Annotated in this window: 58 protein-coding genes, 1 tRNA gene, 1 pseudogene and 1 riboswitch (1 of these 61 cut by a window edge); of the genes and pseudogenes, 53 read left to right on the top strand and 7 right to left on the bottom strand. The window is 61.7% G+C overall.

Translation table 11 applies throughout. The annotated features are described in order from the left end of the window. On the bottom strand, positions 1–1982 hold the 5' portion of the coding sequence (locus tag QCE79_RS12985; RefSeq protein ID WP_309844618.1) for a penicillin-binding protein 1A. 424 nt of this gene lie to the left of the window's left edge; the window shows 1982 of its 2406 coding nt (coding positions 1–1982); it begins with the start codon at positions 1980–1982; its stop codon lies beyond the left edge, outside the window. Between the two features lie 277 nt (positions 1983–2259). Here QCE79_RS12985 and pilM point away from each other — a divergent pair, with 277 nt between their 5' ends. The 13 genes and pseudogenes from pilM (at position 2260) to ugpQ (ending at position 14729) form a co-directional block, all read left to right on the top strand. After that, positions 2260–3243: a pilus assembly protein PilM gene (pilM, locus tag QCE79_RS12980; RefSeq protein ID WP_309844616.1), complete on the top strand. Its 984-nt coding sequence runs from the start codon at positions 2260–2262 to the stop codon at positions 3241–3243. After that, positions 3240–3911: a PilN domain-containing protein gene (locus tag QCE79_RS12975; protein WP_250465850.1), complete on the top strand. Its 672-nt coding sequence runs from the start codon at positions 3240–3242 to the stop codon at positions 3909–3911. Before pilM ends, QCE79_RS12975 begins: the two co-directional genes overlap by 4 nt. After that, positions 3908–4750, top strand: a complete 843-nt coding sequence (gene pilO, locus QCE79_RS12970) for a type 4a pilus biogenesis protein PilO (protein ID WP_309844613.1) — start codon at positions 3908–3910, stop codon at positions 4748–4750. Before QCE79_RS12975 ends, pilO begins: the two co-directional genes overlap by 4 nt. Next, positions 4747–6282: a type IV pilus secretin PilQ gene (locus tag QCE79_RS12965; protein ID WP_309844611.1), complete on the top strand. Its 1536-nt coding sequence runs from the start codon at positions 4747–4749 to the stop codon at positions 6280–6282. Before pilO ends, QCE79_RS12965 begins: the two co-directional genes overlap by 4 nt. A gap of 160 nt (positions 6283–6442) precedes the next feature. Then, positions 6443–6949, top strand: a complete 507-nt coding sequence (locus QCE79_RS12960) for a shikimate kinase (RefSeq protein ID WP_244828131.1) — start codon at positions 6443–6445, stop codon at positions 6947–6949. An 8-nt stretch (positions 6950–6957) separates the two neighbouring features. After that, complete coding sequence (aroB, locus tag QCE79_RS12955; RefSeq protein WP_309844609.1) at positions 6958–8046, top strand: 3-dehydroquinate synthase; 1089 nt, start codon at positions 6958–6960, stop codon at positions 8044–8046. 124 nt (positions 8047–8170) lie between these two features. After that, positions 8171–9337 (top strand): annotated as a pseudogene (locus tag QCE79_RS12950) (deoxyguanosinetriphosphate triphosphohydrolase); the annotation flags it as partial. 47 nt (positions 9338–9384) lie between these two features. Next, positions 9385–10710: a sn-glycerol-3-phosphate ABC transporter substrate-binding protein UgpB gene (ugpB, locus tag QCE79_RS12945; protein WP_309844606.1), complete on the top strand. Its 1326-nt coding sequence runs from the start codon at positions 9385–9387 to the stop codon at positions 10708–10710. Positions 10711–10768: 58 nt separating this feature from the next. Continuing rightward, the gene (ugpA, locus tag QCE79_RS12940) at positions 10769–11653 is read left to right on the top strand and encodes a sn-glycerol-3-phosphate ABC transporter permease UgpA (RefSeq protein WP_244826404.1); all 885 of its coding nucleotides are present in this window, start codon (positions 10769–10771) and stop codon (positions 11651–11653) included. Beyond that, on the top strand, positions 11650–12495 hold the full coding sequence (ugpE, locus tag QCE79_RS12935) for a sn-glycerol-3-phosphate ABC transporter permease UgpE (RefSeq protein WP_244826403.1): 846 nt from the start codon (positions 11650–11652) through the stop codon (positions 12493–12495). Before ugpA ends, ugpE begins: the two co-directional genes overlap by 4 nt. Positions 12496–12564: 69 nt before the next feature. Then, entirely contained in the window at positions 12565–12876 is a 312-nt protein-coding gene (locus tag QCE79_RS12930; protein ID WP_244826402.1) for an antibiotic biosynthesis monooxygenase, read from the top strand. 3 nt (positions 12877–12879) lie between these two features. Continuing rightward, entirely contained in the window at positions 12880–13965 is a 1086-nt protein-coding gene (locus QCE79_RS12925) for a sn-glycerol-3-phosphate import ATP-binding protein UgpC (protein WP_309844603.1), read from the top strand. Positions 13966–13979: 14 nt separating this feature from the next. Then, positions 13980–14729 (top strand): glycerophosphodiester phosphodiesterase, encoded by a 750-nt coding sequence (ugpQ, locus tag QCE79_RS12920; protein WP_309844600.1) that lies wholly within the window; start codon positions 13980–13982, stop codon positions 14727–14729. A 42-nt stretch (positions 14730–14771) separates the two neighbouring features. On the opposite strand, the gene QCE79_RS12915 is transcribed toward ugpQ, so the two are convergent. After that, positions 14772–15149, bottom strand: a complete 378-nt coding sequence (locus QCE79_RS12915; protein ID WP_244826399.1) for a YqjD family protein — start codon at positions 15147–15149, stop codon at positions 14772–14774. Positions 15150–15178: 29 nt separating this feature from the next. Here QCE79_RS12915 and QCE79_RS12910 point away from each other — a divergent pair, with 29 nt between their 5' ends. Next, positions 15179–15409 (top strand): hypothetical protein, encoded by a 231-nt coding sequence (locus tag QCE79_RS12910; RefSeq protein WP_309844595.1) that lies wholly within the window; start codon positions 15179–15181, stop codon positions 15407–15409. A gap of 33 nt (positions 15410–15442) precedes the next feature. Here the strand turns inward: QCE79_RS12910 and QCE79_RS12905 are convergent, their stop codons facing one another. Then, positions 15443–16150, bottom strand: a complete 708-nt coding sequence (locus QCE79_RS12905) for an OmpW family protein (protein ID WP_370652139.1) — start codon at positions 16148–16150, stop codon at positions 15443–15445. Positions 16151–16373: 223 nt separating this feature from the next. On the opposite strand from QCE79_RS12905, the gene QCE79_RS12900 reads away from it, so the two are divergent. The 3 genes from QCE79_RS12900 to QCE79_RS12890 all read left to right on the top strand — a co-directional run bounded on the left by QCE79_RS12900 (position 16374) and on the right by QCE79_RS12890 (position 23651). Then, complete coding sequence (locus QCE79_RS12900; RefSeq protein ID WP_250509568.1) at positions 16374–17081, top strand: transposase; 708 nt, start codon at positions 16374–16376, stop codon at positions 17079–17081. A gap of 321 nt (positions 17082–17402) precedes the next feature. After that, the gene (locus tag QCE79_RS12895; RefSeq protein ID WP_244826395.1) at positions 17403–22106 is read left to right on the top strand and encodes a glutamate synthase-related protein; all 4704 of its coding nucleotides are present in this window, start codon (positions 17403–17405) and stop codon (positions 22104–22106) included. Positions 22107–22184: 78 nt separating this feature from the next. Beyond that, on the top strand, positions 22185–23651 hold the full coding sequence (locus QCE79_RS12890) for a glutamate synthase subunit beta (protein ID WP_250465834.1): 1467 nt from the start codon (positions 22185–22187) through the stop codon (positions 23649–23651). 63 nt (positions 23652–23714) lie between these two features. On the opposite strand, the gene QCE79_RS12885 is transcribed toward QCE79_RS12890, so the two are convergent. The 3 genes from QCE79_RS12885 to QCE79_RS12875 form a co-directional block, all read right to left on the bottom strand. Next, positions 23715–24500 carry a DUF1828 domain-containing protein gene (locus QCE79_RS12885; protein WP_309844585.1) on the bottom strand — a complete coding sequence of 262 codons (786 nt, stop codon included), beginning with the start codon at positions 24498–24500 and terminating at the stop codon, positions 23715–23717. 1 nt (position 24501) lies between these two features. Continuing rightward, positions 24502–24984 carry a hypothetical protein gene (locus QCE79_RS12880; protein WP_309844582.1) on the bottom strand — a complete coding sequence of 161 codons (483 nt, stop codon included), beginning with the start codon at positions 24982–24984 and terminating at the stop codon, positions 24502–24504. Between the two features lie 139 nt (positions 24985–25123). Next, a complete protein-coding gene (locus QCE79_RS12875) occupies positions 25124–26866 on the bottom strand; it encodes an ABC transporter ATP-binding protein/permease (RefSeq protein ID WP_309844579.1) in 1743 nt (580 codons plus the stop codon). Between the two features lie 248 nt (positions 26867–27114). Then, positions 27115–27242: riboswitch (TPP riboswitch) on the top strand. A gap of 202 nt (positions 27243–27444) precedes the next feature. Here QCE79_RS12875 and QCE79_RS12870 point away from each other — a divergent pair. The 29 genes from QCE79_RS12870 to tatC all read left to right on the top strand — a co-directional run bounded on the left by QCE79_RS12870 (position 27445) and on the right by tatC (position 48837). Continuing rightward, positions 27445–28587: an FAD-dependent oxidoreductase gene (locus QCE79_RS12870; protein ID WP_309844576.1), complete on the top strand. Its 1143-nt coding sequence runs from the start codon at positions 27445–27447 to the stop codon at positions 28585–28587. An 18-nt stretch (positions 28588–28605) separates the two neighbouring features. Then, entirely contained in the window at positions 28606–28803 is a 198-nt protein-coding gene (thiS, locus tag QCE79_RS12865) for a sulfur carrier protein ThiS (RefSeq protein WP_250509565.1), read from the top strand. Positions 28804–28829: 26 nt separating this feature from the next. Next, positions 28830–29639 carry a thiazole synthase gene (locus QCE79_RS12860; protein WP_309844573.1) on the top strand — a complete coding sequence of 270 codons (810 nt, stop codon included), beginning with the start codon at positions 28830–28832 and terminating at the stop codon, positions 29637–29639. Further along, on the top strand, positions 29636–30700 hold the full coding sequence (gene thiE / locus QCE79_RS12855) for a thiamine phosphate synthase (protein WP_250509563.1): 1065 nt from the start codon (positions 29636–29638) through the stop codon (positions 30698–30700). Before QCE79_RS12860 ends, thiE begins: the two co-directional genes overlap by 4 nt. 97 nt (positions 30701–30797) lie before the next feature. Then, positions 30798–31613: an ABC transporter ATP-binding protein gene (locus tag QCE79_RS12850; protein ID WP_244826386.1), complete on the top strand. Its 816-nt coding sequence runs from the start codon at positions 30798–30800 to the stop codon at positions 31611–31613. Next, on the top strand, positions 31610–32377 hold the full coding sequence (gene mlaE, locus QCE79_RS12845) for a lipid asymmetry maintenance ABC transporter permease subunit MlaE (protein WP_244826385.1): 768 nt from the start codon (positions 31610–31612) through the stop codon (positions 32375–32377). Before QCE79_RS12850 ends, mlaE begins: the two co-directional genes overlap by 4 nt. Before the next feature lie 104 nt (positions 32378–32481). After that, complete coding sequence (mlaD, locus tag QCE79_RS12840; RefSeq protein ID WP_244826384.1) at positions 32482–33048, top strand: outer membrane lipid asymmetry maintenance protein MlaD; 567 nt, start codon at positions 32482–32484, stop codon at positions 33046–33048. A gap of 11 nt (positions 33049–33059) precedes the next feature. After that, positions 33060–33989, top strand: a complete 930-nt coding sequence (locus QCE79_RS12835; RefSeq protein ID WP_250509562.1) for a VacJ family lipoprotein — start codon at positions 33060–33062, stop codon at positions 33987–33989. A 124-nt stretch (positions 33990–34113) separates the two neighbouring features. Next, the gene (locus tag QCE79_RS12830) at positions 34114–34743 is read left to right on the top strand and encodes a phospholipid-binding protein MlaC (protein ID WP_244826382.1); all 630 of its coding nucleotides are present in this window, start codon (positions 34114–34116) and stop codon (positions 34741–34743) included. Continuing rightward, positions 34740–35039, top strand: coding sequence for an STAS domain-containing protein (locus QCE79_RS12825; RefSeq protein WP_309844566.1), 300 nt, complete (start codon positions 34740–34742; stop codon positions 35037–35039). The genes QCE79_RS12830 and QCE79_RS12825 overlap by 4 nt, the downstream gene beginning before the upstream one ends. Positions 35040–35241: 202 nt before the next feature. Further along, the gene (locus QCE79_RS12820) at positions 35242–36168 is read left to right on the top strand and encodes an ABC transporter ATP-binding protein (RefSeq protein WP_244826380.1); all 927 of its coding nucleotides are present in this window, start codon (positions 35242–35244) and stop codon (positions 36166–36168) included. Further along, positions 36165–36920, top strand: a complete 756-nt coding sequence (locus QCE79_RS12815) for an ABC transporter permease (RefSeq protein WP_244826379.1) — start codon at positions 36165–36167, stop codon at positions 36918–36920. The genes QCE79_RS12820 and QCE79_RS12815 overlap by 4 nt, the downstream gene beginning before the upstream one ends. 17 nt (positions 36921–36937) lie before the next feature. After that, positions 36938–37177, top strand: coding sequence for a BolA family protein (locus tag QCE79_RS12810; RefSeq protein ID WP_244826378.1), 240 nt, complete (start codon positions 36938–36940; stop codon positions 37175–37177). A gap of 144 nt (positions 37178–37321) precedes the next feature. Next, positions 37322–38593, top strand: a complete 1272-nt coding sequence (gene murA / locus QCE79_RS12805; RefSeq protein ID WP_244826377.1) for a UDP-N-acetylglucosamine 1-carboxyvinyltransferase — start codon at positions 37322–37324, stop codon at positions 38591–38593. Beyond that, complete coding sequence (hisG, locus tag QCE79_RS12800) at positions 38590–39282, top strand: ATP phosphoribosyltransferase (protein ID WP_244826376.1); 693 nt, start codon at positions 38590–38592, stop codon at positions 39280–39282. The genes murA and hisG overlap by 4 nt, the downstream gene beginning before the upstream one ends. A gap of 47 nt (positions 39283–39329) precedes the next feature. Further along, positions 39330–40652, top strand: coding sequence for a histidinol dehydrogenase (gene hisD, locus QCE79_RS12795; RefSeq protein WP_309844560.1), 1323 nt, complete (start codon positions 39330–39332; stop codon positions 40650–40652). Positions 40653–40724: 72 nt separating this feature from the next. Then, positions 40725–41798, top strand: a complete 1074-nt coding sequence (hisC, locus tag QCE79_RS12790; RefSeq protein ID WP_244826374.1) for a histidinol-phosphate transaminase — start codon at positions 40725–40727, stop codon at positions 41796–41798. Positions 41799–41831: 33 nt separating this feature from the next. Beyond that, the gene (hisB, locus tag QCE79_RS12785) at positions 41832–42419 is read left to right on the top strand and encodes an imidazoleglycerol-phosphate dehydratase HisB (RefSeq protein ID WP_244826373.1); all 588 of its coding nucleotides are present in this window, start codon (positions 41832–41834) and stop codon (positions 42417–42419) included. Between the two features lie 54 nt (positions 42420–42473). After that, positions 42474–43094, top strand: a complete 621-nt coding sequence (locus tag QCE79_RS12780; RefSeq protein WP_244826372.1) for a MarC family protein — start codon at positions 42474–42476, stop codon at positions 43092–43094. After that, a complete protein-coding gene (gene hisH / locus QCE79_RS12775; RefSeq protein ID WP_309844557.1) occupies positions 43091–43732 on the top strand; it encodes an imidazole glycerol phosphate synthase subunit HisH in 642 nt (213 codons plus the stop codon). The genes QCE79_RS12780 and hisH overlap by 4 nt, the downstream gene beginning before the upstream one ends. 118 nt (positions 43733–43850) lie before the next feature. Continuing rightward, the gene (gene hisA, locus QCE79_RS12770) at positions 43851–44603 is read left to right on the top strand and encodes a 1-(5-phosphoribosyl)-5-[(5-phosphoribosylamino)methylideneamino]imidazole-4-carboxamide isomerase (protein WP_244826370.1); all 753 of its coding nucleotides are present in this window, start codon (positions 43851–43853) and stop codon (positions 44601–44603) included. A gap of 86 nt (positions 44604–44689) precedes the next feature. Then, the gene (gene hisF / locus QCE79_RS12765; RefSeq protein ID WP_309844553.1) at positions 44690–45463 is read left to right on the top strand and encodes an imidazole glycerol phosphate synthase subunit HisF; all 774 of its coding nucleotides are present in this window, start codon (positions 44690–44692) and stop codon (positions 45461–45463) included. Positions 45464–45465: 2 nt separating this feature from the next. Continuing rightward, complete coding sequence (gene hisI / locus QCE79_RS12760) at positions 45466–45870, top strand: phosphoribosyl-AMP cyclohydrolase (protein ID WP_309844551.1); 405 nt, start codon at positions 45466–45468, stop codon at positions 45868–45870. Further along, positions 45867–46235, top strand: coding sequence for a phosphoribosyl-ATP diphosphatase (locus tag QCE79_RS12755; protein WP_250509558.1), 369 nt, complete (start codon positions 45867–45869; stop codon positions 46233–46235). Before hisI ends, QCE79_RS12755 begins: the two co-directional genes overlap by 4 nt. 28 nt (positions 46236–46263) lie before the next feature. Further along, entirely contained in the window at positions 46264–46656 is a 393-nt protein-coding gene (locus QCE79_RS12750) for a hypothetical protein (RefSeq protein WP_244826366.1), read from the top strand. A 36-nt stretch (positions 46657–46692) separates the two neighbouring features. Next, complete coding sequence (locus QCE79_RS12745) at positions 46693–47055, top strand: histidine triad nucleotide-binding protein (protein ID WP_250509557.1); 363 nt, start codon at positions 46693–46695, stop codon at positions 47053–47055. A 154-nt stretch (positions 47056–47209) separates the two neighbouring features. Then, positions 47210–47446: a Sec-independent protein translocase subunit TatA gene (gene tatA, locus QCE79_RS12740; RefSeq protein ID WP_250465805.1), complete on the top strand. Its 237-nt coding sequence runs from the start codon at positions 47210–47212 to the stop codon at positions 47444–47446. Positions 47447–47482: 36 nt separating this feature from the next. After that, positions 47483–48016: a Sec-independent protein translocase protein TatB gene (gene tatB / locus QCE79_RS12735; RefSeq protein ID WP_309844547.1), complete on the top strand. Its 534-nt coding sequence runs from the start codon at positions 47483–47485 to the stop codon at positions 48014–48016. A gap of 44 nt (positions 48017–48060) precedes the next feature. Continuing rightward, entirely contained in the window at positions 48061–48837 is a 777-nt protein-coding gene (gene tatC, locus QCE79_RS12730; protein ID WP_244826362.1) for a twin-arginine translocase subunit TatC, read from the top strand. Between the two features lie 95 nt (positions 48838–48932). Here the strand turns inward: tatC and QCE79_RS12725 are convergent, their stop codons facing one another. Beyond that, entirely contained in the window at positions 48933–50156 is a 1224-nt protein-coding gene (locus tag QCE79_RS12725) for a S1C family serine protease (RefSeq protein ID WP_244826361.1), read from the bottom strand. A 20-nt stretch (positions 50157–50176) separates the two neighbouring features. On the opposite strand from QCE79_RS12725, the gene QCE79_RS12720 reads away from it, so the two are divergent. The 7 genes from QCE79_RS12720 (at position 50177) to QCE79_RS12690 (ending at position 55302) form a co-directional block, all read left to right on the top strand. Then, complete coding sequence (locus tag QCE79_RS12720) at positions 50177–50923, top strand: Nif3-like dinuclear metal center hexameric protein (protein WP_250465803.1); 747 nt, start codon at positions 50177–50179, stop codon at positions 50921–50923. A gap of 215 nt (positions 50924–51138) precedes the next feature. Next, positions 51139–51768, top strand: coding sequence for a ubiquinol-cytochrome c reductase iron-sulfur subunit (gene petA / locus QCE79_RS12715; RefSeq protein WP_244828130.1), 630 nt, complete (start codon positions 51139–51141; stop codon positions 51766–51768). Then, entirely contained in the window at positions 51768–53150 is a 1383-nt protein-coding gene (locus QCE79_RS12710) for a cytochrome bc complex cytochrome b subunit (protein WP_250526309.1), read from the top strand. Before petA ends, QCE79_RS12710 begins: the two co-directional genes overlap by 1 nt. 23 nt (positions 53151–53173) lie before the next feature. Continuing rightward, entirely contained in the window at positions 53174–53932 is a 759-nt protein-coding gene (locus QCE79_RS12705) for a cytochrome c1 (RefSeq protein ID WP_244826358.1), read from the top strand. 91 nt (positions 53933–54023) lie between these two features. Beyond that, complete coding sequence (locus tag QCE79_RS12700) at positions 54024–54635, top strand: glutathione S-transferase N-terminal domain-containing protein (protein WP_008344155.1); 612 nt, start codon at positions 54024–54026, stop codon at positions 54633–54635. A gap of 63 nt (positions 54636–54698) precedes the next feature. Beyond that, positions 54699–55208 (top strand): ClpXP protease specificity-enhancing factor, encoded by a 510-nt coding sequence (locus tag QCE79_RS12695; RefSeq protein WP_250509553.1) that lies wholly within the window; start codon positions 54699–54701, stop codon positions 55206–55208. Between the two features lie 18 nt (positions 55209–55226). Further along, positions 55227–55302: transfer RNA gene (locus tag QCE79_RS12690), tRNA-Thr, on the top strand. Positions 55303–55623 lie beyond the last annotated feature (321 nt).

The following is a 55623-nucleotide window of genomic DNA, read 5'->3' as shown; positions in this document are numbered from 1 at the left end:
GCCGCCGTGCCGTGCTGCGCGACGCTTTGCAAAAGGCTATTCATCACGAACGCGTTGCGCGGCGTGATGGCAAGCGGCGCGCTTTGCTGCGCGACGAGCGGTTGCGGATGCGAAACGACCGCGCCGTATGGGTCGGTGATATCGGCGATCAGATACGGATTCACGCGATACCCGCCATTGGCGAACACCGCGTAGCCCGTCGCCATCTGCAGCGGCGTGACGAGACCCGCGCCGAGCGCCATCGGCAAATACGCGGGGTGCCGGTCCGCGTCGAAGCCGAAGCGCGTGATGTACTGCTGCGCGTACTTCGTGCCGATGGTGTTCAAAATGCGGATGGACACCATGTTCTTCGATCTCTGCAGCGCGGAGCGCATGGTCATGGGTCCGTCGAAGCCGCCGCCGTAGTTCTTCGGCTCCCACGCCTGACCGCCGGTTTCGGCGGCGGTGAAGAAGAGCGGACCATCGTTGATGATGGTCGCGGGCGACAAGCCTTTTTCCAGCGACGCCGAATAGATGAACGGCTTGAAGCTCGATCCCGGCTGACGCCACGCTTGCGTCACGTGATTGAACTTGTTCTTGTTGAAGTCGAAACCGCCCACGAGCGCGCGAATGGCGCCGTCCTGCGGCACGAGCGAGATCAGCGCGCCTTCCACTTGCGGCAACTGCGTGATGATCCACTCGCCGTCGTCGTTCTTCATGAGCCGCACGATCGCGCCAGGACGAATGCGGGCATTGGGCTGTGCGCGCGTGGAGAGCGCATTGGAGACGAAGCGCAGATCGGCGCCGTTGATGGTCGCCACGTTGCCGTCGATGAGGCTCGCCTTCACTTCCTTCGTGCTCGCCGACGTGACCACCGCCGCGACGATCTCGCCGTTGTCCGGATGCTCGGCAAGCGCGTCGTCGATAGCCTGCTCGCGGTCGTCCGCATTCGCGGGCAGATCGATGAAACCCTCGGGCCCGCGATATCCATGCCGGCGTTCGTAGTCCATCAGCCCCTTGCGTACCGCGCGGTAGGCGGCGTCCTGATCGGCGGAATCGATCGTGGTCACGACATTCAGACCGCGCGTGTACGCCTCTTCCTTGTACTGCGCGTACATCATCTGCCGCACCATTTCCGCGACGTATTCGGCATGCACGCTGAACTCGCGGCCTTGTCCCTTCACGACGAGCGGCTGATTCTTCGCCTGGTCGTATTCGTCCTGCGTGATGAAGTTGAGTTCGCGCATGCGCTGAAGGATGTACTCCTGCCTCACCTTCGCGCGCTTCGGATTCACGACCGGGTTATAGGCCGACGGCGCCTTTGGCAGACCGGCGAGCATGGCGGCTTCCGCGAGCGAGATGTCCTTCAGATCCTTGCCGAAGTACACCCGGGCGGCGCTCGCAAAACCATACGCGCGCTGTCCGAGATAGATCTGATTCATATAGACCTCGAGAATCTGATCTTTCGTCAGCGCGCGCTCGATCTTGTAAGCGAGCAGCATCTCGTAGATCTTGCGCGTGTAGGTCTTCTCGCTCGACAGGAAGAAGTTGCGCGCGACCTGCATGGTGATCGTGCTTGCGCCCTGTGACGCGTGACCGTTCGACAGCGCCACCGTGCCCGCGCGCAGGATGCCGGTGAGATCGACGCCGCCGTGGTCGTAGAAACGCGAGTCCTCGATGGCGAGCACCGCTTTCTTGAGATGGTCCGGCACATCGCGAATGCGCACGACGCTGCGCCGCTCTTCGCCGAATTCGCCGATCAGCACGTGATCCGCCGTATAGATGCGCAGCGGCACCTTCGGCTTGTAGTCAGTGAGCGCATCGAGCGAAGGCAGGTTCGGCATCGCGACGACGAGCGCATACCCGAGCACGAGCGCCGCGCAAACGATTAGCGCGAAAAAGCTGATGACAAGCGCGGAAAGCAGCCGCAAATACCACGGTCGCCTGGTCGTCTGACCTTCGGGCGGTTTGGATGGCGGGTTGGTCGGGGAAGAGGATTGCATGGCACCACCAAAAAACAGTCTCGGGATTATAGCCGTCCGGGTTTCGAGCCTTTCTTAAGACTTGCGACGAATCGCGGGCGTGCTTCGGTCCCGTTTCTCCTGCTTCGGAACTTCGTCCCTTCAAGATACGCGGGATCGTGCGGATAAGCACCTCTGAAACGCGCCGAACACACGCGTTAGCCATTTGGCTGAATGTTCGAAAGACGCGCGGCTCACCACAATTCTTCTCGTGCAAGCGCTCGAAAGGTTCGGCGCGCAAGAGACGATGGAGTGAGTCATGAACAAGGCCTTATTGACAGTTACGCGCCGCTTTGCAGCGGGTATCGATGTGAGCGAAAGCGCGGTGCGAATAGTGGTGCTCAGCAAGCGCGTGCGTTCGCCCTCGGCGGTGTGCGTCGAGCATATCGATTGGGTGGCGCTCGAACCGGGCGCGGTGATCGACGGCGAGTTCGTCGATCGCGCCGCCGTGATCGCGGCGCTCTGCGATACGGTCGAGCGCTTGCCGCAGAACGGCGTGTCGCGCGCGCTGCGTTGCGCAATGGGCTTGCCGTCGTCCGCGACGCTCACCACGCGCGTGCCGCTCACGGCGTTGCTGGAGACGCGCGATGCGCCCGCGCTCGTGGCGGACGGCGATCCGCGCGGCGTGCTCGAACCCGCCGTGCTCGCGGAGGCCGAGCGCATCTCGGGCATCGAACGCGGCGCGCTCGCGGTGGACTGGTCAGTCGAAACACCGGAGGACGGCCGCGCGCAAGTCGCGATTGCCGCCACTGCGCGCCGGCATGTCGAGGCGCGCGTCGAAACGGCGGCTGCGGCGGGAATCGCGCTGTCCGCCATCGACGGCGAACCGGCGGCCGCCATGCGCGCAATGCGTCATTCCGGCAAGGTGGAGCTCGGTCCGGATGCGCGCTTCATGTTTTGCTGGCTCGAAAAGACGGGGCTGCACGGCTGGGTCGCCGGCGCTCACGGCGTCGAGTCCAAAGTGCGGTATCCGGCGCCCGAGCATTCATGTCTCGCCGACGCGCTCCGCGATCTCGCCGGCACCGATGCGCCGCTCGACTGCGTGTACGTCGGCGGCGAAGCGGACCTGATGGCGCAGGCCGCGCTGCCACTTCCCGCGCTGGCGAAGATGTTCGGCTGCCCGGCGCTGCCGTTCGAGTGCGCGCCGTATTGCAATGGCGTGGCGGGCATCGATGCGTCGCTCAAACATTCGCCGCTCTTCGCGGTAGCGTTCGGTCTGGCGTTGCGCGAGGTGCTGCAATGAGCGGCGCGAGCGTGGTCGAAGGCTTCAACCTGCTTCCTTACCGCTTGCGCAAGCGCCGCGAGATGCGCCGTCAGCGGCTCGCGATTCTCGCGGCGGCGAGTCTTGCCGGATGCGCGGCGGTCGGCGCGGTCGCGGGCTGGGATGCCTTGCAGCGCGCGCGTCTGGATGAGCGGCGTCTCGCGCTGGAAGCGTCGCTACGGACATCGGGCGCGCAGCTCGAAGAGCACGCACGGCTCACGCGTGCCGAAGCCGATCGGCGGCGCGCGCGCCAAAACGCGCAACCGCTTGCCGCGCCGCGCGACCGTTTTCTCGCGCTTCTCGACGCGCTGGCTGACGCGCCCCGGCAACCCGGCGTCGAGCTGCAACGCGTCTCGCAACGGACCGACGAAGTCGAACTCGCGGCGCTCGCACCCGATTCGCAAGCGGCGGCGAACTGGCTCAAGCGTCTGGAGGACGTGCGCGACGTGCAGTCGGTGGAAGTGATCGAGATGAAGCGGCGGCCAACCACGCCGGCGCCGGCGAGGCGCGATGCCGTATCGAACGTCGAACGCTACGAATTCACGGCGCTGGTGCGCTACGCACGCAAAACCGCGGCGGCGGCAAAGACCGCGCAACCCGCGCTCGCCGTCCGCCGCACGACCAACACCGCTCACGGGAGCAGTCAATGAACACGATGTCCCTCAACGATGCCGGCCGTCTGCGCTCAGTCGCGGCCTTCCATGAATGGCCGCTTCGATGGACGCTCTGCGGCGCGATGCTTCTCGCGGCGATCATCTGCGTCATCGGTGTGCAGGGCTGGCGCGCGGCCGGTCTGATCGATCTCGATGCAAGCCACGCGGCGCTCTCCGCCGCGCAGGAGAAAGCGGGCCAACTGCGCGGTATCGAGGCGCAATTGCCCGATCTGCGCAAACGCGTGGCGGCGGGCGGTCTGAACCCCGAACACTGGACTGCCGCCGATGCGCTGCACGCCGTAGCCAGTCTCGCCGCGCAAAGCGGGTTGCACGTAACGGAGATCGAGCCGCTTCAGACGAAACTCGCCGAGGTCCAGGCGCCGCGCGCGCTCCGGTTTCGCGCGGAAGGCGGCTTTGCCGAGATGAAGCGGTTCGTCGAGGCGCTCGCGGGTTTGCCGCGTCTCGTCATAGCGGAAGGCGTGCAAATCCGGCGGCAGACGGGTGTACTTTCCATCGATACGACCTTGCGCATCCACGGTGATCTTCCGGCCGTGCCGCTGCCCGAACCGGCGCGCACGAACGCCTTCGTCATCGATCCGTTCGGCAAGGAAAGCGCCGGTGGCTTTTCGCGCAGCGCGGACTTGCTGCTCGTCGGGACGCTTCTCGGACGTCATCGCGCGATGGCGCTGATGCAGAGCAGCGAGGGCGTTGGCGACTTCCGGCCCGGCGAGAAGATCGGAGACGAATGGCTCGGACGCGTGCGGCCGCGCGCGGTCGAGCTCGCGAGTGACGACGGCGCTTCGCGCACGCTGAGTTTCGCGGAGGATCGCAAATGATCGCGCCACCAACTTTTCGTCTCAAGAGGCTCGTTCTGGCGCTGGCGCTCCTTTTCGCGTCGCACGCGGTCTGGGCCGAAGCCGATCAAAGCGAACCCATTGCGCCTTTGCCGCCGTTGCCCGCGGGCTACGAGACCTTGCCGACCGACCAGTTCGCCATCGATACGAGCGCGCCGCCCGCGCTCTTGTCGCCGCCCGTCGCGCAGAGTGCGGAGCCCGTGGCTGCCGCGATGTCATCGACGGAAACGAGCGAGGCGCTCGAAGGCCCGCCCGTGCCGATGCCGCAGCCCGAACGTCTGAGCACGCAATCGCCCGGCAGCGCCGACGACGGCAAGCCGATCACGCTCGATCTCAAGAACGCCGACCTGGGCGCCGCGCTGCATGCGTTTGCGCGCTTCAGCGGGCTCAATATCATCGCGAGCGACAAGGTGCGCGGCCAGGTGTCGATCAATCTCGTCGCCGTGCCGTGGCGCCGCGCGTTCGACACGCTGCTCGACGTGAACGGCCTCGCCATGGAGCAGCACGGCAACGTGATCTGGGTCGCGCCGCTCGCGGAACTCGCCGCACGCGAGAAGCTGCGCTACGAGACGCACGCGCGCGCCGCCGATCTCGAACCGCTCGCGAGCCGCACGTTCGTGCTGCGCTATCCGCGCGCGGAAGACGTCCGCAAGCTGCTGACAGGCTCCGGGAGCCAGCGCGTGCTGTCCAAACGCGGCTCCGCCATGGCCGACACGCGCACCAATCTGCTCTTCGTGACGGACCTCGACGCGCGCGTAAAGCAAATCGCCGAACTCGTCGCGCAGATCGACAAGCCCACGCCGCAAGTCGTGATTGAAGCGAAGATCCTGGAAGGCGAGGCGGGCATTTCGCGCACGCTTGGCGTCAAGCTGGGCGTCGCGGGCATGAACGACCCGGCGCGCGGTCTCTCGGGCGGAAAGGACGGTGTCGTGTACGATTTATCGGCGCGGCCGATCAACGGTTTCGACGCCGCCACGGCCGGACTCACGCTGTTCGCGGCTCAGGCCACACGGCTTCTGAACATCGAACTGAGCGCGCTCGAAGCCGAGGGACGCGGTCAGATAGTCTCCCGGCCGCGTGTGGTGACGGCTGACCGCGCGAAGGCGCTGGTCGAGCAGGGCACGGAGCTGCCGTATCAGGCGAAAGTGGGCAACGGCGTTTCCGGCGTGCAGTTTCGGCGCGCGGCGCTCAAACTGGAGGTCGAGCCGCAGATTACCCCGCACGGGCACGTCATTCTTGATCTCGATGTTGCGAAAGACAGCGTCGGCGAGCAGACCGACGCGGGTCCGGCCATCAACACCAAGCACGTCCAGACGCGCGTGGAGGTCGAGGACGGCGGCACGGTGGCGATCGGCGGCATCTACTCGGAAGACGAGCGCAACGACGTCACGGGCGTGCCCGGACTGTCGAAGCTGCCGTGGCTCGGCTGGCTGTTTCGCCATGACGCGCGCCGCAGCTCGCGCAACGAGCTGGTGATCCTGATTACGCCGCACGTCATTGCTTCGAGTGGATGAAGGCGGAAAGAAGCGGAAAGCGGGGCCGCGAGCGGGCGGCCCGACTCGACAAAGCGGGCTATTTGCCCTTAAGCTGCCGCACGAACAAAATTCGATTGACTTGAAGGAAACCGAGTTGCAGGAAGGGCACGCGAACGCGAACATCTTTTTCGTCGGACTCATGGGGGCGGGTAAAACCACCGTGGGCCGCGCGGTTGCGCGCCGCTTGCAGCGCTCATTCATCGATTCGGATCAGGAAATCGAGGCGCGCACCGGCGCGCGCATCCCGGTGATCTGGGAGCTCGAAGGCGAGGCGGGTTTTCGTCAGCGCGAAGCCAACGTTATCGACGAGCTGTCGCAAAAGAGCGGTATCGTGCTCGCTACGGGCGGCGGTGCGGTGCTGCGTCCGGAGAATCGCGAACATCTGAAGAATCGCGGCGTCGTCATCTATCTGCGTGCAAATCCGCACGATCTCTGGCAGCGCACGCGGCGCGACAAGAACCGGCCGCTTTTGCAGACCGACGATCCGCGCGGCAAGCTGGAAGCGCTCTTTCAGACGCGTGATCCGCTCTACAACGAGTGCGCGCATTTCGTCGTGGAAACCGGCCGACCTACCGTCAACGCGCTCGTCAACATGGTCCTGATGCAACTGGAGGTGGCCGGCGTCATCAAACCGGCTCAGTCATAATGTCCGTCATGATTTCCCCCTCGCTTACCGTCGACGTCGAACTGGGCGAACGCGCCTATCCCATTCATATCGGTGCGGGCCTCATCGGTCGCACGGAGCTTTTCGCGCCGCATATCAAGGGCGCGTCGGTCGCCATCGTCACCAACTCCACCGTCGACCCGCTCTACGGCGACGAACTCCGTGCCGCACTCGCCACGCTCGGCAAGAAGGTAACGACCGTCGTGCTGCCGGATGGCGAAGCGCACAAGAACTGGGAAACGCTCAACACGATCTTCGACGCGCTCCTCAGCGAACGCTCCGACCGCAAGACCACGCTGATCGCACTCGGCGGCGGCGTGGTGGGCGACATGACCGGCTTCGCGGCGGCATCGTATATGCGCGGCGTGCCGTTCATTCAAGTGCCGACCACTTTGCTCTCGCAAGTGGATTCATCGGTGGGCGGCAAGACGGGCATCAATCATCCGCTCGGCAAGAACATGATCGGCGCGTTTTATCAGCCGCAAGCGGTGATCGCGGACATCGGCGCTTTGCGCACGCTGCCGGACCGTGAACTCGCTGCGGGACTCGCGGAAGTCATCAAGACGGCGGCAATCGCGGACGCCGAGTTCTTCGAGTGGATCGAAGCAAACATCGCGAAGCTGAACGACCGCGACGAAGAAGCGCTTGCTCACGCGGTCAAGCGTTCGTGCGAGATCAAGGCGTCGGTGGTGGCATCGGACGAACGCGAAGGCGGACGCCGCGCAATTCTCAACTTCGGTCATACCTTCGGGCATGCCATCGAAGCGGGCCTGGGCTACGGCGAATGGCTGCACGGCGAAGCGGTGGGTTGCGGCATGGTGATGGCGGCGGATCTTTCCGTGCGCCTCGGCAAACTGGATGAGCCCGCGCGCAAGCGTCTCGTGCGCGTGATCGAAGCCGCGAAGCTGCCGGTCGTGGCGCCCACGCTTGGCGCGGCGCGTTATATCGATCTGATGAAGGTCGACAAGAAAGCCGAAGCTGGCGAGATCAAGTTCATTTTGCTGACCCGCTTCGGCGAGGTCGAAATAGCAAAGGCGCCCGACCACGCCGTGCGCGAGACGCTCGCCGCAAGCGTCTGAGTATTGGATCGGCGCCGACCTGGCGGCAATGCCGGAGACAACCGGAACCACGACTTGAGCGGAGCAGCCGGTGAGCGAAATAGAAAGTCTACTTCCGTCGAGCGGGCCGCCATCGGGCTCGTTCGAAGCGTATCTCGCGCCGTACGCGGCGCATTCGGCGTTGTCGCGCGGACGCCGGTATGCCGAAGCGCCGCCTGCCGCCCGTACCGAATTCCAGCGCGACCGCGACCGCATCGTGCACTCCACTGCATTCCGGCGGCTCGAATACAAGACGCAGGTGTTCGTCAATCACGAAGGCGACCTCTTTCGCACGCGTCTCACGCATAGTCTCGAAGTCGCGCAGATCGCGCGTTCGGTCGCTCGCAATCTGAATTTGAACGAAGATCTGGTCGAAGCGATTTCGCTTGCGCACGATCTCGGCCACACGCCGTTTGGTCACGCGGGCCAGGACGCGCTCAACGAATGCATGCGCGATCACGGCGGCTTCGAGCACAATCTGCAAAGCCTCGCGGTGGTGGATCAGCTCGAAGAGCATTACGGCGCATTCGACGGCCTCAACCTCTGCTTCGAGACGCGCGAGGGCATTCTCAAGCATTGCTCGCGCGAAAATGCGCGCAAGCTCGGCGATCTCGGCGAACGCTTTCTCACGGGCAAGCAGCCGTCGCTCGAAGCGCAGATCGCCAATGTCGCCGACGAAATCGCCTACAACAATCACGATGTCGACGACGGCTTGCGCTCCGGCTTCATCACGCTTGAACAGCTTTCCGAAGTCAGCCTCTGGCATACGCATTTCGATGTGGCGCGCGCCGCGTATCCGGACATCGGCGGACGCAGGCTGATTCACGAGACCATTCGCAGCATCATCAATACGCTGATCGTCGATCTGATCGAGGCGACGAGCCGCAATCTCACGCGCGTGGCGCCGAAGTCCATCGACGATATCCGCAACGCGCCGCCGCTCGTCGCGCATAGCGATGAAATTGCCGCGCAAGCTGCCGCGCTCAAGCGTTTTCTGTTCAGGAACCTGTACCGGCACTATCGCGTGATGCGCATGGCAAACAAGGCGAAGCGCGTCGTGACGGGTCTCTTCGACGCGTTCACCGACGACCCGCGCCTGTTGCCGCCCGCTTATCAGGCGCGTCAGGCCGCAGTGGAGGAGTCGGCCAACGACGCGAGTTCAACCGGCCACGACAGCTCGCAGGCGCGGCTCGTCGCGCATTACATTGCGGGCATGACCGACCGCTATGCACTGAAGGAGTATCAACGCCTGTTTGTCATCGACAACAACTAATATCGCGCGTTTCAACGCGCAAGAATCAATTCAAGGAGACTTTCTCGATGAGACGCATGCCCTCGTTCCGCTCGATCGCAGCAGCTGCCGTGCTCGCGTTCGCCGGCAGCACCGCAGCGCAGGCCGCGACGGGAATCCAGTTTTGGCACGCCATGGAAGCCGCGCTCGGCGAGCGCGTCAACGACATGGCCAACGACTTCAACGCGTCGCAGAGCGATTACAAGATCGTCCCCGTGTTCAAGGGTACGTATGATCAGACGCTCGCGGCGGGCATCGCGGCGTTTCGCAGCGGCAACGCGCCCGCGATCCTGCAAGTCTACGAAGTCGGCACGGCAACGATGATGCAGGGCAAGAAAGCCGTCGTTCCGGTCTACGACGTCTTCAAGCAGGCAGGCGTGCCGCTCGACGAGAAGGCCTTCGTGCCGACCATCTCCGGTTACTACAGCGACGCGAAGACCGGCCATCTCATCTCGATGCCGTTCAACAGCTCCACGCCGGTTCTGTACTACAACAAGGACGCCTTCAAGAAGGCGGGACTCGACCCGAACCAGCCGCCGAAGACCTGGGCCGATGTCGAAACCGACGCAAAGAAGATCAAGGCCGCCGGTTACTCGTGCGGTTATTCGTCGGGCTGGCAAAGCTGGATTCAGCTCGAAAACTACAGCGCGTGGCATGCGGCGCCGTTCGCGACGAAGAACAACGGCTTCGACGGGCTCGACGCCAAGCTCGACTTCAACAAGCCGCTGCAAGTCGCGCATATCGCCTTCCTGCAGAAGATGGCGAAAGAAGGCAACTTCACCTACGTGGGCCGCAAGGACGAGCCGGTCTCGAAGTTCTATAGCGGCGATTGCGGCATCATCACGAACTCGTCGGGCTCGCGCGCGACCATCAACAAGTTCGCGAAGTTCGAATACGGCGTCGGCATGATGCCTTACGACGCGAACGTGAAGGGCGCGCCGCAGAACGCGATCATCGGCGGCGCGAGTCTCTGGGTGCTGTCGGGCAAGGACCCGGCCGTGTACAAGGGCGTCGCGAAGTTTCTCGCTTATCTGACTTCGCCGCCGGTCGCGGCGAAGTGGCATCAAGACACGGGCTATCTGCCGGTCACGCAAGCGGCCTACGAACTCACGCAGAAGCAGGGTTTCTACGACAAGAATCCCGGCGCGGATATCGCCATCAAGCAGATGCTGAACAGGCCGCCGCTCGCCTTCACCAAGGGTTTGCGTCTTGGCAACATGCCGCAGATTCGCACCGTCGTCGATGAAGAACTGGAGCAGGTCTGGGCGGAGAAGAAGACGCCGCAACAGGCGCTCGATTCTTCGGTTTCGCGCGGTGACGAACTGCTGCGCCGCTTCGAAAAGAGCGGTGGTTAAGCGCCCATGACGCAGCGCGCCCGCGTGTTTCTCGCGGGCGCCGTTTCAGGAAACATCGATGGAAAAACGGTCTCGTTTCGATACGAGCGTCCTGCCGTATCTGCTCGTTGCGCCTCAGCTCGCGATCACCGCGCTGTTCTTTCTGTGGCCGGCGGGCGAAGCGCTCTGGCAATCCACGCAGAGTCAGGACGCGTTCGGCACGTCGAGCGAATTCGTCGGCCTCGCGAACTTCAAGCAGCTTTTCGCGGACCCGCTTTATCTGTCGTCGTTCAATACGACGATGATCTTCTGCGCGCTCGTTACCGTGTCGGGACTCGTGATCTCGCTGCTGCTCGCCGCGTGCGCCGACCGCGTGACGCGCGGCGCGAAAGCGTATCAGACGCTGCTCATCTGGCCATATGCCGTCGCGCCCGCGATTGCGGCGGTGTTGTGGTCGTTTCTGTTCAACCCGAGCATCGGGCTCGTGACATATGCGCTCGCGAAGCAGGGCATCGTGTGGAACCACGCGCTGAACGGCACGCAAGCCATGTTTCTCGTCGTGCTCGCGTCGGTGTGGAAGCAGGTCAGCTACAACTTCCTGTTCTTCTATGCGGGACTTCAGGCAATTCCGCAGTCGCTGATCGAAGCCGCGGCCATCGACGGAGCCGGTCCCGTGCGACGCTTTTTCGGCATTGCGCTGCCGCTGCTTTCGCCGACGAGTTTCTTCCTGCTCGTCGTGAATCTGGTCTATGCATTCTTCGACACCTTCCCCGTGATCGACGCCGCCACCGGCGGCGGCCCGGCGCAGTCGACCAAGACACTCATCTACAAGATTTTCGCGGAAGGCTTTCAGGGTCTCGACATCGGTAGTTCGGGCGCGCAATCGGTCGTGCTGATGGTGATCGTCGTTGCGTTGACCATCGTGCAGTTCCGCTTCGTCGAACGCAGGGTGCAATATTCATGATCGAGAACCGACGCGGCTTCGATATCTTCTGTCACGCGGTGCTGCTCGTAGGCGTCGCGCTGATCGTGTTTCCGGTGTATGTCGCGTTCTGCGCGGCCACGATGAATTCGAAGGAAGTCTTCACCGTGCCGCTCTCGCTCGTGCCGAGCACGCATCTCTTCGAAAACGTGGCGAACATCTGGACGCACGGCAGCGGCAACGCGGCGGCGCCTTTCGGACGCATGCTGATCAACAGCCTCGTGATGGCGCTCGTGATCTCCATCGGCAAGATCGCGGTGTCGATCATCTCGGCGTATGCGATCGTGTTCTTCCGCTTTCCGTTCAAGAACTTAGCGTTCTGGCTGATCTTCGTCACGCTCATGCTGCCGGTGGAGGTGCGTATCTTCCCGACGGTGCAGGTCGTGTCGTCGATGCATCTGTCGAACACGTACGCCGGGCTGACGCTGCCGCTCATTGCATCGGCGACCGCGACCTTTCTGTTCCGCCAGTTCTTCATGACGCTGCCGGACGAACTGATGGAAGCGGCGCGCATCGACGGCGCGGGGCCGCTGCGTTTCTTCTGGGATGTCGTGCTGCCGCTGTCGAAGACGAACATCGCGGCGCTCTTCGTCATCACGTTCATCTACGGCTGGAATCAGTATTTGTGGCCGATTCTCATCACCAACGAGCAGTCGCTGCAAACCGCGGTGGTGGGCATAAAGAGCATGATCGCATCGGGCGATACCGCGACCGAGTGGCATCTCGTCATGACCGCGACCTTGCTCGCCATGTTGCCGCCGCTCGCGGTCGTCCTGACGATGCAGCGCTGGTTCGTGCGCGGCCTCGTCGATTCGGAAAAATAACCCAACCACCTTGGCATGACGCCCGAGAACAGAAAGCGTCCGCTCGGGCTCAAACGGGAGACTTCAGACATGATTCTCGAAATCGCGCAGTTGCCGGTCATGGCCGGCGAGGAAAGCGCATTCGAAGCCGCTTTCGACGAAGCGCAAAAGATCATCGCGGCGCAGCCGGGCTATCGTTCGCATGAGCTCGTGCGCGGGGCGGACGCCGGCAACGGCTCGCAATACGTGTTGCTCGTGCGTTGGGATTCGGTCGCGGCGCATGATCCGGGCTTTCGGCAATCGGCGGGTTACCAGCAATGGCGCGCGCTGCTGCATCGCTTCTATGAGCCGGGCATCGCGGTCGCGCATTTCGCGACGGTGTGCGGCGCGCTGCGGGACTGATCGATGGCTGCGTTGAATCTCAAGGCGGTCAGGAAAAGCTACGACGGCAAGAACTTCGTGCTGCATGGCATCGACGTGGCAATCGCGGATGGCGAGTTCGTCGTCATGGTCGGTCCTTCGGGCTGCGGAAAATCGACGTTGCTGCGCATGGTCGCGGGGCTCGAAAGCGTGTCCGAGGGCGAGATCCAGATCGGCGGCAAGGTCGTCAACAAGCTGGAGCCAAAGGATCGCGACATCGCGATGGTGTTCCAGAACTACGCGCTCTATCCGCATATGAGCGTCGCGCAGAACATGGCTTACGCGCTCAAGATCGGCGGCGCGGATCGCGCGACTATCGAGAGCCGCGTGGCGAATGCGGCGCGCATTCTCGAACTTGAACCGCTGCTCGCGCGCAAGCCGCGCGAACTGTCGGGCGGGCAGCGTCAGCGCGTTGCCATGGGCCGCGCGATCGTGCGCGAACCGGCCGTGTTCCTCTTCGACGAACCGCTCTCGAATCTCGACGCCAAACTGCGCGTGCAAATGCGTCTCGAGATTCAACGGCTTCACGCGCGACTCGCAACCACGAGCCTTTACGTTACGCACGACCAGATCGAAGCGATGACGCTCGCGCAACGCGTCATCGTCATGAACAAGGGACACGCCGAGCAGATCGGCGCGCCGACCGAAGTCTACGAGCGGCCGGCGACGGTGTTCGTCGCGAGCTTCATCGGCTCGCCCGCGATGAATCTGCTCGAAGGGCGCTTGTCGGAAAACGGCTCGACGTTCGAGGTGGCGGACGGCGGACCGAAGCTGCCGGTTGCGGGCGCTGCCGGTTTGAACGGCACGATGCACGGCCGCGAGTGGATCATCGGCCTTCGTCCCGAGCATATGACACCGGGCATCGTCGGCGCGGCGAGCGCGACGCTCGATGTCGATTCCACCGAGCTGCTCGGCGCCGACAATCTCGCGCACGGCAAATGGGGCAAGCACGACGTGGCGGCGCGTTTGCCGCATACGCACCGGCCGCAGCGTGGCGAAAAGCTGGCGGTGTCCGTGCCGCCGCAACATCTGCATTTCTTCGATCCGGCGAGCGGTCGGCGCGTCAACTGAAGGGAGTATCCGCGATGAGAACCTGGCCTTATCCCGCAATCGTCGCGCATCGCGGCGGCGGCAAGCTCGCGCCCGAGAACACGCTCGAAGGCATCGACGAAGGCGCGCGGCGCGGTCTGCGCATGATCGAATTCGATGCGAAGCTCTCGGCCGACAATGTGGTTTTTCTGCTGCACGACGATGACGTCGATCGCACGTCGAACGGTCATGGACCCGCACGCTCGATGACTTACGCACAGATCCGTGCACTCGATGCGGGCTCGTGGTTCGGCAAGCCATTCGCGGGCGCGCATATGCCGACGCTCGCTGAAGTACACGCGCGTTGCACGGAACTCGACATGGCGGCAAACGTGGAAATCAAGCCGTGTCCTGGACGCGAAGTCGAGACGGGTGAGCTTGTCGCGCGTGAGGCGGCGCGCTTGTGGGCGAGTGCGGAACCGGCGCCGTTGTTGTCGTCGTTTTCTTACGAGGCGCTGGAGGCCGCGCGCGACGCGGCACCAGAGCTTCCTCGCGGCATGCTGTACGAGGAGGTTCCGGTCGACTGGCGCGAACAGACGTCGGCACTCGCATGCGTGTCGCTGCATGCGAGTCACCGGCACTTGAGCGAAGCACTCGTTCGCGAAATCAAGGACGCGGGCTTGCGCGTACTTGCCTATACACCGAATGAACCTGAGCGCGTGAAGTTGCTCGCCCAATGGGGAGTCGATGCGATCTGCACGGATCGCATCGATATCATTGGTGCGGATTTTCTTGCGGGAAGTTGAACGACGCGCGCGGCGCCATTCATACTGGCGCCGCTCGTTCGGTCAGCGAGCGCGGGCCAGCAAAACGCCCGCGACGAGCGCCAGGCCGCCGACAAGTGCAATCGTCTGCCAGGGCTTTTCGTGCAGATACGCGTCGGCGTCGTCTAGGGCAGCGCCGGCGCGTTGTCGGAGCGCGGCGTGCGTGTCGTTCAAACGGGAACGTGCGCCGTCCAGTTGCGAACTGATTTGCTTGCGCAAGATGGCGGCATCGGCCGATGCGCCGTTCGACAGCGTTTCTTCAAGATCGGAAAGCAGCGCGCGCAACTCGCCGCTGATGTCCTCGGCGGCATCACGGCCATGACGCGCCATACGGCGCGCACGGCGGTTGGTGCTGCTCCAGGAATCTCCGATGGCGTCTCGCGTGTTAGGCAATGCGTTCATAGATCGCTCCGTCGATGGATGAATCGTGGATGGATGACCACACCGCTCGCGAAGAGCGGGAAATCGATGATGCAGCAAATTCGATGCCCATGAGCGCGCACGGTCGTGTCACCAGCAAGACTGTCGGTGAACGGCGTTGCTACAGCGTAATAAATGCGCAAGCTCCGCAAATGCGCGGGTCACATTTACAAGAGCCGGTAAAATCAAACGCCGCCACGCTTCATGCATGGCGGCGCTTTTATTTGCATGCCCGCAAATAAAATTTTGGGAACGCCGTGGTTAATCCAGTGTTCTTAGAAACGATAGCCGACACGCAAATAAGTCACGATGGGATTCAACGTGATCTTCGCTTTCGACTGCACGTTCAACGTGCCAACCGGCGTCTGCGCTTGCGAGTTCAAAGTCGCCGTTGCCTTCAACGGAATGAACGACACGGAAAAACCCGCGAACCAATGCTCCGTGAAGTTATAGACGGCGCCCACGTTGAACACCGGCGCCCACGAACTATCCGTGTCGACGGAGGTCGGACCATGCAGGACGTTGCCTTCGAACGATGAGTTCGTGATCTTGGCGTCGGTGAACCAGGTGCGCGTTACGCCAATGCCGACGAACGGACGAAACTTCGCTTGAGGAGCATTAAAGAAGTATTTGAAAAGCAGCGTTGGGCTCCATTGTTTCGCGCTGCCGAGCTTGCCATATTGCGAGAACGAGCCTGTGCCTTCGAGGTCGAAGGAGGGCGGAATGCCCATTTCGAATTCCGCCGCAATGTGGTCGGTGGCAAAGTAACCAAGCGTGAAGCCTGCCGTATCCGCGCTTGAAATGCCGGCGCCCGTGCCCTGTACGTCGATATTGACGGGAGATCCGCCTACACTTGTCTCTTTGAGCGGGCCGCTGCTGTCTTGCGGGGCGAAGTGAAACCAGCCAGCGGTTGCGTAGAAGGAACCCGCCGACTGTGCGTGCGCCGCGCTGGCTACACACGCAAATGCCGCTGCTCCCACCATGACTTGTTTTATTTTCAATTTGTGCTCCTCCAGAAAAGCACGCTCATTATGAGCATAAGATTTCAAAGTAACCATAGCGTCGCCGTAGAGCATTTTCCCTAAGACGTGTGCGGCGTTGGAATCGTGTTGCATGGCATTTGCATGTGTTTCGTCCACGCTGCCTCAACATCTCCACAAGGTCCCCGATTGGGGTAACACAAACGCGACCAATGGAATATCCAGAATGGCACGGCTTGCACGACTTTATGTTCCCGATCAGCCGCAGCATGTCATCCTGCGCGGTCTCGACCAGCAACCTGCCTTCGTCGACGACCAGGACTACGAGCTTTTCATCGACTGCTTGAGAACTGCATCACGTGATCATCATCTTTCCATTCATGCATATGCGTTGATGCCGCAGGCGGTGCATCTGCTTGTCACGCCGCGCGACGAATCGAGCCTTCCGAAGGCGATGCAGGCAGTCGGGCGTCGTTACGTGGCGCATTTCAATCGCCGTTACACGCGGCGCGGGACGTTGTGGGAAGGGCGATATCGCGCAACGGTCATCGAGGGTGAACGTTATTTCCTGCTTGCCACGCGCGTGGTTGAAACCGCGCCGGTTCGCGCGGGTCTGGTTGCCGTGCCGCAGGACTACAAGTGGTCGAGTTTTCGGCACCATATAGGGCTGACGCTCGACGGACTGATCACCGACCATCCGCTTTTCTGGTCGCTCGGCAACACGCCGTTCGAACGCCAGCATGCATACAAGGAGTTGTGCGATCAGCCGCTCGACGAGCGTGAGGCCAATCGTCTCCTGCAAGCCACTCTGAAAGGCTGGGTGCTCGGCAGCGATGCGTACCGCGATTGGGCATCGCGTGCGGCGAACCGGCGCGTGTCGCCATTGCCGCGCGGACGGCCGCGTAAAGTGCGCGAGACGCCCCAATCTCAATAACCACGGGCATCGCGGAAAACGACGCTTGAAAGGACGGCGGCACGAAGATTCGGGCGCGCCGTTTTTTTTTGCCCAATATCGATATGGAACCAATATTTTGGGGCATGCGTGCACCATATCGATAATTAGTGACGCATCATCATATTTTATTTGCCATCTCTTTGATTGGTCGCGTATATTTCGATTTCCGGCGGTTTTTGCGGCGCAGCGCGCCCGTTGCGCGACCGGCTTCGCGGCTTCCAAGTTGAAATAAACGCCGCGGGCGACATAAAAAATGGTTCAACGGCCGAGTCGGCCCCTCACAGTAGAGACGGTGTCCCCATGAACGATCATCAGCAACCGGCAGTCGGTTCGCCTCCCGCCGCGCAGGGCATGTATGACCCTGCCAACGAACATGACGCCTGCGGCGTCGGTTTCGTTGCCCATATCAAGGGGAAAAAGAGCCACGAGATCATTCAGCAGGGTCTCAAGATCCTCGAGAATCTCGATCACCGTGGCGCCGTCGGCGCCGATCCGCTCATGGGCGACGGCGCGGGCATTCTGATTCAGGTTCCGGACGGCTTCTATCGCGAAGAGATGGCCAAGCAAGGCGTGACTTTGCCGCCTGCCGGCGAATACGGCGTCGGCATGATCTTCCTGCCGAAGGAACATGCTTCGCGGCTCGCGTGCGAACAGGAACTGGAACGCACGGTGAAGGCGGAAGGCCAGGTCGTGCTCGGTTGGCGCGACGTCCCGGTCGACGGCAACATGCCTATTTCTCCGACCGTGAAGGCGAGTGAGCCGCTCATCCGCATGATCTTCATCGGGCGCGGCAAGGACATCGTCGTGACGGATGCGCTCGAGCGGAAGCTCTACATCATCCGCAAGACGGCGAGCCACCGCATTCAGGCGCTCAAGCTCAAGCACGGCAAGGAATACTTCGTGCCGTCCATGTCGTCGCGCACGGTCGTCTACAAGGGCCTGCTGCTGGCCGGTCAGGTCGGCGTGTATTACCGCGACCTGCAGGACGAGCGCGTGGTCTCGGCGCTTGCGCTCGTGCACCAGCGCTTCTCGACCAACACGTTCCCGGCGTGGGAACTGGCTCACCCGTATCGCATGATTGCGCACAACGGTGAAATCAACACCGTGAAGGGCAACGTCAACTGGCTGAACGCGCGCACCGGCGCGATCGCCTCCTATGTGCTCGGCGACGATCTGCCCAAACTCTGGCCGCTGATTTATCCCGGCCAGTCGGACACGGCTTCGTTCGACAACTGCCTCGAACTTCTCGTGATGGCGGGCTATCCGCTCGTCCACGCCATGATGATGATGATTCCCGAGGCATGGGAACAGCACACGCTCATGGACGACAACCGCCGCGCGTTCTACGAGTATCACGCAGCGATGATGGAGCCGTGGGACGGTCCCGCCGCCATCGCGTTCACGGACGGCCGCCAGATCGGCGCCACGCTCGACCGTAACGGCCTGCGTCCGGCGCGCTATCTCATCACCGACGACGACCTCGTGATCCTCGCGTCGGAATCGGGCGTGCTGCCTATCCCGGAATCGAAGATCGTCAAGAAGTGGCGTCTGCAGCCGGGCAAGATGTTCCTGATCGACATGGAACAAGGCCGCATCATCGAGGACAAGGAGCTCAAGGACAACCTCGCGAACGCGAAGCCGTACAAGAGCTGGATCGACGCCGTGCGTATCAAGCTCGACGAAATCGAGCCGAAGGCGGAAGACGTCGAAACGCAGCGTCGCGAAGCCGCCGCGCTGCTCGACCGTCAGCAGGCGTTCGGCTATACGCAGGAAGACCTCAAGTTTCTGATGGCGCCCATGGCGCAGTCGGGCGAAGAGGCCGTGGGCTCGATGGGCAACGACTCGCCGCTCGCGGTCATGTCCGGCAAGAACAAGACGCTCTATCACTACTTCAAGCAGTTGTTCGCGCAAGTGACCAACCCGCCGATCGATCCGATCCGCGAGAACATGGTGATGTCGCTGGTCTCGTTCGTCGGTCCTAAGCCGAATCTGCTCGACACGACCAACATCAACCCGACGATGCGTCTCGAAGTGTCGCAGCCCGTGCTCGACTTCAAAGACATCGCGAAGATTCGCGCCATCGACAAATACACCGGCGGCAAGTTCAGCTCGTACGAACTGAACATCTGCTATCCGGTGGCTTGGGGCAAGGAAGGCGTGGAAGCATGCATTGCGTCGTTGTGCGCCGAAGCTGTCGATGCCGTGAAGTCCGGTTACAACATGCTGATCGTGTCCGACCGCAAGATGGACCGCGACAATGTCGCGATTCCGGCGCTGCTCGCCACGTCGGCCATCCACTCGCATCTCGTGCAGCATGGTCTGCGCACGAGCACGGGTCTCGTCGTCGAAACCGGGTCGGCGCGCGAGACGCATCACTTCGCGCTGCTCGCGGCGTACGGCGCGGAAGCCGTTCACCCGTACCTCGCGCTGGAAACGCTCGCCAACATGGCGGAAGGCTTCAAGGGCGATCTGTCGGCCGAGAAGGTCATCTACAACTTCACGAAGGCGGTCGGCAAGGGCTTGTACAAGGTCATGTCGAAGATGGGCATTTCCACTTACATGTCCTACACCGGCGCACAGATTTTCGAAGCGGTCGGCTTGTCCTCCGAGCTCGTGGAGAAGTATTTCCGTGGCACGGCGTCCAAGGTCGGCGGCATCGGCATCTTCGACGTGGCGGAAGAAGCCATTCGCCTGCATCGCGATGCCTTCGGCGACAACCCGGTTCTCGCGAACATGCTCGATGCGGGCGGCGAATACGCTTATCGCGTGCGCGGCGAAGAGCATATGTGGACGCCGGATGCCATCGCCAAGCTGCAACACTCGGCGCGCAGCAACTCGTATCAGACGTACAAGGAATACGCGCATCTGATCAACGACCAGACGAAGCGTCACATGACGTTCCGTGGTCTCTTCGAGTTCAAGCTCGACCCGTCGAAGGCCATTCCGCTAGACGAAGTGGAGCCGGCGAAGGACATCGTGAAGCGTTTTGCGACCGGCGCGATGTCGCTCGGCTCCATCAGCACGGAAGCGCACGCCACGCTCGCGGTCGCCATGAACCGTATCGGCGGCAAGTCGAACACGGGCGAAGGCGGCGAGGACGAGAAGCGCTACCGGAACGAACTGCGCGGCATTCCGATCAAGACCGGCGACACGCTCAAGTCCCTGATCGGCGATGAAATCGTCACCGACGTCGCGTTGAAAGACGGCGATTCGCTGCGCTCGAAGATCAAGCAGGTTGCATCGGGCCGCTTCGGCGTGACGGCGGAATATCTGTCGTCGGCGGATCAGATTCAGATCAAGATGGCGCAAGGCGCGAAGCCGGGCGAAGGCGGTCAACTGCCGGGCCACAAGGTTTCCGACTATATCGGCAAGCTGCGTTACTCGGTGCCGGGCGTCGGTCTCATTTCACCGCCGCCGCACCACGATATCTATTCGATCGAAGACCTGGCGCAGCTCATTCACGATCTCAAGAACGTGAATTCCGCGGCGAGCATTTCGGTGAAACTGGTGTCCGAAGTGGGCGTCGGCACCATCGCTGCGGGTGTGGCGAAGGCAAAGGCGGATCACGTCGTGATCGCGGGCCATGATGGCGGCACGGGTGCATCGCCCTTGTCGTCGCTGAAGCACGCGGGCACGCCATGGGAACTCGGTCTTGCCGAAACGCAGCAGACGTTGGTGCTGAACCGTCTGCGCGGCCGTATCCGCGTGCAGGCCGACGGCCAGATGAAGACCGGCCGCGATGTCGTGATCGGCGCGCTGCTCGGCGCGGATGAATTCGGCTTCGCGACGGCGCCGCTCGTCGTCGAAGGCTGCATCATGATGCGCAAGTGCCATCTGAACACGTGCCCGGTCGGCGTCGCGACGCAAGATCCGGTGCTGCGCGCGAAGTTCACTGGCCAGCCGGAACACGTCGTCAACTTCTTCTTCTTCATTGCGGAAGAAGTGCGCGAGATCATGGCGCAACTGGGTATTCGCAAGTTCGAGGATCTGATCGGCCACGCCGAACTGCTCGACACGAAGAAGGGCGTCGAACACTGGAAGGCAAAGGGTCTCGACTTTTCGCGCGTGTTCTATCAAGTGCCGGTGGGCGCGGAAGTCGCGCGCAAGCACGTCGATGTGCAGGACCACGGTCTGGACAAGGCGCTCGATCACGTGTTGATCGAGAAGTCGAAGGCGGCGATCGAGAAGGGCGAGCACGTTTCGTTCATCCAGCCGGTGCGCAACGTGAACCGCACGGTCGGCGCCATGCTGTCCGGGTTGATCGCGAAGAAGTACGGCCACGACGGTTTGCCCGACGACTCCATCCATATCCAGTTGAAGGGCACGGCGGGCCAGAGCTTCGGCGCGTTCCTCGCCAAGGGCGTGACACTCGACCTCGTCGGCGACGGTAACGACTATGTCGGCAAGGGCATGTCGGGCGGGCGCATCATCATTCGCCCGACCAACGACTTCCGTGGCAAGTCCGAGGAGAACATCATCTGCGGCAACACGGTGATGTACGGCGCTATCGAAGGCGAGTCGTACTTCCGTGGCGTGGCGGGCGAGCGCTTCTGCGTGCGTAACTCGGGCGCGACGGCAGTCGTCGAAGGCACGGGCGATCACGGCTGCGAATACATGACGGGCGGCACGGTGGTCGTGCTCGGCGAGACGGGCCGTAACTTCGCGGCGGGCATGTCGGGCGGCGTCGCGTTCGTGTTCGATCCGGACGGCACGTTCGGCGCCAAGTGCAACAAGACCATGGTGGCGCTCGATCCGGTGCTGCAACAGGCCGAACAGGAGCGCACGGTGGATCGCGCGCTGTGGCATGCCGGCAAGACCGACGAAGCGCTGCTCAAGGGTTTGATCGAGCGTCACTTCCAGTTCACCGGATCGCCGCGTGCCAAGGCGCTGCTCGAGAACTGGGATGCGTCGCGCCGTCAGTTCGTGAAGGTGTTCCCGACCGACTACAAGCGCGCGCTCGGCGAGATCGGCGCGAAGAAGGCAAAGGACGCACTCGCGGCCTGAGCGGTCTCACTATAGAAGAGCTCTCCGGTACGCCGGAGAGCGAGTTCCTCACCAAATACAGAGAAAGAAGAGAACCACATGGGCAAGGCAACCGGTTTTCTCGAGTTCGAACGCCGCCACGAGGCGTACGAAGCACCGCTGACCCGCGTCAAGCATTACAAGGAATTCGTCGCCGCGCTGACCGATGAAGACGCCAAGGTTCAGGGCGCGCGCTGCATGGACTGCGGCATTCCGTTCTGCAACAACGGTTGTCCGGTGAACAACATCATTCCGGACTTCAACGATCTCGTGTTCCGTCAGGACTGGAAGAGCGCGATCGAAGTGCTGCATTCGACCAACAACTTCCCCGAGTTCACGGGACGCATTTGTCCGGCGCCGTGCGAGTCGGCTTGCACGCTCGGTATCAATGACGATCCGGTGGGCATCAAGTCGATCGAGCACGCGATCATCGACAAGGCGTGGACCGAAGGCTGGGTCGCGCCGCAGCCGCCCAAACACAAGACCGGCAAGAAGGTTGCGGTGGTCGGCTCCGGTCCCGCCGGGCTCGCGGTCGCGCAGCAACTGGGACGCGCCGGTCACGACGTGGTTGTGTTCGAAAAGAACGATCGCATTGGTGGTTTGCTGCGTTATGGCATTCCCGACTTCAAGCTGGAGAAGTGGCTGATCGACCGCCGCATGCGCCAGATGGAAGCGGAAGGCGTGTCGTTCCGCACCAACGTGTTCATCGGCAAGGACGCGCTGCCGGGGCACATCGGCAATACGGCCAAGGAAACCATCACGCCGGACGAACTGAAAGAACAGTTCGATGCGGTCGTGGTGGCGGGCGGTTCGGAAACGCCGCGCGATCTGCCGGTGCCGGGGCGCGAGCTGGAAGGCATCTATTACGCGATGGAATTCCTGCCGCAGCAGAACAAGGTTAACGCAGGCGACAAGCTCGCGGAGCAACTGGTCGCGAAGGGCAAGCATGTCGTCGTGATCGGCGGTGGCGACACGGGTTCGGATTGCGTCGGCACCTCGAACCGGCATGGCGCTAAGGGCGTGGTGCAGTTCGAACTGCTCGCGCAGCCGCCCGAGGAAGAGAACAAGCCGCTCGTGTGGCCCTACTGGCCGATCAAGCTGCGTACGTCGTCGTCGCATGAAGAGGGTTGCGAGCGTGACTGGTCGGTTGCGACGAAGCGTTTCGAAGGCAAGAACGGCAAGGTCGAGAAGCTGATCGCGGTGCGCGTCGAGTGGAAGAACGGCAAGATGCAGGAAGTGCCGAACAGCGAGTTCGAGCTGAAGGCCGACCTCGTGCTGCTCGCCATGGGCTTCACGCAGCCAGCTTCGCCGGTGCTGGATGCGTTTGGCGTCGACAAGGACGCGCGCGGTAACGTGCGCGCCTCGACCGAAGGTGACAAAGCGTATTACACGTCGGTGGACAAGGTGTTTACCGCGGGCGATATGCGGCGCGGTCAGTCGCTCGTGGTGTGGGCGATTCGCGAAGGGCGCCAGTGCGCGCGGTCGGTGGATGCGTATTTGATGGGCAGTAGCGAATTGCCGCGATAAGAGAGCGGGGTTGATGGGAGAAAAGGGCGGGCCTTTGGGGTTCGCCCTTTTTTGTTGGCGGGGTTATGCCGTTCTCAGGCGATGGCGGATTTTCTTTTCGAGTGCGCCTTTCGCGTCGAGCGAGTCCACCATGTCGTTGGCGGCGTTCATCAAACGACGTAAATCACCGCTTGGTAACGCGCTGGCATCCTGAAAAACCACGATCGAATCGAACGACTCGATGTGCTGATCGATATGCTGAAGGACGATAGTTGCCAGCCGCGCTCGTTCCCGCGTGGCGACACCGAATACGAAAAGAGGTGCGCGGCCGCCTCTGAGCGAGAAGTCGATTGGGTAGTCAGCGGCGTCGGGAACTTGCGGCGCCAGATAGTTCTCGAGCACGTTGTCTACTCCGACAATCTCTATCAGATGACGCTTCAGGTCGTCGGAAAAAGTCGATGCGACACGTGACTTGTTCCATGTCTTTAGGTCGTTGACGCGCACCAAGGCTTGATCATAGCGAAGCAAAGACATGCCGAGTGAAGTTTCGTCTGACTCGGACACGATCTGCCCATCTTCTCCAAGGCGCGCGCCGTATTCCGCCAGCATCTTGTCCAGCAGCACACGGCGTGGACCGCGCGTGAGAAGAGTAGCGTCGGAGTCGTAGGAAATGCGCATCAACGTCGTGCCCGCATCTTCGATGAGCCAGCCGCCCATCGTTTGACGAAGCCAGACCGTCACGTAGTCGCCATCCGGTTCCAGCAGCGGCATGGACAAGCGAAGCGCATCACCGTCTTGTGCCACGTCCAGCTCGGAACACCATGACTCGCAGAGCAGTCGTTTAACCGTATCAGGTGCGTCGCGCAGCATGTCAGAACTCGAGCTCGGATTGAAACGGGTTGTAGTCAAGCAAGTCGACGCTGCAATCCCTGCAGAGACAATCAAATGCTCCCTCAACCGAATTGTAGTCGTAGACCGATTCAGCATAGCCGTCCGGATCGTGGCCGGCACGCATGTATCGTTCGGTGGCGACATGCTTGTGACAGCCTAAGGGAACCTTGACGCGCTCGATAACATTTCTGTGCCCGTGATAAGGACCGTTGTAACGCACGAGCACAAGGGTTGCATCAGGTGACCACACACGCGCGAGACCGACTGAAAACGCACTGGCTCTGGTCAGCGAGACGCGAAGAAAGAGCCGATAAACCTGTGTCATATCGCGTGCATCGTGGAGCACGTAATTCTTTTCGCGGTGACCGCCTTTCGTTACCCACCGCGCCCCCTTGTTGACGATGGATTTTGGCGCGTGGCGCATCGATGCGAGATCGTCGTCTGTCAGTAGAAGGAAGTCCATCGATTATTTGTGACTGTCTGCCGTAACGCTTCGAAGTCTATGACGTCGCGCGCAGGGCAAGTTACTCACCGCCACAAATAAGAAAAACCGCACCCACAATTGCTCGCGGATGCGGTTCTTCATTCAGCAAGAGACGGAATCAAGCCTCCGCCATCGTCCTCTCTATCTCGATCCGATAATCATGGAACAGCGCCACCGACTCCCGGTGCGCAACGCTCAAAATCGCCGCCTTCGGCAAACGTTCGACGAGCGTGTTATAGATATGCAGTTCGTTATCCGCATCGAGCGCGCTGGTGGCTTCGTCGAGGAACAGGAAGTCGGGCTTGTGCAGCAGCACGCGCGCGGCGGCAAGACGCTGTTGCTCGCCCGGCGACAAGCTGCGCGCCCAGTGCGCACTTTCTTCCAGGCGGTCGCCATACTCGGCCAGATTGCACAGACGCAGCGCCTCGCGCGATTCCTCGTCGGTGAAGGTGCCACCCGGCGACGGATAGCTCAACGCCGCGCGCAGCGTACCGATCGGCAGATAGCTCACTTGCGGGATAAACAGCATCTTCGCGTCGACGGGTGCGTCGATACTACCGTCGCCAAACGGCCAAAGGCCCGCCAGAGCCCGCATCAGCGTGCTCTTGCCCGCGCCCGACGGCCCGACTATTAGCCAGCGCGATCCCGGTTCTATCGTCACGTCGCCCACGCGCGAAAGCGGCGTGCCATTCGGCAGTGCGAGCGCAAGCCCCTTGGTCTTCAGCGCTTTCGTGCTCGTGTAATGCAGGTTGATACCGCCATGCGCCGTTGCCGGCGACGTTTCCTCGCGGATATGCGTCGAGCGCATCACACGCTTGAATTCGCGCAGACGATTCACCGTGGCGCGCCATTCGACCAAGGTCGAGTAACTGTTGATGAACCAGGAGAACGAATCGCTGACCGTGCCGAACGCCGATGAAATCTGCATCAAGACGCCGAACGAGAACGCGCCCGCGAAGTAGCGCGGCGCGGCAACCATGATTGGGAAGATGATGGCGATCTGTCCGTAGAAACTGAGCACGAAGGTCATGCGCTTCGTGTACTTCATGATCATCCACCAGTTGTCGCGAATGCGCTGGAAGATGGTCTTCGCGTTGGCCGTCTCGGTGGCGATGCCATCGTAAAACGCGATCTGCTCGGCATTCTCGCGCACGCGAATCAGCCCGAAGCGGAAATCGGCCTCGACCTTCTGTTGCTGGTAGTTGATCGACACCAGCGGATGTCCGACCTTCTGGATGATGACCGAGCCGATGATCGCGTAAAGCGCCGCCGCCCAGACCATGTAGCCGGGAATGACAAGCGGCGTGCCGAATGCCGTGATGGTCAGCGCGCCCGCGAGCGTCCACAAAATGGTGATGAACGTGACGAGCGTGACTAGCGTGGAAAGCAGATCGAGCGACAGAGACAGCGTGGTGGTCGCGAAGGATTGCAGGTCGTCGCTGATCCGCTGGTCGGGGTTATCGGCGAGACGGTCGCGTTCTATGCGGTAAAAAGCGCGGTCGCCGAACCACTGTTCGAGATACTTGTTGGTCAGCCACTGGCGCCAGCGGAAGCCGAGCATCTGCCGCAGATACCTCCCATAAACCGCGAGCAGAATGTACGCGAAGGCGAGGCCGGTGAAGACCAGCAGAAGGTGCGGAAAGTCGTGGACGTTCTTGTTCTGCAGCGCGTTGTAGAACGCCGCGCTCCAGCTGTTGAGCCGCACGTTGATCCATACGACCGTCATGTTGATCGCGATGATGGCAACAAGCAGACCCCATGCGAAGCCGCGCTCCTCCGAGACCCAGTAGGGCTTGATGAGGCTCCACGCAGAGACCGTGTCGGCTTGTTGCTGCGTGTTTTCCGGTTGAGAATTGGCCATGACCTTCCTGATGATATGCCGGTCCGAGTTACGAATGGACGCACCGCGCCGCGATACTCACACGCGCAGCCTCTTTCCTGTCCCGCAGATTGTTCAGAGGTTCCCTTAACTGCCGCTTAATTCCGTGCTCATTCGCACAACCATGCGGAGAACCATGCTCGCGGCATTGTGCCAGAGTGCCGACCGAGGCGACCAAAGGCGGGGAATCCCGGTTTGCAGCGGCTTTGGCTTTCATGGTCTAATGATCTTCGACGAAACAGGGGTGCTTCGCGCGCGATGTCATCGAATTATCGGTGTGCTGGCGCGGCGAGGCTGAGAGAGACCCTTTGCACCCGATCCGGGTAATACCGGCGAGGGAAGTTTCCGGAGAACGCGCGGCCGTCGCGCCTTTCCTCCAGGTTCTTCCATCATCTTTCTTTTCCGCCTGGCGCGCGTTGTTTGCGCTGCCGCTGCCGGGCCGGTCTCTCCTCTGCAAGTTTTGTCTTCGCGTTCGTGCGTTTGCTGCACGGCGTTATCAGTCGTGGATAAGACCGGAGCGGCGCCCAGCCTCGTTTCGATCGACAGGAGACATCGGAAAAGTGAACACGATCCATCAGCCCGCCGCGCGCCGGCCAGACTTCGCCGTCATCGGCGGAGGACTCGTCGGGCGGCTCGTGGCGTGGCAACTCGCGGGCGCGGGCCACGGCGTCGCGCTATACGAGCGCGGCGACGAGGCGGGCACGCAGTCGGCTGCGTGGGTGGCCGCCGCGATGCTCGCGCCGCTCGCCGAGGCGACGAGTGCGGAGCCGCTCGTCGTCGAACTCGGCGCGGCGTCGCTGGAACGCTGGCCGGGGCTCATCGCCGATTTGCCCGAGCCGGTTTACTTTCAGCGCAACGGCACGCTCGTCGTCTGGCACGGCGCGGATCGCGCGGAAGCGCCGCTATTCGAACGCAGGTTGCGCGCCAACGCGCCTGCGAGCTTGCTCGATGGCGGCTTCGTCAAGCTCGCGGGCGCGGAAGTCGCGCAAGCGGAACCCGCGCTCGGCACGCGTTTCGCGCAAGGCTGGCTGCTGCCGCACGAAGGTCAACTCGACAATCGTCAGGCGCTTCGAGCGCTCGCGGCCGGACTTGGGGCGCGCGGCGTGCGCACGCACTGGAATTCTCCGGTCGATGCTCTGCCCGACGCGCGCTGGATCATCGATTGCCGTGGGCTGGGCGGCAAAACGGCGTGGCCCGCGTTGCGTGGTATTCGCGGGGAAGTGGCGCGCGTGCATGCGCCGGGCATCGGGTTGTCGCGGCCGGTGCGGCTGCTGCATCCGCGTTATCCGCTGTATATCGCGCCGAAAGAGGACGATCTTTACGTGATCGGCGCGACCGAAGTCGAAGGCGAGGACATGTCGCCCGTGAGCGTGCGCTCGGCGCTGGAACTGATGAGTGCGGCATTCGCGGTGCATCCGGGTTTCGGCGAGGCGCGCATCCTCGAACTCAATTCTCAGTGCCGGCCGACGCTGCCGGATCATCGGCCGGCCATCGTCTGGGACGGGGCGCGGACCGTGCGCGTGAACGGCCTGTATCGGCACGGCTTCATGATCGCGCCGGAAGTCGCCGATGCCGCCTGCGCACTCGCCCAAGCCATCGCGGGCGGAACCGTCGCGGACGCCGCATCGTTCGCGGATTATCGCGGCGGCGCGCGCTGGTCCGAACTTCTGCATAGCGAACCGGCCATCGCGGCCGCGCTCTAGTCATCGAAAGTCAAAGCCATGAACATCCACATCAATCAGCGCGAATTCAGTCTGACCGATGCCGCCACCGTCACCGACGCGCTCGCCGTATTCGGCGCCAAACCGCCGTTCGCGGTCGCGCTCAACGGACAGTTCGTCGCGCGCGGCGAGCACGGCACGAAGACGCTTCGAGCCGGCGACAAGCTCGACGTCGTGTCGCCCGTCGCGGGCGGCTGAATCTATCGAATCCGAAGGATCGAATCATGACCTCACACACCGCCGCCCATAGTCTTACGCTCTACGGCCAGACGTTCCCGAGCCGTGTGCTGCTCGGCACATCGCGTTATCCGTCGCTGCAATCGCTTTCGGATTCCATCGATGCCGCGCGGCCCGGCATGGTGACCGTCGCGCTGCGCCGTCAGTCCGAGACTGGCGAGGCCGGTTTTTTCGAAGTCCTCAAGCGTCACGGCGTCGCGCTGCTGCCAAACACGGCGGGCTGCCAGAGCGTCGATGAAGTGCTGACCACCGCCTACATGGCGCGCGAGGTTTTCGACACGCCGTGGATCAAGCTGGAACTGATCGGCGACGACTACACGTTGCAGCCCGACCCGATCGGCCTCGTCGAAGCGGCGGGCAAGCTCGTGCGCGACGGCTTCAAGGTGCTGCCTTATTGCACCGAGGATCTCGTGATCGGCCGCCGTCTGCTCGATGCCGGCTGCGAGGCGTTGATGCCCTGGGGCGCGCCCATCGGCACCGGCAAGGGCGTGACCAATCCCTACGGTCTGCGCACGTTGCGCGAGCGGCTGCCAGACGTGCCGCTGATCGTCGATGCAGGCCTCGGCGTGCCCTCGCATGCGTGCCAGGTGATGGAGTGGGGTTTCGACGGTGTGCTCTTGAACACCGCCGTGTCGCAGGCGACCTTTCCGTCGCAGATGGCGCGCGCGTTCGCCCTGGGTGTCGAAGCCGGGCGCACGGCGTTTCTCGCCGGTCCGATGGCCGAGCGCGACAGCGCGCAGGCCAGCACGCCGGTCGTTGGCATGCCGTTCTGGCATCAGGACGGAGGTGCTGCATGAGCTTGCTCGGACACGAAGTTTTCTGGCCGCCGGCGGATGAGTTGACCGAAGTCGCCGAACGTATCCGCGCGCGGCTCGGCGAGTGGCCCGCGCCGCCAACGCGCTGGCGCATCTGCCTGACCGTGCCGGATACGCCAAGTGCGCAGGATCTGCTCGTCGTCAACGAGCCATACGCCGCGGGCAATGCGACGGTGCTGGAAGCGTACGAACATCGCGTGATATTGCTGCATGCAGGCGCGCGCCACGTTCTCGAAGGCGAGCGTTCCGACGACTGGCTGGCTGCGCTGGCGGCGTTCCTCGACTGCAATTTCGAACCGCACGATGCGCTCGTCCTGGCAATGGCATGGCGCGCCGGCGACGAACAGAAAGAAGACGCGTGGCCAAGCGACTTCGACACGTTCCCGCGCGTCGGCGATCTTCCACCCGCGCCGGAGCCTGCTTTTCCCGCTTGCCCGGACAAGCTCGGTCTTTACCCCGTCTTGCCGAGCGCGAATTGGGTCGAACGCGTGCTGGACCTTGGCGTGCGCACGGCGCAGTTGCGCCGCAAGACCACCGACGCAGCGGACCTTCACGGCGAAATCGAGCGTTCGGTCGTGGCGGGGCAGCGGCATCAGGCGCAGCTTTTCATCAACGATCACTGGCGCGAAGCGATCGCCGCACGCGCTTACGGCGTGCATCTCGGTCAGGAAGATGTCGAAACCGCCGATCTGCAGGCAATCGCGCAAGCCGGGTTGCGCCTCGGACTTTCGACGCACGGCTATTACGAGATGCTTCGCGCGCTGCACTTCCGGCCGAGCTATCTCGCGCTCGGCGCGGTGTTTCCCACCACGACGAAAGTCATGCCCACCAAACCGCAAGGCCTGGCGCGGCTTACACGCTACGTAAAGCTTCTGAAAGGACGTGTGCCGCTCGTCGCGATCGGCGGTATCGACGGCAAGGTATTGCCCGAGGTGCTGGCGACCAGCGTAGGAAGCGCTGCTGTCGTGCGTGCCGTGACAGAAGCGGCGGACACCGAAGCCGCCGTCGAGTCGCTACAACAAAGCTTTGCAAATCAAGGGTAAATGTTCTGAAAATCATATCGGGTAGAGCGTAGGTAAAGCACCGATTGCGCGCAGGCCCTATAATTCGGCCTCTTGCGTCCAAGGAATTTCTTACCTCGTGCCAGCTTTCCCCGAGCCCCTGCTAGAGCTTCGCGACGTCGATTTCGGTTACGGTAATCGGCCCGTTCTCTCGAACCTGAACATGCGTTTCACGCGTGGTCAGGTGGTTGCGGTCATGGGTGGCTCCGGCTGCGGCAAGACGACAACCTTACGGTTGATCGGCGGGCTGGTGAAAGCCAGCCGCGGTCAGGTGCTGTTCGCGGGCAAGGACGTCGGCACGCAATCGCGCGACGGTCTTTACGCGCTGCGCCGCCGGATGGGCATGCTGTTTCAGTTCGGCGCGCTGTTCACCGACCAGACCGTGTTCGAGAACGTCGCGTTTCCGCTGCGGGAACACACGGATCTGCCGGAAGAGCTCATCCGCGATCTCGTCCTGATGAAGCTCAACGCGGTCGGCCTGCGTGGCGCGCGCGATCTCGCGCCGTCGGAGATTTCCGGCGGCATGGCGCGCCGCGTCGCGCTTGCCCGCGCCATCGCGCTCGATCCCGAACTAATGATGTACGACGAGCCGTTCGCCGGTCTCGATCCCATCTCGCTCGGCATAACCGCGCAACTCATCCGCACGCTCAACGACGCTCTCGGCGCCACGTCCATTCTCGTTTCGCACGATGTGCCCGAGTCGTTCGCCATTGCGGACTACGTGTACTTCGTCGCGAACGGCGGCATTCACGCGGAAGGCACGCCGGAGCAATTACGCGCGTCGGAAGACCCGACCGTGCGTCAGTTCATCGACGGCACGCCGGACGGTCCCTTCAAGTTTCATTACGCGAGCCAGCCGCTCGCGGCGGATTTCGGCATCGGAGGAAAAGCATGATCAGCGCACTCGGACGCTGGGTGCTCGACGGTTTCGGAACCGCCGGTTATGCAATGCGCATGCTGTTGCGCCTCGTACTCGAATTCTTCCCGCTTTTGCGGCGGCCGCGTCTCGTCACGAAGCAAATTCACTTCGTCGGCAATTATTCGCTTGTCATCATCGCGGTGTCGGGCCTGTTCGTCGGCTTCGTACTCGGGCTGCAGGGTTATTACACACTGAACCGCTATGGTTCGGAGCAGGCGCTCGGACTGCTCGTCGCGCTTTCGCTCGTGCGCGAGCTCGGGCCGGTCGTCACGGCGCTGTTGTTCGCCGGCCGCGCGGGTACGTCGCTGACCGCCGAGATCGGTTTGATGAAGGCGGGCGAACAACTCACGGCAATGGAAATGATGGCCGTCGATCCCATGAAAGTGGTGGTCGCGCCGCGCATGTGGGCGGGCATCATCGCCATGCCCGTGCTGGCGGCCATTTTCAGCGCGGTCGGCATAATCGGCGGGTATGTGGTCGGCGTGTTGCTGATCGGCGTGGATTCCGGCGCGTTCTGGTCGCAGATGCAAGGCGGCGTGGACGTGTGGCGCGATGTCGGCAATGGCGTCATCAAGAGCATCGTGTTCGGCTTCGCGGTGACGTTCATCGCGTTGTTCCAGGGCTACGAAGCACGGCCTACGCCGGAAGGCGTGTCGCGCGCGACCACGAAGACGGTCGTGTACGCGTCGCTCGCGGTGCTCGGCCTCGATTTCCTGCTGACCGCGTTGATGTTCAGCTGATGTCCAGCTAATGAACCAAATGCAAAACGCCCGCGAGGGCGTGGGCGTTGTGAAGGGCACAGACCTCACACGCGCTCTGCGACAAGATTCTCTTTGGGAAGACGATGAAAAAGACTGCTCTCGACTTTTGGGTCGGCCTCTTCGTGGTGCTCGGTTTCGTGGCGCTGCTGTTCCTTGCGCTGAAGGCGGGCAACATGAGTTCGCTGTCGTTCCAGCAGACCTACGCGGTGAAGCTCAAGTTCGACAACATCGGCGGCCTTAAGGCGCGCGCGCCGGTCAAGAGCGCGGGCGTGACGGTCGGGCGCGTCGGCTCGATCAGCTTCGATGGAAATACGTATCAGGCGGTGGTCGCCATCGACATCGACAAGCAATATCAATTTCCGAAAGATTCGTCCGCCAAGATTCTGACTTCCGGTCTGCTCGGCGAGCAGTACATCGGCCTGGAGCCGGGCGGCGACGATCAGATGCTCAAGAATGGCGACACCATCACGATGACGCAGTCCGCCGTGGTGCTGGAAAATCTGATCGGACAGTTCCTCTATAACAAGGCAGCGGATTCCGGCGCGTCGAAATCCTCGGCGGCGCCGGCGGCAACGGCAGCTCCCGCACCGGCATTTCCGGGTGCGGCAAGCGCGATGGGCGCGAGCGCGGCCTCGGGTACGGCTCAATAAGGAGAAACAACATGCACTCGACAGGGATGCGGCGCGCAATCGTTCTAGCGGCAACGGTGGGCATGTTCGGCGGGTGCGCGACAGTGACCACTCCGACCAAGGGCGATCCCTTCGAGAGCTACAACCGGACGATGTTCACGATCAACGACAAGGTCGATCAATACGCGTTCAAGCCGGTGGCGCAGGCTTACGTCTGGGCCGTCCCGGAACCCGTGCGCAACAGCGTCACGAACTTCTTCTCGAATATCGGCGATGTCTACATCGCGGCGAACAATCTTCTGCAACTGAGAATCGCGGATGGCGTGTCGGACATCATGCGCGTCGCAATCAACACGGTGTTCGGCGTGGGCGGTCTGTTCGACGTGGCGACCATCGCCAAGCTGCCGAAGCATTCGGGCGACTTCGGTCTCACGCTCGGCCACTACGGCGTGCCGCCTGGCCCGTACGTCGTGCTGCCGCTTCTTGGACCAAGCACCGTGCGCGATACCGGCGGCCTCGCGGTCGATTATTTCGGTAATCCGCTGAGTTACGTGCAGCCGGATTCCGTGAGCTGGGCCTTGTACGGCGTAAATCTCGTGAACACACGCGCGAACCTGCTGGATGCATCCGACATTCTTTCGGATGCCGCGCTCGACAAATACTCTTTCGTTCGTAACGCTTACCTGCAGCGGCGGCAATATCTGATTACCGGTGGCGAAGGCACCTCGCCCGATTACAGCGAAGCGCCGCTTCCAAACTACGATGCGGAAGGCGCGGAAGCCGCGACTCCGGCGGGCGCTTCGGCGACGGCGGTTCCGTCCGAAGCGGCATCGGGCGCGACGCCTGCTTCTGGAGCCGCTGGCGCGCCGCGCGCAGCGAGCGACACGGGCAACAACACGGTTCCGGGACATCAGTACGTTCCGCCGCGCGCGCCGGGATTCCCTTCGTTCCGCTTGCGTTGAGCGGACTGACGCTAACGGCCGGTAAAATACTTGGCAGCATTTTTTACAGTTTGACAGGCGCGCGGTCTGAACTCGTTCTAGCCAGCGCGCTCAAACTCAAGCCCCTTTTTTTGCAGGATCTGCGATGAAAAAAATCTTTTTGCTTCCTATCTTCGCCATGCTGATCGCGTTCTGCGGCGCGGCGTCGGCGCAATCCGTCGACTCGAGCGCGCCCGACGTGATGATCAAGACCGTCACGCAACAAGTGCTCGACGACATCAAGTCCGACAGCAAGATTCAGTCGGGCGACATCCAGCGCATCACTGAACTCGTCAATCAGAAGATCCTGCCGTACACGGACTTCACGCGTACCACGCGTCTCGTGATGGGGCGCAACTGGAACACGGCAACGCCCGAGCAACAAAAGCAGATCGTCGAGCAATTCAAGATGCTGCTCATTCGCACGTATTCGGGCGCGCTCGCTCAGGTTCGTAATCAGACGGTACAGTACAAGCCGTTCCGCGCGTCGCCGGAGGACACGGATGTCGTGGTCCGCTCGGTCGTGATGAACAACGGCTCGCCGATCGAACTCGACTACCGCCTGTACAAAACGCCGCAAGGCTGGCGCGTGTACGACATCAACGTGCTCGGCGCATGGCTGATCCAGGCGTATCAGCAACAGTTCAACGAGCAGATTTCGCAGAATGGCGTGGCTGGCTTGCTGCAATTCCTCACGCAGCGTAATCAGCAACTCGCGAACGGCAAGGCATCGTGAGCACGCAGGCAAATGCGCAAGTCGCGGGCGGCCGCTTCCAGACGGCCGCCACGCTGACCCACGAAAGCGCGAAGGCTGCGCTCGACGCGGGTTTGTCGCGTATCGCGGCGGGTGCAACTGAAGTCGACTGCGCGCCGCTCACGCATTTCGATTCATCCGCGCTCGCCGTGCTGCTTGCATGGCAGCGCGCCGCCACCGAGCGCGGCACGGCGCTTGGCGTCGTGAATGTTCCTTTCAAGCTTGCCAGTCTCGCGCAAGCTTACGGCGTCGACACGCTGCTCTCCTTCCGACATTGATCCTGTCCTGACGCCATATCAGGTGCGGCAACCAGGCATGCGTTGCCGCGATCAGGATCGCTCCGAAGTCGGCTCCATCCGGTTTGCCCTATAATCAAATGCTTTTTCGGGCCCGCACCCGGCAATTTTTCGATCGAGCCCGGGTCTGTCAAGCGTTATCCGCACAATCGAGGCGCGGCCACACGAGGCACGCGCACTGTCAATGTCAGCCATAGAAATCCGAAACGTCAGAAAGCGCTACAAGCAGCTTCAGGCGCTCAAAGGCGTGAGCCTCACGGTTGAAGAGGGCGAATTCTTCGGCTTGCTCGGCCCCAACGGCGCCGGCAAGACCACGCTGATCAGCATCCTTGCCGGACTCGCGCGCGCCGATAGCGGCACGGTGTCCGTGCGCGGCCACGATGTCGTGAGCGACTTCCGCGCGGCGCGCCGTGCGCTTGGCGTGGTGCCGCAAGAACTGGTGTTCGATCCGTTCTTCACCGTGCGCGAGGCTTTGCGAATTCAGTCGGGCTATTTCGGTTTGCGCAAGAACGACGACTGGATCGACGAAGTCATGGCCAATCTCGATCTCACCGAGAAAGCGGACGTCAACACGCGCGCGCTCTCGGGCGGCATGAAGCGACGCGTGCTGGTGGCGCAGGCGCTAGTGCATCGGCCGCCGGTGATCGTGCTCGACGAGCCCACGGCGGGCGTCGATGTCGAACTTCGTCAGACGCTCTGGAAGTTCATCTCGCGATTGAATCGCGAAGGGCACACCATCGTGCTGACCACGCATTACCTCGAAGAAGCCGAGGCGCTATGTGATCGTCTCGCCATGCTTCGCCGTGGTGAAGTCGTGGCGCTCGAGCGCACGAGCACGCTTCTGCAACGCTTTTCCGGTCTGCAACTTTATCTGCGCTTTTCGAGCGGCTCGCTGCCTGTGGAACTGCGTCCGCTGGAAGTCGATCCGCACGCGGTGTCCGGCATGCAGCATCTGCTGCGCCTTTCGAGCTACGACGATGTCGAGCCGATTCTCGCGAAGTGCCGCGCGGCCGGTTGCGCGCTGGATGAAATCGAGGTTCGCAAAGCCGATCTCGAAGACGTGTTCGTGCAAGTCATGAACGAACCCGACGTGGTCGAGGGACTTTCATGAGCGGCTTTCAGACGTTGTTCTACAAGGAGCTTTTGCGCTTCTGGAAGGTATCGTTTCAAACGGTGCTCGCGCCGGTCGTCACGGCGTTGTTGTACCTGACCATCTTCGGTCACGCGCTTTCCGGGCACGTACAAGTTTATGCTGGCGTTGGTTATACGAGCTTTCTCGTGCCCGGCCTCGTGATGATGAGCGTTTTGCAGAACGCGTTTGCGAATAGCTCGTCGTCGCTGATTCAATCGAAGATCACAGGCAATCTCGTGTTCGTGCTGTTGCCGCCCATTGCGCATTGGGAAATGTTCTTTGCGTACGTTTTGGCATCGGTAGCGCGTGGACTTTGTGTCGGGCTTGGCGTTTTCGTCGTGACGATATGGTTCGTCCCGATGTCTTTTTCCGCGCCGTTCTACATCATTGCGTTCGCGATCCTCGGTTCGGCAATCCTCGGTACGTTGGGTTTGATTGCCGGCATCTGGGCAGACAAGTTCGACCAGTTGGCCGCGTTTCAGAACTTCCTGATCATGCCGCTCACGTTCCTTTCCGGCGTGTTCTATTCGACGCATACGTTGCCGCCGGTTTGGCGCGCGGTGTCGCATCTGAATCCGTTCTTCTACATGATCGACGGTTTTCGCTACGGCTTTTTCGGTCTTTCGGACGTGAATCCGCTGGTGAGCATGGGTATCGTCGCTGCATTTCTGGCCGTGCTCGCACTCATTGCCGTGCGTCTGCTCGCGAGCGGCTTCAAGCTGCGTCACTAATTCTTTAGGAGACTTTCATGTTGCCGACTCCCGAGCAAGTGAAGGACTACATCGCTGGCGGCCTCGCCTGCCAGCATCTCGAAGTCGAAGGCGATGGCCAGCACTTCTTCGCGACCATCGTGAGCGACGCGTTCGTCGGCAAGCGGCTGATCGCGCGGCATCAACTGGTTTATGCGGCGCTTGGCGAGCGCATGCGCGAAGAAATTCACGCGCTCAGCATGAAGACGCTCACGCCCGACGAATTCAAAGCCGCGTAAGCACGCGACATTCGTAGCAATACGCAACACGCAACATCCCGTAACACCCGGCAACACCGGCAGGAAACAGTGCGAATCATTCAAGACAACCGCGGCGCCGAAAGCGGCTCCGCAGCAGGACGCTCGGTCGAAGGACACGTCATCATGGATAAACTGGTCATCACGGGGGGCGCGAAGCTCTCCGGCGAAATCACCGTATCGGGCGCGAAGAACGCGGCTCTGCCGATTCTGTGCGCAAGCCTTCTCACGGCCGACGACGTCCATCTGTCGAATGTGCCGAATTTGCAGGACACGCGCACGAAGCTCAAATTGCTGCGCCAGATGGGCGTGCACTCCGAAGCGTCGAGCGATGGCCGCGTGACGCTCAACGCATCGAAAGTAGACAACCTCGTCGCGCCGTACGAAATGGTCAAGACCATGCGCGCGTCGATCCTCGTGCTCGGTCCGCTCGTCGCGCGCTTCGGCGAGGCGAAGGTGTCGTTGCCCGGCGGCTGCGCAATCGGCGCGCGTCCGGTCGATCAGCACATCAAGGGTCTGCAGGCGATGGGCGCCGAGATCAATATCGAGCACGGCTTCATCGAAGCGCGCGCGAAGCGTCTGAAGGGCGCGCGCATCGTCACCGACATGATTACCGTCACCGGCACCGAAAATCTGCTGATGGCGGCAGTGCTTGCGGACGGCGAGACGGTCATCGAAAATGCCGCGCGCGAGCCGGAAGTTACCGACCTCGCGCATTTGCTCGTGAAGATGGGCGCGAAGATCGATGGCATCGGCACGGATCGGCTCGTCATCGAGGGCGTCGAGAAGCTGCACGGCGCGAAGCATAGCGTGGTGCCGGACCGTATCGAAGCGGGCACGTTCCTGTGCGCGGTCGCGGCCGCGGGCGGCGATGTCACGCTGCGCAACGTCACGCCGTCGCTGCTCGATGCCGTCACCGCCAAGCTGCGCGAAGCAGGCGTGAGCATCGAGGAAGGCGACGACTGGATGCGCGTGCGCATGAACAAGCGCCCCGAAGCGGTCAACATCCGCACGTCCGAATATCCGGCGTTCCCCACTGACATGCAGGCGCAATTCATGGCGCTGAACACTATTGCCAAGGGCACGTCGCAAGTCGTCGAGACGATCTTCGAAAACCGCTTCATGCACGTGCAGGAACTGAACCGGCTTGGCGCGAGCATTACCATCGACGGCAACACGGCGCTCGTCTCGGGCGTGGACATGCTGTCGGGCGCGAAGGTCATGGCGACCGATCTGCGCGCGTCGGCAAGTCTCGTGATCGCGGCAATGTGCGCCGATGGCGAAACGCTCATCGACCGCATCTATCACCTGGATCGTGGCTACGACCGCATGGAGTCGAAGCTGACGGCGGTCGGCGCGCGGGTGAGCCGTATCAAGGGCAGCGGGAGCGAACAATGAGTTCGTTGCCGCAGACGTCGTCCTCGCTTGCCGCCAATGCGCCGCTGACGCTCGCGCTGTCGAAAGGGCGTATCTTCGAGGAGACGGTGCCGCTGCTCGCCGCTGCCGGCGTGGAGGTCGTGGAAGATCCGGAAAGCTCGCGCAAGCTCATTTTGCCGACGACGAATCCGAACTTGCGCGTGATCATCGTGCGCGCCACCGACGTTCCTACCTACGTCGAATACGGCGCGGCCGATTTCGGCGTGGCGGGCAAGGACGTGTTGATCGAGCATGGCGGAAGCGGGCTGTATCAGCCGGTTGATCTGAACATTGCGCGCTGCCGGATGTCGGTGGCCGTGAAAGCTGGCTTCGATTACGCGAACGCGGTGCGTCAGGGCGCGCGTCTGCGTGTCGCGACGAAGTACACGGAAACCGCGCGTGAGCATTTTGCGGCGAAGGGCGTGCACGTCGATCTGATCAAGCTTTACGGTTCGATGGAACTGGCGCCGCTCGTCGGTCTGGCCGATGCCATCGTCGATCTCGTCAGTTCGGGCGGCACGCTGCGGGCGAATAATCTGGTCGAGGTTGAAGAGATCATGCAGATTTCGTCGCGCCTCGTCGTGAATCAGGCCGCGCTCAAGCTGAAGCGCGCGGCGCTCAAGCCGTATCTCGACGCTTTCGAGCGCGCATCGGCAGGAACGGATAATTAGGGCAGCCGCGTAGTCGCGCGGCGAGCCACAGCAAACGGAAAACCAGCATGTCTATCAAGATTCGCAAACTCGATTCCAGCACCGACGGTTTTCAGAAAGCTTTGCGCGCGGTTCTCGCATTCGAGGCGAGCGAGGACGAAGCAATAGAGCGCTCGGTCGCGCAAATTCTCGCGGATGTCAAAGCGCGCGGCGACGCCGCCGTGCTCGACTACACCAACCAGTTCGATCGTCTGAAGGCGCACAGCGTCGCGGCGCTCGAATTGCCCGTGGCGGAACTCGAAGCCGCGCTGGAAGGGCTGGAGCCGAAACGTCGCGCGGCGCTCGAAGCAGCGGCTGCTCGCGTGCGCGGATATCACGAGAAGCAACGCATCGAATGCGGCAGTCATAGCTGGCATTACACCGAAGCCGACGGCACGGTGCTCGGCCAGAAGGTGACGCCGATCGATCGCGCGGGCATCTACGTGCCGGGCGGGAAGGCGGCGTATCCGTCGTCCGTGCTGATGAACGCCATTCCGGCGCGCGTCGCGGGCGTCAAGGAAATCGTGATGGTCGTGCCGACGCCCGATGGCGTCAAGAACCCGCTCGTGCTCGCGGCGGCGCTGCTCGGCGGCGTGGACCGCGTGTTCACCATCGGCGGGGCGCAGGCGGTTGGCGCGCTGGCGTACGGGACCGAATCCGTGCCGGCGGTCGACAAGATCTGCGGGCCGGGCAACGCGTATGTCGCATCGGCGAAGCGGCGCGTGTTCGGCACGGTCGGTATCGACATGATCGCCGGGCCGTCCGAGATCCTCGTCATCTGCGACGCCACCACCGACCCGCGCTGGGTCGCGATGGACCTGTTCTCGCAAGCCGAACACGACGAACTCGCGCAATCCATTCTGCTGTGTCCGGACGCGACGTTCATTCGGCGCGTCGAAGAAGCCATCGTCGAATTGCTGCCGGCCATGCCGCGCCGCGAAGTCATTCAGCGCTCGCTTGAAGACCGCGGCGCGCTCATCAAGGTGAAGGACATGGCCGAAGCGTGCGCGATCGCGAACGATATCGCGCCCGAGCATCTGGAGATTTCGGCGCTCGATCCGCATCAGTGGGCTGCGCAGATCCACAACGCGGGCGCCATGTTCCTCGGCCGCTACACGAGCGAAAGCCTCGGCGATTACTGCGCGGGCCCGAACCACGTGTTGCCGACTTCACGCACGGCGCGCTTCTCGTCGCCGCTCGGCGTGTACGATTTCATGAAGCGTTCGAGTGTGATCGAAGTGAGCGCGGAAGGCGCGCAGACGCTCGGCGAGATCGCGGCGGAACTGGCTTACGGCGAAGGCTTGCAAGCGCATGCGAAGAGCGCGGAGTATCGGATGAAAAACGTCGGCTGAATCTGGCCGGCTTAGACGACCAAGGCGGCCTGAGAGCCGCCATATGTCCGGCGCAAAGACGTCGGCGACATCATGACCACACCTCAAGACATCCTGCGTCCCGACGTCCTTTCCATGACGAGCTATCCCGTGGCCGATTCCACGGGCTTGATCAAGCTCGACGCGATGGAAAACCCGTACTCCTTGCCCGCCGATCTCGCCAAGCGTCTTGGCGAACATCTCGCGGGCGTGGCGCTGAACCGTTATCCATCGCCGCGTCCGGCGGATCTGCTCGCCAAGATCAAGCGTGCAATGAAGGTGCCGGAAGCCTGTGACGTGCTGCTCGGCAACGGCTCGGACGAACTGATCAGCATGATGTCGATGGCGTGCGCCACGCCCGGCGCGAAAGTCGTGGCGCCGGTGCCGGGCTTCGTGATGTATCAGATGTCGGCGAAGTTCGCGCAGCTCGAATTCATCGGCGTGCCGCTCAACGCGGACTTTACGCTAGACGCAAACGCGCTCATCGCGGCTATCGACGAACATCAGCCCGCGCTCGTTTATCTCGCGTACCCGAACAATCCGACCGGAACGCTTTACGCCGATGCCGACATCGAGCGCGTGATCGCGTCGGCGAAGAAGAGTCTCGTGGTCATCGACGAGGCTTATCAGCCGTTCGCGGAAAAGACGTGGCTGCCGCGCGCGGCCGAGTACGACAACGTGGTCGTCATGCGCACGGTGTCGAAGCTCGGACTTGCGGGCATCCGGCTCGGTTATCTGGTCGGTCTGCCCGCGTGGACCATGCAATTCGACAAGGTGCGCCCGCCGTACAACATCAACGTGCTAACGCAGGCAACCGCTGATTTCCTGCTGGATCATCTCGATGTCCTCGACGCCCAGGCCGCCGATCTGCGCGCGCAGCGCGCCGTGCTCGCGCGCGAAGTCGCCGCGCTGCCCGGCATGACGGTGTATCCGAGCGCGGGCAACTTTCTGCTCGTGCGCGTGCCGGATGCCGCCGTCGCGTTCGAAACCCTGCTGACTTCGCGGGTTCTCGTCAAAAACGTGAGTAAAATGCATGCTTTGCTGGCAAATTGCGTGCGTTTGACGGTCGGCACGGCCGAGGAAAACGCGCACATGGTCGCGGCGCTCAAAAAGCTCGCGCTCAACTAAATCCCCACTCTTCGAAAGCCTCAAGGAAACACCATGCGCATTGCGGAAGTCGTTCGCAACACCAGCGAAACGCAGATCCGTGTGAAGCTCGATCTGGACGGCACCGGCAAGCAGAAGCTCGCCACCGGCGTGCCGTTTCTGGATCACATGCTCGATCAGATCGCGCGACACGGCCTGTTCGATCTCGAAGTCGAAGCGCATGGCGACCTCCATATCGACGATCACCACACCGTCGAAGACACCGGTATCACGCTGGGTCAGGCGGTGGCGAAAGCCATTGGCGACCGCAAGGGCATTCGCCGTTATGGCCACTCGTATGTTCCGCTCGATGAAGCGCTGTCGCGCGTCGTGATCGATTTCTCCGGCCGTCCGGGGCTCGAATTCCATGTGCCGTTTACGCGCGCGCGCATCGGTACGTTCGATGTCGATCTCACCATCGAATTTTTCCGTGGCTTCGTGAATCACGCGGGCGTGACACTGCACATCGACAATCTGCGCGGCATCAACGCGCATCATCAAGTCGAGACCGTGTTCAAGGCGTTCGGCCGCGCGTTGCGCATGGCCGTCGAAGCCGACGAACGCGCCGCAGGACAAATTCCCTCCACCAAAGGCAGTCTCTGATCAGCCCGTTCCAAGCGACGCAGCAATGCGTCGCGCACGAAAGGCTCGCCCGCGATGGATCTCTTCAAGTCGTTCATATCCTTGCTCGCGCTGATCAATCCGGTCGGCGCGATACCGTTTTTTCTTAGCCTGACCGCGCAACAATCCGATCTCGAAAAGCGCAATACCATCCGCGTGGCATCGATCTCGGTGTTCTGCGTAATCGCGATCACCGCGCTGCTCGGGCAGCAGATCATCGCGTTCTTCGGCATTTCGGTCGGCTCGTTCGAAGTCGGCGGCGGGATCATCATGCTGCTCATGGCGATCAGCATGTTGAACGCGCAAGTCGGCAACGCGCGCTCGACCGTCGAAGAGCGCATGGAAGCCGAGGAGCGCAATAGCGTTGCCGTTGTGCCGCTCGCGATTCCGCTGCTCACCGGGCCGGGATCGATCAGCACCGTGATCGTCTATGCTGCAAATGCGCAGCACTGGTACGACCGCTTCGGGCTCGTCGTGCTGGGCGCGATCATCGCGGCGTTGTGTTTCGGCGCGTTGAATCTGGCCGAGCCGATCGCGCGCTGGGTCGGGCGCACGGGTATCAATATCGGCACGCGTCTCATGGGTTTGATGTTGTCCGCGCTGGCGGTGGAGTTCATCGTCAACGGGTTGAAGGCCTTGATGCCATCTTTGAAATGAAAACTTCGATAGCGATTGTTGATTACGGAATGGGCAACCTGCGCTCGGTGTATCAGGCGCTTAAGAGGGCCGCGCCCGACGCCGACGTGGCGATCGTCGATCAGCCCGAGGCCATTCGCGCGGCGGATCGTATCGTGCTGCCGGGTCAAGGCGCGATGCGCGATTGCATGGGCCATCTGGGCGCGTCGGGCTTGCAGGATGCGGTGATCGAAGCGTCGCGCAACAAGCCGATGCTCGGCGTTTGCGTCGGCGAACAGATGCTGTTCGACTGGAGCGAAGAAGGCGACACGAAGGGCCTCGGGCTTTTCCCCGGCAAGGTCGTGCGCTTTCAACTCGAAGGCCAGTTGCAGGACGACGGCTCGCGCTTCAAGGTCCCGCAAATGGGCTGGAATCGCGTGCGTCAGACGCAAGCGCATCCGGTGTGGGACGGGGTCGCGGATGGCGCGTTCTTCTACTTCGTGCATAGTTACTACGTCGTGCCGGACAACCCGGCGCACACTTCGGGCGAAACCGTTTATGGTTCCGCGTTCACATCGGCGGTGGCGCGCGACAACATCTTCGCCACGCAATTCCACCCCGAGAAGAGCGCCGACGCGGGCTTGCGGCTGTATCGCAACTTCGTTCACTGGAACCCGTAAAGCGCGCAACCGGGCGTTGCAATACTTGTACTACACTAGCGAAGCGGCCCGCTGTAAGGCACCGAGACCTCACGCGCGGCCGTTTCGATCAACTCAATCCAGAAAATACGCGATACCTATGCTGCTCATTCCGGCCATCGATCTCAAAGACGGTCAGTGCGTGCGCCTCAAACAAGGCGATATGGACCAGGCGACCATTTTTTCAGAAGATCCGGCGGCAATGGCCCGGCACTGGGTCGACCGAGGGGCGCGCAGACTACACCTCGTCGATCTGAACGGCGCCTTCGCGGGCAAGCCGAGGAACGGCGACGCTATCCGCGCAATCATCGACGAAGTGGGTAGCGAGATTCCAGTGCAACTAGGCGGCGGCATTCGCGACCTGAACACCATCGAGCGCTATCTCGACGACGGTCTCTCGTTCGTCATCATCGGCACGGCGGCGGTGAAGAATCCCGGCTTCCTGCAGGATGCGTGCAGCGCGTTCGGGGGGCATATCATCGTCGGGCTCGACGCCAAGGACGGCAAAGTCGCCACCGACGGCTGGAGCAAACTGACCGGCCACGAAGTAGTGGATCTCGGGCGCAAGTTCGAAGACTACGGCTGCGAGTCGATCATCTACACGGACATCGGGCGCGACGGCATGCTTCAGGGCATCAATATCGACGCCACCGTGCGGCTCGCGCAAGCCGTGAAGATTCCCGTGATCGCGAGCGGCGGCCTGTCGAGCATCGCGGACATCGAGTCGCTCTGCGAAGTCGAGGGTGAAGGCATCGAAGGCGTGATCTGCGGTCGCGCCATCTATTCCGGCGACCTGGACTTCACTTCCGCGCAAACGCGCGCGGATGCGTTGCGCGAAGCGGACGGCGCCTGAGGCTCTTTCGGGCGCGAGCACGTTGCAGCACGCCGGGCGGCGGCTCTTGCCGCCCTTCATTCGTTTTGGACCTGCAGTGGCGGAACATGGCTCTCGCTAAACGCATCATCCCCTGTCTCGACGTGACCGCCGGGCGCGTCGTCAAAGGGGTCAACTTCGTCGAACTGCGCGACGCGGGCGATCCCGTGGAGATCGCGCGACGTTACGACGACCAAGGCGCGGACGAACTCACGTTCCTCGACATCACCGCGACTTCCGACCAGCGCGACCTCATTTTGCCGATCATCGAATCGGTCGCGTCACAGGTGTTCATTCCGCTGACCGTCGGTGGCGGCGTGCGCGCCGTCGAAGACGTGCGGCGCCTGCTCAACGCCGGCGCGGACAAGATCAGCATGAATTCGTCGGCGGTGGCGAATCCGCAACTCGTACGCGATGCATCCGACAAGCACGGTTCGCAATGCATCGTCGTTGCCATCGACGCCAAGCGCGTTTCCGCCGATGGCGAGCCGCCCCGCTGGGAAGTGTTCACGCACGGCGGGCGCAAGGCAACAGGCATCGACGCGATCGAATGGGCGCGCAAGATGGCCGAATTCGGCGCGGGCGAAATTCTGTTGACCAGCATGGATCGCGACGGCACCAAGTCCGGCTTCGACCTCGCGCTCACGCGCGCCGTGTCGGACGCCGTGCCCGTGCCGGTGATCGCTTCGGGCGGCGTCGGTACGCTCAAGCATCTGGCGGATGGCATCACGGAAGGCCGCGCCGACGCCGTTCTGGCCGCGAGCATTTTTCACTATGGCGAACACACGGTCGGCGAAGCCAAGCGCTTCATGGCCGACCAAGGCATTTCGGTGAGGAATTGACGGTGACGGATCAAGCCGACTGGCTCGACAAGGTGAACTGGGACGCGAACGGCCTCGTGCCGGTGATCGCGCAGGAAGCGTCGAGCAACGACGTGCTCATGTTCGCCTGGATGAATCGCGAGGCGCTCGCCAAAACCATCGAACTGAAGCGCGCCGTCTATTTTTCGCGTTCGCGTCAGCGCCTGTGGTTCAAGGGCGAGGAATCGGGGCACGTTCAGCATGTGCACGAAGTGCGGCTCGATTGCGACGAAGACGTCGTGCTGCTCAAAGTCGAACAGGTATCGGGGATCGCGTGCCACACCGGCCGTCATTCCTGCTTTTTCCAGAAATTCGAAGGAACGGCGCAAGACGGCGCGTGGGTCGCGGTCGAGCCGGTTCTGAACGACCCCGAAAGTATTTACAAATGACGCAAGCCACCACGCAGGACACGCTGCTGCGCCTCGCCGCGGTTATCGACGGTCGAAAAGGCGGCGATCCGGAACAATCCTACGTTTCGCGACTCTTTCATAAAGGTGACGACGCGATCCTGAAGAAGATCGGCGAGGAAGCGACGGAAGTCGTGCTCGCCGCGAAGGATGCGCGCCACGGCGGCGCGCCGAAAGCGCTCGTCGGGGAAGTCGCCGACCTGTGGTTCCATTGTCTCGTGATGCTGTCGCATTTCGACCTGAGCCCCGCCGACGTGATCGCCGAGTTGGAACGGCGCGAAGGTTTGTCGGGTATCGAAGAAAAAGCGCTGCGCAAAACGCGCGAGCGCGAGCAGAACGGCAGCTAACGAGACGCCCATTGCGAAGGAGGGCCCCGTGAATACGCCTCACGAACAGTACCCGCCGCCGGTGTATCAGAATCAGCTCGACCCGCAGCGGCTGAGCAGCCTCAAGACGCTTACGCATGTTTTGTATGCGCTCTACGCGCTCTATTGGCTGACGGGCGGGTTGACCGTGCTTGTCGCGATCATCATCAATTATCTGAAACGCGGCGATACCGTCGGAACGCCTTACGAAGCCCATTTCACCTGGCAGATCCGCACGTTCTGGTGGGCTGTCCTCGGACATCTGGTCGGCGCGGCGCTCATTTTCGTCGGGATCGGCTTCGTGATTCTTTTCGCGGTCGGCATCTGGACGCTTTATCGTGTCATCAAAGGTTGGCTGTATCTTTATGAAGGAAAAACGTTCGACCCACGCGCGTGGTTTTGAACGGCAACACCTGGCAACAGGAGACACGGGAATTTCATGAGCCAAGACAACTGCATTTTCTGCAAGATTGCGTCAGGACAACTGCCAAGCACGAAGCTCTATGAGGACGACGAGTTCGTCGCCTTCAACGACATCAATCCGGCCGCGCCGGTTCACGTGCTCGTCATTCCCCGGAAGCACATCGAAACGCTGTCGCACTGCACGGAAAGCGACGCGCCGCTGCTTGGTAGAATGGTAAGTCTCGTTGGTCGTCTGGCAAAAGATCTCGGCGTCTCCTACACGGGCGGCGAGACGGGATTCCGGACGGTGATCAACACGGGGCCGGGCGGTGGACAGGAGGTTTATCACATCCACGCGCATTTGCTGGCAGGAGAGCGTCCGTGGCGCCGGATGGGCTGAAAACCGCAAATTTTGTCGGCAAACGCCTTTCCAATGCAATATTGGACGCGCAGAATCGGTATTCATAGCCGAAGTGACTTTTTCGGCGCGGGCCGCAAGGCCGATCTTCCGTTCGCACAAAGCCGTTGCGGCGGAATTACGGAGATTTTCATTCATGGGTTCGTTGAGCATTTGGCATTGGTTGATCGTCCTTTTGATCGTGGCGCTCGTCTTCGGCACGAAGAAACTGCGCAACATCGGTGGCGATTTGGGCGGCGCGGTCAAGGGCTTCAAGGAAGGCATGCGCGACGGTGAGCAGCCGGCTTCGACCACCGATCCGCGCGAACTGCCGCGCAACGGTGCGGTTGACGTGGAAGCGAAGGACAAGACCCGTTCGGGCGACTATCGCTAATCCGGTCATCGACCGCAATCTTTCACTTACTCTTCAATGCTCGATCTCGGTCTGACCAAAATGGCGCTGATCGGCGTCGTGGCGCTCGTGGTGCTCGGGCCTGAGCGCCTGCCCGGGGTTGCGCGCACGGCCGGCGCATTGTTCGGGCGCGCGCAGCGCTATATCAACGACGTCAAATCCGAAGTGGCGCGCGAGATGGAACTCGACGAGCTGAAGAAGATGCGCACTGACTTCGAAACCGCTGCGTCGAACGTCGAAACGTCGATTCACGACAACCTGAAGCGCCACGAAGCCGAATTGAACGACGCGTGGAGTCAGGGCACGTCCGTGTCGCCGAGTGTCGCGAGAGAAGAGGCCGAGGCGATCGGCGGCAGCGCGGCGGTCACGGACAAACCGTGGATGCGCACATCGGGCATCCGCGCCGCGCGCAAGAACTGGCGCGTCAAACAAAGCGCCGTCCCCAACTGGTACAAGCGAACGAATCTGCGCCGCACGCGGGTTCAATCTGGCGCGGCTCGCGTTGCGCGCCACACGCCCGAAACCTTGCGCCGCCCGACCCGGTTTTTTTGATCCGGGCCACTTCCTTTCATCGATGATCCATACCGAGGGCCGGCGTGAGCGACCCGCTACAAAATAAAGACGAGCCCGTCGAAGAGACGTTCATTTCGCATCTGGTCGAATTGCGTGACCGCATCATCAAAGCGGGCGCTTCGGTTATCGTGGTGTTCGTATCGCTGGTGTATTGGGCGCCGGACATCTTCAAGTTACTGGCCCGGCCGCTGATGCAGAACCTGCCGGCCGACGGCAAGATGATCGTCACCGACGTGACCGGCTCGTTCTTCGTGCCCATGAAGGTGACCATGCTCGTCGCCTTCGTCATCGCGCTGCCGCTTGTGCTGTATCAGCTTTGGGCGTTCGTGGCGCCGGGTTTGTACCAGCACGAGAAGAAGCTCGTCGCGCCGCTCGTGTTCAGCAGCTACGCGCTCTTTCTTTGCGGCATGGCTTTCGCGTATTTCGTCGTGTTTCCGACTATCTTTCGCGTGATGGCGCATTACAACGCGCCGCTCGGTGCGGAGATGACCACGGATATCGACAACTACCTGAGCTTCGTGCTCACGATGTTCCTCGCATTCGGCGTAACGTTCGAAGTGCCGATCGTCGTCGTGTTGCTGGCGCGCATGGGTGTCGTGTCCATTCAGAAGCTCAAGCAGATTCGCCCGTATGTGATTGTCGGCGCGTTCGTCATTTCGGCGGTCGTTACCCCGCCAGACGTTTTCTCGCAGCTGATCCTGGCCATTCCGCTCATCATTCTTTACGAAGCGGGGATTATTGCGGCGCGGCTGGTGGTTGGAAAGCAGCCAATCAAAAGCGAAGAGGCAACGGCCGAGTAGGTGCGGCGTATTGCCGCGGCAGTGAAATGTCGGATGCGCAAAAAGGCAGCTTCGATTACCGAAGCTGCCTTTTTGTTTTCAACGGAGAACCGAGTTTATTCGTCGCCCTGATCGTTTCCTTGATCCTCGTCTTCCGGTAACTGTGGCGCGCGCGGTTGAGCCGGGCGCTTTCCGATAGTCACGTTGATATCGAGTTCCTTGTTCTTGCGCATTAAATGAACCTTCACCGACGTGCCCGGTTTGATCTGCGCGACCACGTTCAGAAGGCGCGTGGTGTCGGTGATGGTGTCGTCGTTGATGCTGACGAGAATGTCGCCCGGCTTGATGCCTGCCTTGTCCGCCGGGCCGCCTTGCAGCACCCCGGCCACGATGGCGCCAGATTTTTGGTCGAGCCCGAACGATTCCGCGATCTCCGGCGTCACGTCCTGCGGCTCCACGCCAATCCAGCCGCGCGTGACCGTGCCCGTCGTGATGATGCTCTCGAGCACGCTGCGCGCCGTCGACACCGGGATCGCAAAGCCGATTCCCAGTGAGCCGCCGCTGCGCGAATAAATCGCCGTGTTGATGCCGAGCAGATTGCCGTTCACGTCGACGAGCGCGCCGCCCGAGTTGCCGGGGTTGATTGCCGCGTCGGTCTGAATGAAGTTCTCGAACGTGTTGATGCCGAGGTGATTGCGCCCGAGCGCGCTCACAATGCCCATGGTTACCGTCTGCCCGACGCCGAACGGATTGCCGATAGCCAGCACGACATCGCCGACGCGCGTTTGGTCCATGCGGCCGAGCGTGATGGTCGGCAGATTCGTCATGTTGATCTTGAGCACGGCAAGATCGGTTTCCGGATCGACGCCGATTACCTTCGCGCTGGACGTGCGGCCGTCGGCAAGCGCAACTTCGATTTGATCGGCGCCATCGACGACATGCTGGTTCGTTAGAATGTAACCTTCCGAGCTGACGATGACACCCGAGCCGAGATTCGACGCTGGCGGCTCGTCGCTCTTGCGCTTGTTTTTATCGCCGAAGAAGTAGCGGAACAGCGGGTCTTTGGCGCGCGGGTCCGGCGGCAGATTGCCGTCCTTGCTGGAAAAGACGTTGACCACAGCGGGCATGGCCTTTTGCGCGCCTTCGGCATAGGAAGATTGAAGCGGTCGCGAGCCTATGCTCGGCGCCACTTCCTGCAGCGCGACTATTGGTTCGGCGAGTTGCTTGCCGAATTGGCCCTGACGTTGAAGCCACTGCGGTTTCAAGGTCGCGATGATGAACATCAGGGCCAAAATCACGGTGACCGCTTGGGCAAAAAATAGCCAGAAGCGTCTAAGCATTTGAAGGGATAGAGGAATTCATGGATCGGATCGAACTCGAATTGTATCTGAACAATCTGCTGGAAATCGGCCGCTTCAAGGACTATTGCCCGAACGGTCTACAGGTGGAAGGCGCGCGCCGGGTTCAGAAGATCGCAACCGGCGTGACGGCCTCGCTCGCCTTTCTCGAAGCCGCGCTCGAGTGGGGCGCGGACACGGTACTCGTGCATCACGGCTACTTCTGGCGCAATGAGGCGCCGCAGTTGACGGGGCGCAAGTATCAGCGAATCCGCACGCTTATCGCCAACGATATCAACCTGTTTGCCTACCATTTGCCGCTCGATTCGCATCCGGAGTTCGGCAACAACGCGCAACTCGGCGCGCGCCTTGGCTTAATCGCGGACGGCCGTTTTGCAGGCCAGGATCTCGGGTGGATCGCGCCGCTTACCATGCCGCTTTCGCTCGAACATTTCACTGCAACGGTCGAAAACGCGCTCGGCCGCAAGCCGCTCGTATTCGGCGATTCGGACCGCGAACTGCGTCGCGTCGCGTGGTGCACGGGCGGCGCGCAAGGATACTTCGAAGAAGCCATTGCGGCGGGCGCGGATGTCTACGTCAGCGGCGAAGTCTCCGAGCAGACCATGCACATTGCGGCGGAATCGGGCGTGGCCTACATCGCGGCGGGCCATCACGCGACCGAGCGCTACGGCGTCCAGGCGCTGGGTAATCACCTGTCGGAAGAATTCGACATCGAGCATGTGTTTATCGATATCGACAATCCGGTATAAATGTTTTGCGCCGATTATCGTTTTAATCGGCCTTGCAGTTGCCTTAAATGATTGCTTCACAAGATGGCGCGAAAACGTGCGGGAAAACCCGGAAAGAACAATCACTTGGAGTGATTTTTCCTATTCGGGCCTTGTAAATGCCAACTCCATTCGCGCACACTAGCGACGGAACACTGATGTGACGGTATAAATCCAACTCAGAAGTGGGGCGTGTGATGCGAGACAAGGACGATAAGCACGATGGGCGCGTTGACGGTAGCCGCCGTACCTGGCTGATAGCGACGACCGTAGCAGGTGGTGTCGGAGGTGTAGCAACAGTAATTCCGTTTGTAGGGTCGTTCGCTCCGTCGGAAAAGGCGAAGGCGGCAGGCGCGCCGGTCGAGGTCGATATCAGCGGACTCAAGCCCGGCGAAATGATGACCGTCGCATGGCGCGGCAAGCCTGTGTGGATCGTCAACCGCACCGACGAGATGCTTTCGGACGTCAAGAAAGCCGACACCGAAGTGGCCGATCCGAAATCGAAGATGGAATTCTCGATGCCGTTGCCGGAGTACTGCAACAACGAGTTCCGTTCCCGCACCGATCACAAGAACATTTTCGTGGCGGTGGCCGTGTGCACGCATCTGGGCTGCACGCCGACCCCGCGTTTCACCGAAGGCGCCCAACCCAATCTTCCCGATAACTGGCCCGGCGGTTTTCTCTGCCCGTGCCACGGCTCGACCTATGACATGGCGGGCCGCGTCTTCAAGAACAAGCCCGCGCCGCAGAATCTGGACGTGCCTCCGTACATGTTCACTTCCGCGACGCAACTCGTGATCGGCAAGGACGAAAAGGGAGAGGCTTAATGGCGACCGCAGACAAGGATGTGGAGACGACGGGCCTGATCGGCTGGATCGACCGGCGCTTTCCGCTCACCGCGACGTGGAAGCAGCACGTTTCCGAGTACTACGCGCCGAAGAACTTCAACTTCTGGTACTTCTTCGGCTCGCTCGCGCTGCTCGTGCTCGTGCTTCAGATCGTCACGGGCATCTTTCTCGTCATGAACTACAAGCCCGATGCGACGCTCGCGTTCGCATCGGTCGAATACATCATGCGCGAGGTGCCGTGGGGCTGGCTCATTCGCTACATGCATTCGACAGGCGCTTCGATGTTCTTCGTCGTCGTCTATCTGCACATGTTTCGCGGGCTGATGTACGGCTCGTATCGCAAGCCGCGCGAACTGGTGTGGATTTTCGGCTGCGCAATTTTCCTGTGCCTCATGGCCGAGGCGTTCTTTGGCTATCTTCTGCCGTGGGGGCAGATGTCGTTCTGGGGCGCGCAGGTGATCGTGAATCTGTTCTCGGCGATTCCCTTCATCGGCCCGGATCTGTCGCTCTGGATTCGCGGCGATTACGTCGTGTCGGACGTCACGCTGAACCGGTTCTTCGCGTTCCATGTGATCGCGATTCCGCTCGTGCTGATTGGCCTCGTCGTGGCGCATCTGGTCGCGCTGCACGAAGTCGGCTCGAACAACCCGGACGGCATCGAGATCAAGGCGAAGAAGGACGCGAACGGCATTCCTATCGATGGCATTCCGTTCCATCCGTACTATTCGGTGCACGACTTCCTGGGCGTGTCGGTCTTCCTTCTGATCTTCGCGGCGATCATTTTCTTCGCGCCGGAGATGGGCGGCTACTTTTTGGAAGCGAATAACTTCGTGCCGGCCAATCCGTTGCAGACGCCGCCTGAAATCGCGCCAGTCTGGTACTTCACGGCTTTCTACGCGATGCTTCGCGCCACCACCGATCCGTTCAAGATCGTGCTGATGGTCATCATCGCGCTGCTTGGCCTCTTTGCGCTGTTACGCGCGCGCGGCAAATGGCGGATCGGCTTGCCGGTGCTCTCGCTCGCGGTGATCGTCTTCATGGCGCTGACGGAGTCGAAATTCTGGGGCGTGGTGGTCATGGGCACGGCGGTCGTATCGCTCTTTTTCCTGCCCTGGCTCGATCGCAGTCCGGTGAGGTCCATTCGCTACCGGCCGTTTTTCCATAAAGTGTTCTACGGCATTTTCGTGGTCGTGTTCCTGGTGCTGGGCTTCTTGGGAACGAGGCCGCCGTCACCGGTGGGGACGCTGATCGCGCAGGTCTGCGCGCTGATCTACTTCGCGTTTTTCCTCGGCATGCCGTTCTGGACGCCGCGCGGCAGATTCAAGACGCCGCCCGAGCGAGTGACTTTCAAACCTCACTGAGCACTCGTCCGGAGACAAACACAATGAAAAAATGGCTCGGTTCCCTGGCAATCATCGGCGCGGCAATGTTCGCGTTCGGCGCGAGTGCGCCGGCGTACGCGCAGGAAGAAGCGGTGCTCGACCGCGCGCCCGATAACGCGGACAATTTTGCTTCGTTGCAGCACGGCGCCCAAATCTTTGTAAACTACTGCCTGAATTGCCATAGCGCCAATCTGATGCGGTACAACCGGCTGACCGACCTCGGCATCACGCCACAGGACGTTCAGGAAAATCTGCTGTTTTCGACAGACAAGATCGGCAACACGATGTCCATTGCAATGCGCCCGGAAGACGCGAAAGCGTGGTTCGGCGCATCGCCGCCGGACCTGTCGGTTGAAGCGCGGGCGCGTGGCAAGGACTGGTTGTACACGTACTTGCGGGGGTTTTATCGCGATCCGGCGCGGCCGACCGGCTGGAACAATCGCGTGTATGAGAATGTCGGCATGCCGCATGTGCTGTGGACGATGCAGGGTATCCGCGATGCAAAATTCGAAACCGAAACCGACGAGCACACCGGCGAAAAGGTAAAGAGATTCGTGGGTTACACTCAGGTTAGCCCGGGTTCCATGTCCTCCGTGGATTATGATAATGCTGTGGCCGATCTGGTTTCGTACCTCTCGTGGATGTCCGAACCCGCCCAGCAGACTCGCAAGCGCCTCGGCGTATGGGTCCTGCTGTTCCTGGCGTTGTTGAGTTTCCTCGCATGGCGCCTGAACGCGGCATACTGGAAAGATATTAAATAGCGCGCCCTAGACGGCGTGGGTCGGCACGACGGCGTTTCCCCGGGAAGCGTCGCGGCCGGCCTTTCGAGTTTACTGAAGGAACTTTAAAGACATGATGGTTCTGTATTCCGGCACTACTTGCCCGTTCTCCCAGCGCTGCCGGCTGGTGTTGTTCGAAAAGGGCATGGATTTCGAGATTCGCGACGTCGATCTGTTCAACAAGCCGGAAGACATCGCGGTCATGAACCCATACGGTCAGGTGCCGATCCTCGTCGAGCGCGACCTGATCCTGTATGAATCGAACATCATCAACGAATATATCGACGAACGGTTCCCGCATCCGCAGCTCATGCCGGCCGATCCGGTGCAACGCGCCCGCGCGCGCCTGTTCCTGCTGAACTTCGAGAAAGAATTGTTCGTGCACGTCGGCACGCTCGAAAACGAGAAGGGCAAAGCCGCCGAGAAGAACCACGAGAAGGCGCGCAGTGCAATCCGCGATCGTCTTACGCAGCTCGCGCCTATTTTCCTGAAGAACAAGTACATGCTCGGCGAAGAATTCTCGATGCTCGACGTGGCCATCGCGCCGCTGTTGTGGCGTCTGGACCATTACGGCATCGAGTTGTCGAAGAATGCTGCGCCGTTGATGAAGTACGCCGAACGCATTTTCAGCCGTCCGGCCTATATTGAAGCGCTGACGCCTTCCGAAAAGGTGATGCGTCGATAGTTTGCGGGCATCGGAGCGCGGCGGCGCGGATTTCGCCCGCCGCGCTCCTGTAGAGGAAAGTTGATGCAAGAGATTTCCACCAAGCCGTATCTGCTGCGCGCGCTCTATGAGTGGTGCACGGATAACGGGTTCACCCCACACATCGCGGTGCGGGTCGACGGCGCCACGCGGGTGCCGCGTCAGTTCGTGCGTAACGACGAAATCGTGCTGAACATCAGTTTCGAGGCGACGAGCCAGCTTCAGATGGGCAACGAATGGATCGAATTCAGCGCGCGTTTCTCGGGTAAGTCACACAAGATCGAAGTGCAGGTTACGAACGTGCTGGCCATCTATGCACGAGAGAACGGGCAGGGAATGGCGTTCCCGGTCGAGCCTTCATCGCAAACGGCTATCGACGCGTCGGGCGCGAGCACCGCGCCGCATCCGGTCGAGCGAGACGAAAGTATCGTGGAAGACGCGGTAGAGGAACTGTCCGACGCCGACGGGACTTCGTCGAGCGACGACGTTTCGGCAAGCTCGGATGACGATGCTTCAAAATCATCTGGGCGATCGCACCTCAAAGTCGTCAAATGAAGTAGAATTCCGTCCTTCGCCGGCTTAGCTCATCTGGTAGAGCAGTTGATTTGTAATCATCAGGTGGCGGGTTCGAGTCCTGCAGCCGGCACCAAGACTAGCGTCGACGGGTCGTGCGATGTCCGCACGACCCGTTTGGTTTGAGCGGGTTGTATGTTCCGCAGTGGTCTGAAGAAGCTGAAAGGCAAGTCAATAAGAAAAGCTTCAAATTCTTGTTGACAGTAACTGAAACGACGTACATAATCTCGTTTCTCTGCTGCAGATGCAGCGACGCAAGACGAAGCGGTGCTGAGCAAAATGCTTGGTGCGCTTGGCGGGAAGTCTTAGCGAATGTGCTCTTTAAAAACTAACAGCCGATAAGTGTGGGCACTTGATGGCGCGAGCGGTTCTGACCTTTCGGGGTTGGGACGTTTAG

This window comes from Caballeronia sp. LZ003 (assembly GCF_031451465.1).
Lineage (GTDB): Bacteria > Pseudomonadota > Gammaproteobacteria > Burkholderiales > Burkholderiaceae > Caballeronia.
The sequence above is the reverse complement of the archived record's forward strand: the minus strand, read 5'-3'. Positions and strand labels throughout refer to the sequence as shown.

Excerpts from the sequence above, each read along its gene's own strand:
- QCE79_RS12925 (WP_309844603.1), top strand. The coding sequence starts at position 12,880 with ATGGCTGCGTTGAATCTCAAGGCGGTCAGGAAAAGCTACGACGGCAAG.
- QCE79_RS12725 (WP_244826361.1), bottom strand. The coding sequence starts at position 50,156 with ATGCTTAGACGCTTCTGGCTATTTTTTGCCCAAGCGGTCACCGTGATT.
- ugpA (WP_244826404.1), top strand. The coding sequence starts at position 10,769 with ATGGAAAAACGGTCTCGTTTCGATACGAGCGTCCTGCCGTATCTGCTC.
- hisH (WP_309844557.1), top strand. The coding sequence starts at position 43,091 with ATGAAAACTTCGATAGCGATTGTTGATTACGGAATGGGCAACCTGCGC.
- QCE79_RS12815 (WP_244826379.1), top strand. The coding sequence starts at position 36,165 with ATGAGCGGCTTTCAGACGTTGTTCTACAAGGAGCTTTTGCGCTTCTGG.
- QCE79_RS12780 (WP_244826372.1), top strand. The coding sequence starts at position 42,474 with ATGGATCTCTTCAAGTCGTTCATATCCTTGCTCGCGCTGATCAATCCG.
- QCE79_RS12880 (WP_309844582.1), bottom strand. The coding sequence starts at position 24,984 with ATGGACTTCCTTCTACTGACAGACGACGATCTCGCATCGATGCGCCAC.
- ugpQ (WP_309844600.1), top strand. The coding sequence starts at position 13,980 with ATGAGAACCTGGCCTTATCCCGCAATCGTCGCGCATCGCGGCGGCGGC.
- pilM (WP_309844616.1), top strand. The coding sequence starts at position 2,260 with ATGAACAAGGCCTTATTGACAGTTACGCGCCGCTTTGCAGCGGGTATC.
- QCE79_RS12930 (WP_244826402.1), top strand. The coding sequence starts at position 12,565 with ATGATTCTCGAAATCGCGCAGTTGCCGGTCATGGCCGGCGAGGAAAGC.
- hisF (WP_309844553.1), top strand. The coding sequence starts at position 44,690 with ATGGCTCTCGCTAAACGCATCATCCCCTGTCTCGACGTGACCGCCGGG.
- QCE79_RS12975 (WP_250465850.1), top strand. The coding sequence starts at position 3,240 with ATGAGCGGCGCGAGCGTGGTCGAAGGCTTCAACCTGCTTCCTTACCGC.
- ugpB (WP_309844606.1), top strand. The coding sequence starts at position 9,385 with ATGAGACGCATGCCCTCGTTCCGCTCGATCGCAGCAGCTGCCGTGCTC.
- QCE79_RS12755 (WP_250509558.1), top strand. The coding sequence starts at position 45,867 with ATGACGCAAGCCACCACGCAGGACACGCTGCTGCGCCTCGCCGCGGTT.
- ugpE (WP_244826403.1), top strand. The coding sequence starts at position 11,650 with ATGATCGAGAACCGACGCGGCTTCGATATCTTCTGTCACGCGGTGCTG.
- tatB (WP_309844547.1), top strand. The coding sequence starts at position 47,483 with ATGCTCGATCTCGGTCTGACCAAAATGGCGCTGATCGGCGTCGTGGCG.
- QCE79_RS12705 (WP_244826358.1), top strand. The coding sequence starts at position 53,174 with ATGAAAAAATGGCTCGGTTCCCTGGCAATCATCGGCGCGGCAATGTTC.
- pilO (WP_309844613.1), top strand. The coding sequence starts at position 3,908 with ATGAACACGATGTCCCTCAACGATGCCGGCCGTCTGCGCTCAGTCGCG.
- aroB (WP_309844609.1), top strand. The coding sequence starts at position 6,958 with ATGATTTCCCCCTCGCTTACCGTCGACGTCGAACTGGGCGAACGCGCC.
- QCE79_RS12710 (WP_250526309.1), top strand. The coding sequence starts at position 51,768 with ATGGCGACCGCAGACAAGGATGTGGAGACGACGGGCCTGATCGGCTGG.
- mlaD (WP_244826384.1), top strand. The coding sequence starts at position 32,482 with ATGAAAAAGACTGCTCTCGACTTTTGGGTCGGCCTCTTCGTGGTGCTC.
- QCE79_RS12835 (WP_250509562.1), top strand. The coding sequence starts at position 33,060 with ATGCACTCGACAGGGATGCGGCGCGCAATCGTTCTAGCGGCAACGGTG.
- QCE79_RS12830 (WP_244826382.1), top strand. The coding sequence starts at position 34,114 with ATGAAAAAAATCTTTTTGCTTCCTATCTTCGCCATGCTGATCGCGTTC.
- petA (WP_244828130.1), top strand. The coding sequence starts at position 51,139 with ATGCGAGACAAGGACGATAAGCACGATGGGCGCGTTGACGGTAGCCGC.
- QCE79_RS12700 (WP_008344155.1), top strand. The coding sequence starts at position 54,024 with ATGATGGTTCTGTATTCCGGCACTACTTGCCCGTTCTCCCAGCGCTGC.
- QCE79_RS12695 (WP_250509553.1), top strand. The coding sequence starts at position 54,699 with ATGCAAGAGATTTCCACCAAGCCGTATCTGCTGCGCGCGCTCTATGAG.
- QCE79_RS12820 (WP_244826380.1), top strand. The coding sequence starts at position 35,242 with ATGTCAGCCATAGAAATCCGAAACGTCAGAAAGCGCTACAAGCAGCTT.
- murA (WP_244826377.1), top strand. The coding sequence starts at position 37,322 with ATGGATAAACTGGTCATCACGGGGGGCGCGAAGCTCTCCGGCGAAATC.
- QCE79_RS12965 (WP_309844611.1), top strand. The coding sequence starts at position 4,747 with ATGATCGCGCCACCAACTTTTCGTCTCAAGAGGCTCGTTCTGGCGCTG.
- QCE79_RS12900 (WP_250509568.1), top strand. The coding sequence starts at position 16,374 with ATGGCACGGCTTGCACGACTTTATGTTCCCGATCAGCCGCAGCATGTC.
- QCE79_RS12860 (WP_309844573.1), top strand. The coding sequence starts at position 28,830 with ATGACCTCACACACCGCCGCCCATAGTCTTACGCTCTACGGCCAGACG.
- QCE79_RS12875 (WP_309844579.1), bottom strand. The coding sequence starts at position 26,866 with ATGGCCAATTCTCAACCGGAAAACACGCAGCAACAAGCCGACACGGTC.
- mlaE (WP_244826385.1), top strand. The coding sequence starts at position 31,610 with ATGATCAGCGCACTCGGACGCTGGGTGCTCGACGGTTTCGGAACCGCC.
- thiS (WP_250509565.1), top strand. The coding sequence starts at position 28,606 with ATGAACATCCACATCAATCAGCGCGAATTCAGTCTGACCGATGCCGCC.
- tatA (WP_250465805.1), top strand. The coding sequence starts at position 47,210 with ATGGGTTCGTTGAGCATTTGGCATTGGTTGATCGTCCTTTTGATCGTG.
- QCE79_RS12915 (WP_244826399.1), bottom strand. The coding sequence starts at position 15,149 with ATGAACGCATTGCCTAACACGCGAGACGCCATCGGAGATTCCTGGAGC.
- QCE79_RS12960 (WP_244828131.1), top strand. The coding sequence starts at position 6,443 with ATGGGGGCGGGTAAAACCACCGTGGGCCGCGCGGTTGCGCGCCGCTTG.
- QCE79_RS12905 (WP_370652139.1), bottom strand. The coding sequence starts at position 16,150 with ATGGTGGGAGCAGCGGCATTTGCGTGTGTAGCCAGCGCGGCGCACGCA.
- QCE79_RS12720 (WP_250465803.1), top strand. The coding sequence starts at position 50,177 with ATGGATCGGATCGAACTCGAATTGTATCTGAACAATCTGCTGGAAATC.
- QCE79_RS12810 (WP_244826378.1), top strand. The coding sequence starts at position 36,938 with ATGTTGCCGACTCCCGAGCAAGTGAAGGACTACATCGCTGGCGGCCTC.
- hisA (WP_244826370.1), top strand. The coding sequence starts at position 43,851 with ATGCTGCTCATTCCGGCCATCGATCTCAAAGACGGTCAGTGCGTGCGC.
- QCE79_RS12885 (WP_309844585.1), bottom strand. The coding sequence starts at position 24,500 with ATGCTGCGCGACGCACCTGATACGGTTAAACGACTGCTCTGCGAGTCA.
- QCE79_RS12895 (WP_244826395.1), top strand. The coding sequence starts at position 17,403 with ATGAACGATCATCAGCAACCGGCAGTCGGTTCGCCTCCCGCCGCGCAG.
- QCE79_RS12910 (WP_309844595.1), top strand. The coding sequence starts at position 15,179 with ATGGATGACCACACCGCTCGCGAAGAGCGGGAAATCGATGATGCAGCA.
- thiE (WP_250509563.1), top strand. The coding sequence starts at position 29,636 with ATGAGCTTGCTCGGACACGAAGTTTTCTGGCCGCCGGCGGATGAGTTG.
- hisD (WP_309844560.1), top strand. The coding sequence starts at position 39,330 with ATGTCTATCAAGATTCGCAAACTCGATTCCAGCACCGACGGTTTTCAG.
- hisG (WP_244826376.1), top strand. The coding sequence starts at position 38,590 with ATGAGTTCGTTGCCGCAGACGTCGTCCTCGCTTGCCGCCAATGCGCCG.
- QCE79_RS12745 (WP_250509557.1), top strand. The coding sequence starts at position 46,693 with ATGAGCCAAGACAACTGCATTTTCTGCAAGATTGCGTCAGGACAACTG.
- hisB (WP_244826373.1), top strand. The coding sequence starts at position 41,832 with ATGCGCATTGCGGAAGTCGTTCGCAACACCAGCGAAACGCAGATCCGT.
- hisC (WP_244826374.1), top strand. The coding sequence starts at position 40,725 with ATGACCACACCTCAAGACATCCTGCGTCCCGACGTCCTTTCCATGACG.
- QCE79_RS12890 (WP_250465834.1), top strand. The coding sequence starts at position 22,185 with ATGGGCAAGGCAACCGGTTTTCTCGAGTTCGAACGCCGCCACGAGGCG.